The sequence below is a fragment of the Terriglobia bacterium genome (genome assembly GCA_020073495.1).
GTDB lineage: Bacteria > Acidobacteriota > Terriglobia > Terriglobales > Acidobacteriaceae > JAIQFD01.
Genome location: JAIQFD010000004.1, coordinates 1 through 57,671 on the forward strand (window position 1 = coordinate 1; position 57,671 = coordinate 57,671).

General features: G+C 62.6%; 47 protein-coding genes and 2 pseudogenes (1 of these 49 running past the window's edge). 33 read left to right on the forward strand and 16 right to left on the reverse strand.

Annotation, left to right across the window (positions count from 1 at the left end; all coding sequences use genetic code 11):
• Positions 1-984: 984 nt before the first annotated feature.
• Together LAN37_10340 and LAN37_10345 are read left to right on the forward strand one after the other, a co-directional pair.
• Positions 985-1,344, forward strand: a complete 360-nt coding sequence (locus LAN37_10340; protein ID MBZ5647610.1) for an STAS domain-containing protein — start codon at positions 985-987, stop codon at positions 1,342-1,344.
• A gap of 370 nt (positions 1,345-1,714) precedes the next feature.
• Complete coding sequence (locus LAN37_10345; protein MBZ5647611.1) at positions 1,715-1,957, forward strand: hypothetical protein; 243 nt, start codon at positions 1,715-1,717, stop codon at positions 1,955-1,957.
• A 290-nt stretch (positions 1,958-2,247) separates the two neighbouring features.
• On the opposite strand, the pseudogene LAN37_10350 reads toward LAN37_10345, so the two are convergent.
• Positions 2,248-3,275: pseudogene (locus tag LAN37_10350) on the reverse strand (IS110 family transposase).
• Positions 3,276-3,657: 382 nt separating this feature from the next.
• Between LAN37_10350 and LAN37_10355 the strand changes: the two are divergent.
• A complete protein-coding gene (locus LAN37_10355) occupies positions 3,658-4,974 on the forward strand; it encodes a hypothetical protein (GenBank protein ID MBZ5647612.1) in 1,317 nt (438 codons plus the stop codon).
• Between the two features lie 411 nt (positions 4,975-5,385).
• Here LAN37_10355 and LAN37_10360 read toward each other — a convergent pair.
• Positions 5,386-6,413, reverse strand: a pseudogene (locus LAN37_10360) (IS110 family transposase).
• 177 nt (positions 6,414-6,590) lie between these two features.
• Between LAN37_10360 and LAN37_10365 the strand changes: the two are divergent.
• The 8 genes from LAN37_10365 (at position 6,591) to phoU (ending at position 14,474) form a co-directional block, all read left to right on the forward strand.
• Complete coding sequence (locus LAN37_10365) at positions 6,591-7,283, forward strand: response regulator transcription factor (GenBank protein MBZ5647613.1); 693 nt, start codon at positions 6,591-6,593, stop codon at positions 7,281-7,283.
• Positions 7,280-9,004: a HAMP domain-containing protein gene (locus LAN37_10370; protein MBZ5647614.1), complete on the forward strand. Its 1,725-nt coding sequence runs from the start codon at positions 7,280-7,282 to the stop codon at positions 9,002-9,004. Before LAN37_10365 ends, LAN37_10370 begins: the two co-directional genes overlap by 4 nt.
• A gap of 184 nt (positions 9,005-9,188) precedes the next feature.
• Positions 9,189-9,920, forward strand: a complete 732-nt coding sequence (locus LAN37_10375) for a hypothetical protein (GenBank protein MBZ5647615.1) — start codon at positions 9,189-9,191, stop codon at positions 9,918-9,920.
• An 84-nt stretch (positions 9,921-10,004) separates the two neighbouring features.
• Positions 10,005-11,012 carry a phosphate ABC transporter substrate-binding protein PstS gene (gene pstS, locus LAN37_10380; protein MBZ5647616.1) on the forward strand — a complete coding sequence of 336 codons (1,008 nt, stop codon included), beginning with the start codon at positions 10,005-10,007 and terminating at the stop codon, positions 11,010-11,012.
• Positions 11,013-11,247: 235 nt separating this feature from the next.
• Entirely contained in the window at positions 11,248-12,195 is a 948-nt protein-coding gene (gene pstC, locus LAN37_10385; protein ID MBZ5647617.1) for a phosphate ABC transporter permease subunit PstC, read from the forward strand.
• Positions 12,185-13,045 (forward strand): phosphate ABC transporter permease PstA, encoded by an 861-nt coding sequence (gene pstA, locus LAN37_10390; protein ID MBZ5647618.1) that lies wholly within the window; start codon positions 12,185-12,187, stop codon positions 13,043-13,045. Before pstC ends, pstA begins: the two co-directional genes overlap by 11 nt.
• Complete coding sequence (pstB, locus tag LAN37_10395) at positions 13,045-13,803, forward strand: phosphate ABC transporter ATP-binding protein PstB (protein ID MBZ5647619.1); 759 nt, start codon at positions 13,045-13,047, stop codon at positions 13,801-13,803. Before pstA ends, pstB begins: the two co-directional genes overlap by 1 nt.
• Entirely contained in the window at positions 13,803-14,474 is a 672-nt protein-coding gene (gene phoU, locus LAN37_10400; GenBank protein ID MBZ5647620.1) for a phosphate signaling complex protein PhoU, read from the forward strand. The genes pstB and phoU overlap by 1 nt, the downstream gene beginning before the upstream one ends.
• 334 nt (positions 14,475-14,808) lie before the next feature.
• Here phoU and LAN37_10405 read toward each other — a convergent pair whose 3' ends face one another.
• From LAN37_10405 to LAN37_10425, 5 genes are all read right to left on the reverse strand, one after another.
• On the reverse strand, positions 14,809-16,452 hold the full coding sequence (locus tag LAN37_10405) for a transporter (protein ID MBZ5647621.1): 1,644 nt from the start codon (positions 16,450-16,452) through the stop codon (positions 14,809-14,811).
• Positions 16,453-16,622: 170 nt separating this feature from the next.
• Complete coding sequence (locus LAN37_10410) at positions 16,623-17,066, reverse strand: hypothetical protein (GenBank protein MBZ5647622.1); 444 nt, start codon at positions 17,064-17,066, stop codon at positions 16,623-16,625.
• 61 nt (positions 17,067-17,127) lie between these two features.
• A complete protein-coding gene (locus tag LAN37_10415; protein ID MBZ5647623.1) occupies positions 17,128-18,057 on the reverse strand; it encodes a carbohydrate ABC transporter permease in 930 nt (309 codons plus the stop codon).
• Position 18,058: 1 nt separating this feature from the next.
• Positions 18,059-18,919: a sugar ABC transporter permease gene (locus LAN37_10420; GenBank protein ID MBZ5647624.1), complete on the reverse strand. Its 861-nt coding sequence runs from the start codon at positions 18,917-18,919 to the stop codon at positions 18,059-18,061.
• Between the two features lie 158 nt (positions 18,920-19,077).
• Positions 19,078-20,406: an ABC transporter substrate-binding protein gene (locus LAN37_10425; GenBank protein ID MBZ5647625.1), complete on the reverse strand. Its 1,329-nt coding sequence runs from the start codon at positions 20,404-20,406 to the stop codon at positions 19,078-19,080.
• Between the two features lie 230 nt (positions 20,407-20,636).
• On the opposite strand from LAN37_10425, the gene LAN37_10430 reads away from it, so the two are divergent.
• The 14 genes from LAN37_10430 to LAN37_10495 all read left to right on the forward strand — a co-directional run bounded on the left by LAN37_10430 (position 20,637) and on the right by LAN37_10495 (position 36,995).
• The gene (locus tag LAN37_10430; protein ID MBZ5647626.1) at positions 20,637-21,365 is read left to right on the forward strand and encodes a (Fe-S)-binding protein; all 729 of its coding nucleotides are present in this window, start codon (positions 20,637-20,639) and stop codon (positions 21,363-21,365) included.
• Positions 21,362-22,774, forward strand: a complete 1,413-nt coding sequence (locus LAN37_10435) for an iron-sulfur cluster-binding protein (GenBank protein ID MBZ5647627.1) — start codon at positions 21,362-21,364, stop codon at positions 22,772-22,774. Before LAN37_10430 ends, LAN37_10435 begins: the two co-directional genes overlap by 4 nt.
• The gene (locus LAN37_10440; GenBank protein ID MBZ5647628.1) at positions 22,761-23,411 is read left to right on the forward strand and encodes an LUD domain-containing protein; all 651 of its coding nucleotides are present in this window, start codon (positions 22,761-22,763) and stop codon (positions 23,409-23,411) included. Before LAN37_10435 ends, LAN37_10440 begins: the two co-directional genes overlap by 14 nt.
• A gap of 117 nt (positions 23,412-23,528) precedes the next feature.
• Positions 23,529-24,734, forward strand: coding sequence for an amino acid ABC transporter substrate-binding protein (locus tag LAN37_10445; GenBank protein ID MBZ5647629.1), 1,206 nt, complete (start codon positions 23,529-23,531; stop codon positions 24,732-24,734).
• Positions 24,735-24,808: 74 nt separating this feature from the next.
• Complete coding sequence (locus LAN37_10450) at positions 24,809-25,669, forward strand: branched-chain amino acid ABC transporter permease (protein ID MBZ5647630.1); 861 nt, start codon at positions 24,809-24,811, stop codon at positions 25,667-25,669.
• Positions 25,666-26,631 carry a branched-chain amino acid ABC transporter permease gene (locus LAN37_10455; GenBank protein MBZ5647631.1) on the forward strand — a complete coding sequence of 322 codons (966 nt, stop codon included), beginning with the start codon at positions 25,666-25,668 and terminating at the stop codon, positions 26,629-26,631. Before LAN37_10450 ends, LAN37_10455 begins: the two co-directional genes overlap by 4 nt.
• Positions 26,628-27,380 (forward strand): ABC transporter ATP-binding protein, encoded by a 753-nt coding sequence (locus LAN37_10460; protein ID MBZ5647632.1) that lies wholly within the window; start codon positions 26,628-26,630, stop codon positions 27,378-27,380. The genes LAN37_10455 and LAN37_10460 overlap by 4 nt, the downstream gene beginning before the upstream one ends.
• 5 nt (positions 27,381-27,385) lie before the next feature.
• Complete coding sequence (locus LAN37_10465) at positions 27,386-28,093, forward strand: ABC transporter ATP-binding protein (GenBank protein ID MBZ5647633.1); 708 nt, start codon at positions 27,386-27,388, stop codon at positions 28,091-28,093.
• Between the two features lie 252 nt (positions 28,094-28,345).
• Positions 28,346-30,025, forward strand: a complete 1,680-nt coding sequence (locus LAN37_10470) for a chloride channel protein (protein MBZ5647634.1) — start codon at positions 28,346-28,348, stop codon at positions 30,023-30,025.
• Between the two features lie 369 nt (positions 30,026-30,394).
• Entirely contained in the window at positions 30,395-32,461 is a 2,067-nt protein-coding gene (locus LAN37_10475) for a hypothetical protein (GenBank protein ID MBZ5647635.1), read from the forward strand.
• 153 nt (positions 32,462-32,614) lie between these two features.
• A complete protein-coding gene (locus LAN37_10480) occupies positions 32,615-33,952 on the forward strand; it encodes an extracellular solute-binding protein (protein ID MBZ5647636.1) in 1,338 nt (445 codons plus the stop codon).
• A 174-nt stretch (positions 33,953-34,126) separates the two neighbouring features.
• Positions 34,127-35,164 carry an ABC transporter ATP-binding protein gene (locus LAN37_10485; GenBank protein MBZ5647637.1) on the forward strand — a complete coding sequence of 346 codons (1,038 nt, stop codon included), beginning with the start codon at positions 34,127-34,129 and terminating at the stop codon, positions 35,162-35,164.
• Complete coding sequence (locus tag LAN37_10490; GenBank protein MBZ5647638.1) at positions 35,155-36,147, forward strand: sugar ABC transporter permease; 993 nt, start codon at positions 35,155-35,157, stop codon at positions 36,145-36,147. The genes LAN37_10485 and LAN37_10490 overlap by 10 nt, the downstream gene beginning before the upstream one ends.
• On the forward strand, positions 36,147-36,995 hold the full coding sequence (locus tag LAN37_10495) for a carbohydrate ABC transporter permease (GenBank protein MBZ5647639.1): 849 nt from the start codon (positions 36,147-36,149) through the stop codon (positions 36,993-36,995). The genes LAN37_10490 and LAN37_10495 overlap by 1 nt, the downstream gene beginning before the upstream one ends.
• Before the next feature lie 52 nt (positions 36,996-37,047).
• On the opposite strand, the gene LAN37_10500 is transcribed toward LAN37_10495, so the two are convergent.
• Positions 37,048-38,517 carry a CoA-acylating methylmalonate-semialdehyde dehydrogenase gene (locus tag LAN37_10500; protein ID MBZ5647640.1) on the reverse strand — a complete coding sequence of 490 codons (1,470 nt, stop codon included), beginning with the start codon at positions 38,515-38,517 and terminating at the stop codon, positions 37,048-37,050.
• A 463-nt stretch (positions 38,518-38,980) separates the two neighbouring features.
• Between LAN37_10500 and LAN37_10505 the strand changes: the two genes are divergently transcribed.
• Both LAN37_10505 and acs read left to right on the forward strand, forming a co-directional pair.
• A complete protein-coding gene (locus LAN37_10505) occupies positions 38,981-40,276 on the forward strand; it encodes an OFA family MFS transporter (protein MBZ5647641.1) in 1,296 nt (431 codons plus the stop codon).
• Positions 40,277-40,559: 283 nt separating this feature from the next.
• On the forward strand, positions 40,560-42,527 hold the full coding sequence (acs, locus tag LAN37_10510; GenBank protein MBZ5647642.1) for an acetate--CoA ligase: 1,968 nt from the start codon (positions 40,560-40,562) through the stop codon (positions 42,525-42,527).
• 86 nt (positions 42,528-42,613) lie between these two features.
• Here the strand turns inward: acs and LAN37_10515 are convergent, their stop codons facing one another.
• From LAN37_10515 to LAN37_10525, 3 genes are all read right to left on the reverse strand, one after another.
• Entirely contained in the window at positions 42,614-42,766 is a 153-nt protein-coding gene (locus LAN37_10515) for a hypothetical protein (protein MBZ5647643.1), read from the reverse strand.
• A 38-nt stretch (positions 42,767-42,804) separates the two neighbouring features.
• On the reverse strand, positions 42,805-43,968 hold the full coding sequence (locus tag LAN37_10520) for a hypothetical protein (GenBank protein MBZ5647644.1): 1,164 nt from the start codon (positions 43,966-43,968) through the stop codon (positions 42,805-42,807).
• 251 nt (positions 43,969-44,219) lie between these two features.
• Positions 44,220-46,655, reverse strand: coding sequence for a protein kinase (locus tag LAN37_10525; protein ID MBZ5647645.1), 2,436 nt, complete (start codon positions 46,653-46,655; stop codon positions 44,220-44,222).
• 199 nt (positions 46,656-46,854) lie between these two features.
• Between LAN37_10525 and LAN37_10530 the strand changes: the two genes are divergently transcribed.
• Both LAN37_10530 and LAN37_10535 read left to right on the forward strand, forming a co-directional pair.
• Entirely contained in the window at positions 46,855-47,037 is a 183-nt protein-coding gene (locus tag LAN37_10530) for a twin-arginine translocase TatA/TatE family subunit (GenBank protein MBZ5647646.1), read from the forward strand.
• A 126-nt stretch (positions 47,038-47,163) separates the two neighbouring features.
• Positions 47,164-47,604: a hypothetical protein gene (locus LAN37_10535; GenBank protein ID MBZ5647647.1), complete on the forward strand. Its 441-nt coding sequence runs from the start codon at positions 47,164-47,166 to the stop codon at positions 47,602-47,604.
• Here LAN37_10535 and LAN37_10540 read toward each other — a convergent pair.
• Positions 47,601-47,840: a zf-HC2 domain-containing protein gene (locus tag LAN37_10540; GenBank protein ID MBZ5647648.1), complete on the reverse strand. Its 240-nt coding sequence runs from the start codon at positions 47,838-47,840 to the stop codon at positions 47,601-47,603. The genes LAN37_10535 and LAN37_10540 overlap by 4 nt on opposite strands.
• Positions 47,834-48,451, reverse strand: coding sequence for a sigma-70 family RNA polymerase sigma factor (locus tag LAN37_10545; protein MBZ5647649.1), 618 nt, complete (start codon positions 48,449-48,451; stop codon positions 47,834-47,836). The genes LAN37_10540 and LAN37_10545 overlap by 7 nt, the downstream gene beginning before the upstream one ends.
• Positions 48,452-48,719: 268 nt before the next feature.
• On the opposite strand from LAN37_10545, the gene LAN37_10550 reads away from it, so the two are divergent.
• Positions 48,720-49,217 (forward strand): hypothetical protein, encoded by a 498-nt coding sequence (locus tag LAN37_10550; GenBank protein ID MBZ5647650.1) that lies wholly within the window; start codon positions 48,720-48,722, stop codon positions 49,215-49,217.
• Between the two features lie 383 nt (positions 49,218-49,600).
• Here the strand turns inward: LAN37_10550 and LAN37_10555 are convergent, their stop codons facing one another.
• Entirely contained in the window at positions 49,601-52,363 is a 2,763-nt protein-coding gene (locus LAN37_10555) for a protein kinase (protein MBZ5647651.1), read from the reverse strand.
• 296 nt (positions 52,364-52,659) lie between these two features.
• On the opposite strand from LAN37_10555, the gene LAN37_10560 reads away from it, so the two are divergent.
• A complete protein-coding gene (locus LAN37_10560; GenBank protein MBZ5647652.1) occupies positions 52,660-53,661 on the forward strand; it encodes a hypothetical protein in 1,002 nt (333 codons plus the stop codon).
• A 100-nt stretch (positions 53,662-53,761) separates the two neighbouring features.
• Here the strand turns inward: LAN37_10560 and LAN37_10565 are convergent, their stop codons facing one another.
• Complete coding sequence (locus LAN37_10565) at positions 53,762-54,643, reverse strand: IS1595 family transposase (GenBank protein MBZ5647653.1); 882 nt, start codon at positions 54,641-54,643, stop codon at positions 53,762-53,764.
• A 596-nt stretch (positions 54,644-55,239) separates the two neighbouring features.
• Positions 55,240-55,500 carry a hypothetical protein gene (locus tag LAN37_10570; GenBank protein ID MBZ5647654.1) on the reverse strand — a complete coding sequence of 87 codons (261 nt, stop codon included), beginning with the start codon at positions 55,498-55,500 and terminating at the stop codon, positions 55,240-55,242.
• 426 nt (positions 55,501-55,926) lie between these two features.
• Here LAN37_10570 and LAN37_10575 point away from each other — a divergent pair, with 426 nt between their 5' ends.
• Both LAN37_10575 and argF read left to right on the forward strand, forming a co-directional pair.
• On the forward strand, positions 55,927-57,282 hold the full coding sequence (locus tag LAN37_10575; protein MBZ5647655.1) for a cyclic 2,3-diphosphoglycerate synthase: 1,356 nt from the start codon (positions 55,927-55,929) through the stop codon (positions 57,280-57,282).
• Positions 57,279-57,671, forward strand: the 5' portion of a protein-coding gene (gene argF / locus LAN37_10580) for an ornithine carbamoyltransferase (GenBank protein MBZ5647656.1). The gene runs 582 nt beyond the window's last position; 393 of the gene's 975 nt are visible here — the first part of the coding sequence; the start codon lies at positions 57,279-57,281; its stop codon lies beyond the right edge, outside the window. The genes LAN37_10575 and argF overlap by 4 nt, the downstream gene beginning before the upstream one ends.

Sequence of the window (57,671 nt, forward strand, 5' to 3'; positions counted from 1 at the left end):
TCATGACGACAGGGCGTTTGACAGCCAGGGAATCTCCTTCACGGAGACTGTGTGCACCAGCCCTCGCCAAGTAAAGCAAATTAGAGCCCAGTTGCGATTCCTCCATCGGTCCTTCCCGATTTGGAACCCTCAAACCGACAGGCGCGCTTGGGCCGCCCTGAAAACCTGCTCGGATTCAGTGCTATGACGAGCACGATGCGGAGTCCTTACGCCGAGCTGGCGAAAAATCCTCTTCTCACCAGTTACACTTCTCTGGGTATCAACCCCAAAGGGTCGCACTGTCTACAACGATTCAGTCACGACGATCAAGGGTCCACAAGGCGTCACACTGAGTTGTGGGCCACATCACCGAACCTTGGATATAGCAGGAACAGAATATGAATGAAACGCGGTGGGGTGCTGTATGGTGGCAAAGTGTGCCAACCCGTCGTGTTCCAGAACGTTCCATTACCTTGCGGAAGGAAGACTTTTTCGACTCGAGGCCGACCCGGCTTTTAGCTTGTCCGACAATCCAACTTTTGACGACTCCAGGATCGTGGAATACTTTTGGCTCTGTGATGCTTGCTCGACCTCGATGACATTACGTCTCGATGACGAGGGCAAAGTGGCTGCTAAACCACCAGAGCCTGCTGCAGATAATCCTCGAGACTCGGCCATCATCTCTCGGCACAAGAACATGCTTCTCAGGAGCGTCGGTACCCCTCGCAAGACGGCATCGTAGGCCTCTGCGTCGCACCATCGCGCAGCTCTAGTCGGACGTTGAACCCGAGCGATGTACGATCAGGAGGCTTGCGACTTCCGCGACTAGCGCTGTGGGGTTGTTCGGGCACTGTGTTCCAGGAACACGAGCTAACTGTTGCGAAATCCTCTTATCACCAGTTACGGCAGGGACGGTCCGTGGCCCGCCCGTCATCGTGAATTCCCCGCCGAAGGCGGGGGAGCGTATGCTTGATAACAACACGCGAGATTCGAGGGAGGATTTCTATGCCACTTCAGTTGAGTACCCGCAACAAGGGCGGTGCTGTAATCGTTGATTGCAGCGGGAGACTAGTGCACGGAGAAGAGACATCTGCGCTGCGCGAGATGGTGGGCAATCTGATCAGCCAGCACCGTCAAATCGTCCTCAATTTCGCCGACGTGACTTACATGGACAGCAGCGGCCTGGGTTTGCTCGTCTCCCTGCACGCCTCGGCGCAAAAGGCCGGGGCCGTGATAAAGCTGGCCGCGCTTAACGCCAACATCGAAGATCTGTTGCAGTTGACCCGAGTGGCCATGGTCCTGGAGATCGCCAAGAGTGCGGACGAGGCGGCGGCCAGTTTCGCAGTAGCGACGGCACTTCCGTAGGAGGCGTCCCTCCCGGTTAGCCTAACTGGCGATAAATCCACTTAGCACCAGTGTGCGCTTTTCCTTCGCCTCCCGCTGGGGGGGGGGTAACTGGTGATATGGTCTATTCCCAACAGTTAGCGGCATCGCCTGCAGCTCCGCCGTCGGGCAGATAAGCCGGGAACGGACCGCCTACTAGACTACTTGCCCAAAGCCGCGCTGCCCGGACCACTCCCGTCACTTGGTCTCCGATTCCAAATGAACCTAGACTATCTCGTCAGACATGAGCAGCCCTGTGCCAGCCACGCCGGGCAGGCCCGAGTCCCAGCGAATAAAGCGACTCGCCGCGGGTCTTGGTGCAAGTTGGTGGGCCATCGCGCTCCTGCTCGCAATGCCGGAGGGTTCCCTGGGAAGAGCTGCGGTTGCGCTCGGCGTGGACGAGCGGCTCGGACCGGCCTTTGTGGGTCTTCTTGGCATCGTCTCGCAGCTCATCTCCCTGTGGGTGTTCCAACAGGTGAGCGCTCGTCCCGCTGATCGTCTGAGCCGCCTCGCGCTCGTAGCGGCCGCTGTTTCCGTCGTCCTGTTGATCGTGTGTTCTGCGGTAGTCGTCGGCAATGTGCTGCAGGGCTGGTGAGACCCGTACCCACGTTGGCGTCTGTTTGCATGACTGGCGATATGCATGGTCCGCCGCGCGACTGCAAGAAGAAGAAGTCGAAGAACGAAAGTCAGTCTGCGCAAATGTATCCGGCCTCTTGGTGGAGATGGTCTCCGGGCCATGATGAGTTCCGCGCGTGCCTGTCCTGGTAAATCCCGCGGTCGTGGAAGACCATTTATCGACCCAGGTTCTCGGGCACGCCGTTTGACGGTTCTTTCGTCCCTGCTGTTCTCCTCTGCAGACCTTGGTGGGAAAGCTTGTGGAACTGCTTAGGCCGCCACGGTAGCGGCTCGGTACGGTTCGCCACTGGACAGCACGGCCCAGGTGATCCGGGCCAGCTTGTTGGCCATGGCGACGATCAGCACATTGCGCGGCGCTCGTGCCTCCAGCCCGTTCATCCACCTGCCGATCGGAGATTCCTCCCGCTTTAGGCGGAGAACTGCTGCCCGAGCGCCATGGATGAACATCTTGCGCAGGTATGGGTTTCCTCGCTTGCTGATGCCCAGCAGCTTGGGCTTGCCGCCGGTCGAGTACTGTCTCTCGGCACCAGACCGAGCCAGGCGGCAAACTCGCGTCCCTTGCCGAAGGCTGCACCGTTGCCGATGGCGGCGACCACGGCGGTCGCCACCAGCGGTCCGACGCCGGGGATCTGCCGCAGCCGCTGGCAGGCTGGATCGCTGGCGCAGATGCTCTCGATCTCGCTGCTCACGGACTCGATCTGTTGCTCGAGGTGCTTCCACTCCTGCCAGAGCGAGGCCAGCAGGCCGCGCATCCGAGGGGACAGATGCTGGTCGCCGTTCTCCAGAATCTCGGGCATCTGCCGCCGCACGGTGGCCGGCCCTTTGCAGAAGGTGAGGCCGCGCTCCAGCAGGAAAGCACGCATCTGGTTGATGACCGCGGTGCGGCGGCACACCAGACGCTCTCGCACCCGATGCAGCGCCTGCAGGTCGAGCTGATCGTCGGTCTTGATGGGCACGAAGCGCATGTTCTCGCGATCGACGGCTTCGGCGATCGCTTCGGCGTCCAGATAGTCGTTCTTGTTCGACTTTACGAAGGGTTTTACGAACTGTGCTGGGATGAGCCGAACGTCGTGGCCCTGCTGCGAGAGCGCCCAGCCCAGGAAATGCGACCCCGAGCAGGCTTCCAGCCCGATCAGGGATGGTTCCAGGTTCGCGGTGAAACTCAGAAGCTGCTGGCGGGAGAGCTTCTTCTTGAGGATCGCTTTGCCTCGTTCGCCAAGCGCCACCAGGTGGAAGGTTGTCTTGCCCAGGTCGATGCCGATGGAACGAATCTTCATGTCGATGGTCCTCCTGTCGTGCTCGATCATCCCATCCGGCTGATCGAGCGGCGGACCATCTCATTAATCCTCTTCTCGCTAGTCTGCGCTTTTCATTCGCCCCGTAGCACACCCGCCGAAGCCGCCGACACAATCAATCACAAGGGCCGGTGACCCGCAGCACCGACTGCCTCAACGGAAAAGAGGAGCATAGAGCGAGGGGCAGTGAGGTGTGCGCTATGTGTGCGATGGGCGCAATCCGATGCCTCGGTGGCGGGCAGTCGCAGCCCGAGGAACAGCGTTCATCAGCTGCGGAACCGCGAAGATCTTACTCCAACGCTTTTCATACCCTTCATACATCCAGCATGCCCAGCGGTATGCCTTACTTCATAAGGAGAAACCAATGGCAGTCATAACCAAAGAGCAGGCGCTCGCGTACCACGCCGGTACTCGAGCCGGAAAGATCGAGGTGATCCCGACTAAACCTTGCCGCACACAGATGGATCTGAGCCTTGCTTACACACCCGGCGTCGCCATCCCCTGCCTGGAGATCCAGGGTCATCCCGCGGACGCCTACAAGTACACAGATCGCGGCAACCTGGTGGCCGTGATATCGAACGGCACCGCAGTGCTCGGGCTGGGCGACATCGGCGCGCTCGCGGGCAAGCCCGTGATGGAGGGCAAGGGCGTGCTGTTCAAGAGGTTCGCCGACGTCGACGTATTCGACATCGAGGTGAACTCGCACGATCCCGAGGAAGTCATCAAGGTGTGTCAGTTACTGGAGCCCACCTTCGGCGGTATCAACCTGGAGGACATCAAGGCGCCGGAGTGCTTCCACATCGAAGAAACGCTGAAGAAGACGATGAAGATTCCTGTCTTCCACGACGACCAGCACGGAACCGCCATCATCTCGGGGGCGGCGCTGCTGAACGCCCTGGAGCTGGTGAACAAAGACCCCAAGAATGTGAAAGTGGTCTTCAACGGTGCGGGCGCTGCCGCCGTCGCCTGCGCCCGGCTTTACATCCGCCTGGGGGTCAAGCCGGAAAGTGTCTTCATGGCGGATACCAAGGGCGTGATCTACAAGGGCCGCACGGTGAACATGAATAAGTACAAAGAAGAGCTGGCACAGGACACGCCGCTGCGGACCCTGGCCGAGGTGGTCAAGGGCGCCGACGTGCTGGTCGGTCTTTCGGTCAAAGGCGCCTTCACACCGGAAATGATCAAGTCGATGGCGTCGAACCCGGTCGTGTTCGCCATGGCGAATCCCGATCCGGAGATCACCTACGAGGAGGCGACGGCAGCGCGGTACGACATCATCATGGCTACCGGACGCTCCGACTACCCGAACCAGGTCAACAATGTGCTTGGCTTCCCCTTCATCTTCCGCGGGGCGTTGGACGTCCGTGCCACGCAGATCAATGAAGAGATGAAACTGGCAGCCAGCCGCGCCCTAGCGGCTCTGGCCCATGAGCCTGTCCCTGAGGAGGTCTGCGCCGCATACGGGGTGAAGTCGATCACTTTTGGCAAGGACAACATCATCCCCAAACCGTTCGACCGCCGGGTGCTGCTGTGGGAGGCCACCGCGGTGGCAAAGGCGGCGATGGAGACGGGTGTGGCCCAGGAGCCGGTCGAGCTCGAACAGTACCGGAAAGTGCTGGAGGCACGCCTGGAACACATCTGGGGTCCAACCAAGCAGCGGACTGCGGTGGCCGCCGACTAGGATGGCATCGCGTTCGGAGTGAAGCGGCGCGTTCAACCAGCGCGCCGCGTCTTTTTTGTTCGTACCAGAGATCGCCCACTGGCGTGGCGTCGTCTGAGCAAGAAGTACGCAGAATACGGAACGATCCGGGCATGCCACCTCTCGACTCGATGACTGGCGATATGCATGGTCCGCCGCGCGACTGCAAGAGGGAGAAGGTGAAGGAAGAAATTCAGTCTGCGCAAATGTATCCGGCCTCTTGGTGGAGATGGTCTCCGGGCCATGATGAGTTCCGCGCGTGCCTGTCCTGGTAAATCCCGCGGTCGTGGAAGACCATTTATCGCCCCAGGTTCTCAGGTACGCCGTTTGACTGTTCTTTCGTCCTTGCTGTTCTCCTCTGCAGACCTTGGTGGGGAAAGCTTGTTGAACTGCTTAGGCCGCCACGGTGGCGGCTCGGTACTGTTCGCCGCTGGACAACACGGCCCAGGTGATCCGCGCCAGCTTGTTGGCCATGGCGACGATCAGCACATTGCGCGGCGCCCTGGCCTCCAGCCCGTTCATCCACCTGCCGATCGGAGATTCCTCCCGCTTTAGGCGGAGAACTGCTGCCCGAGCGCCATGGATGAACATCTTGCGCAGGTATGGGTTTCCTCGCTTGCTGATGCCCAGCAGGTTGGGCTTGCCGCCGGTCGAGTACTGTCTCTCGGCACCAGACCGAGCCAGGCGGCAAACTCGCGTCCCTTGCCGAAGGCTGCACCGTTGCCGATGGCGGCGACCACGGCGGTGGCCACCAGCGGTCCGACGCCGGGGATCTGCCGCAGCCGCTGGCAGGCTGGATCGCTGGCGCAGATGCTCTCGATCTCGCCGCTGAGAGAGCCGATCTGTTCTTCCAGTTGCTTCCACTCCTGCCACAGCGAGGCCAGCAGGCCGCGCATCCGAGGGGACAGATGCTGGTCGCCGTTCTCCAGGATCTCGGGCATCTGCCGCCGCACGGTGGCCGGCCCTTTGCAGAAGGTGAGGCCGCGCTCCAGCAGGAAAGCACGCATCTGGTTGATGACCGCGGTGCGGCGGCACACCAGACGCTCTCGCACCCGATGCAGCGCCTGCAGGTCGAGCTGATCGTCGGTCTTGATGGGCACGAAGCGCATGTTCTCGCGATCGACCGCTTCCGCGATCGCCTCGGCATCCAGGTAGTCGTTCTTGTTCGACTTTACGAAGGGTTTTACGAACTGTGCTGGGATCAGGCGCACGTCGTGGCCTTGCAGGGAAAGCGCTCGGCCCAGAAAATGCGATCCCGAGCAGGCTTCTAGCCCCATCAGGGATGGTTGCAGGTTCGCGGTGAAACTCAGAAGCTGCTGGCGGGAGAACTTCTTCTTGAGGATCGCTTTGCCTCGTTCGCCAAGCGCCACCAGGTGGAAGGTTGTCTTGCCCAGGTCGATGCCGATGGAACGAATCTTCATGTCGATGGTCCTCCTGTCGTGCTCGATCATCCCATCCGGCTGATCGAGCGGCGGACCATCTCATTAATCCCCTTATCACCGGTTATCGCTGCCCTTAGAGCGCTTTGGCTTCCACCGATTACCGGGAACGACGGCGTTGTAACCGTCCTGTAACCTGCCACCAGCTACAATAATGCCGTGAAGCAATCCATCTTCCTGATGGAAGACGACGCCGACATTGCGCGCCTGGTGCGCCACCATCTGGAGTCGGCGGGCTTCGCCGTCCGCGTCTATCCCGGCACCACCGGCCTGCTGCCCGACGCGGAAAAGGACCACCCTGCCCTGTTCGTGCTCGACATCATGGTGCCGGGCGGCGACGGCCTCGAAGTCTGCCGCCGCATCCGCCAGTCGGCGATCCTGGCGCCCACCCCCGTCATCTTCCTCACCGCCAAGTCGAGCGAGGCGGACCGCGTGGTCGGCCTGGAACTGGGCGCCGACGACTACATCACCAAGCCCTTCAGCCCGCGCGAGATGGTGGCCCGGGTCAAGGCCGTGCTGCGGCGCTTCGAGCGCCCGCTCGCCCCCTCCGTGGTCAAAGTCGGAGACCTGGAGATCGACAGCGGCGCCATGATCCTGAGCGTGCGCGGCAAGACGGTGGAGACCACCGCCACCGAGTTCCGCCTGCTGGAATACATGGCGCGGCACGTGGGACGGGTATTCACCCGCGACCAGTTGCTCGACGCCGTCTGGCGCGACACTTCCTACGTCACCCCGCGCTCGGTGGACGTGTACGTGCGCCGCATCCGGGAGAAGATCGAGCGCGACCCCGAGAGCCCCCGCCACCTGAAGACGGTGCGCGGCGCGGGCTATCGCTTCGAGGCGCCCCGTTGAAGAAACGGATCTTCTTCAAGCTGCTGGCCGCCTTCGTGGTGGTGATCGCCGTGGCCACCATCATCCTCGACATCACCATCCGCAGCGCCTGGGAGCAGTCGCTCAGTTCCGAGATCGAGAAATCCATGATCGAGAAGACGCGGATGTTCGCCCACCGCGTCGGATCCGATCACGCCACGCCCATCCAGCGACTGGTGGATGAAGCGGCCAAGGCAGGCGACGTCCGCGCCACCGTGATCGAGACCTCGGGCAAGGTGCTGGCCGATTCCGAAGCAAAGGCATCCGAGATGGAGAACCACGCCACGCGTCCGGAGTTCATCGTGGCGCTGCGCGGCGGTACCGGATCGTCGCGGCGCTGGAGCCACACCGTCCGCGTGGACTTCTTGTACGTCGCCGTGCCCATCCCGGGCGGCGCGGTGCGGCTGGCCTATCCCCTCTCCGCCATCCAGCAGACCACCAAAACGGTCCGCGAGACGTTGCTGCGGAGCTCGCTGCTGGCGCTGCTGGTGGCCATCGTGCTTTCCGGTTTCGCCGCGGAATCGGTGGCGCGGCGGCTGCGCCGCATCGTGGCCTTCGCCGGCCGCGTCGCCGCCGGCGACCTCTCCGCCCGTATCACGGATTACGGCTCCGACGAGATCTCGCAGGTCGCCTCCGCGCTCGACGCCACCGCGCGCAAGCTCCAGCAATCTTTTGACCAGGTTGAGAGCAGCCGCGCCGAGCTGGAGACGCTGCTGAACAGCATGCAGGACGCGGTCATCGCCGTTTCCTCGGAGAAGAAAGTGCAATGGGCGAACGGGCTCCTGTACCGCTACGTCGCGGGGGCGGTGCGCCTGGGCGCGCCCGTGGTCGAGACGGTGCGCGACCCCGAGTTCCTGCGCGCCGTCGAGGAGGCCTTGCAGACGCGGACCGTGCGTACCGTGCGCAGCAGTTCGCTCGTCCCGGGAAAAACCTTTCACGTGACCGCGGCTCCCATGCTGGGCGGGGGCGTGGTGGCCGTGCTGCACGATCTGACGGAAGTCGAGCGGGTGGAAAAGACGCGGCGCGATTTCATCGCCAATGTCTCCCACGAGCTGCGCACGCCCCTGACCTCCATCCAGGGCTACGCCGAGACAATGCTCGATCCGGCGACCGACGCCGGCCACGCCCGCCAGTTCCTGGAGATCATCCACAAGAACGCGGCGCGCATGACCCGCCTGACCGAAGACCTGCTGACGCTGGCGCGCGTCGAGTCGGGGGAAAAAGAGTTCGCCTTCGCCGCCGTGCCCGCCTCGCAGTTGCTGCGTGACGCGCTGCAAAACTTCCGCGAGATCGCGCGCTCCCGCGGCGTGGAGCTAGCCATCGAGGAAGGCACGGACCGCTGTGTCTCCGCCGATGTCGATGCCATCCACCAGGTGCTGGCCAACCTGGTGGACAACGCGCTCAAGTACGGAGGCAGCGGCGGCAGTGTCCTGCTGGGCGCGCGCGAGGCCGGGAACTCCGTGGAGTTCTACGTCCGCGATCTCGGGGCAGGGATCGCCTCCGAACACCTGCCGCGCCTGTTCGAGCGCTTTTACCGCGTTGACAAGGCGCGCTCGCGCGAGTCCGGTGGCACCGGCCTGGGGCTGGCCATCGCCAAGCACATCATCCTGGCCCACGGCGGCGCCATCCGCGCCGAGAGCCGCCTGGGACACGGCTCCACCTTCCTCTTTACCCTGCCCGCCGCCCAAGCCGCCGTCGCCTGAGCGTTCTTCCTCTGTGCGCCTTTGTGTTCACCTGCGTGTCCTCTGCGGTGACGTTTTCAATTACCCGATTCCCCGATTTCCCAATTACTCAATTCTTACCCGAGACTCCTTCACCTGATATTCATCCTCGATTCATCCCCTCGTAACCGGGTGGCGCCAGACTGTAAGCCATTGGAGGTGTGCCGTGGCCAGCCCGAAGCAGAATCACGAGATCCAGGATTCCGAACATACCCAGCTCGTAGCCATGACGCTGCGTGCGTGCCAACTGGCCAAGTCGGCGGTGGCCAACGCGGCCGACGGCCTGGCCAAGCGGTCCGCGGCCCCGTTCCGCGCCGTGGCGGACGCCGAGCGCCAACTCGATCAGTTGGACCGCGAGCTCGACGAACGCGTGACCTTCGCCGTTAGCCGCGTCTCGCCGGAGCAGGCCCGCGAGCTGCTCGCTTGCATGAAATTCATGATCGACCTGGAGCGCATCGGGGACCTGGTGAGCAGCATGGTGGGGCGGGCCGAGGCCATCGGCAGCCGCATCGAGATGGATGACGTGAGCGACCTGATACGCATGTGCAGCGTGCTCGAGAAGATGCTGGTCGATGTGTACGAGGCGTTCTCGCGGCGCGACGTGGACTGCGCCGTCTCCGTGCTGCGCACCGACGCCGAACTCGACCGCCTGCGCAACTTGATGCACATCCGCCACGTGGAGCGGCCCGAGGGCAGCGGCGGCACCGAAGGCGTCCAGGTGCTGTTCATGGCCCAGGCGCTGGAGCGCGCCGGCGACCATGCCAAAAACATGGCGGAGGAGGTCTGCCACTTCGTCACCGGCCACACCGTCCGTCACATCCTGAAAATGCACGGCAAGAGCGCGGAGCAGATGTTCCTCGATTACCTGCGCGACAAGCAGGCGCGTGCTGCCGAGTAGCGTTCACCGGAATTTCACTGCCCTGTAATCGGGCTGTAACACGCCTCCGGTACAAAACTACCACCGATCGACGGGAGGAAAAACTTGAAGCGTGTACTTGTCTGTCTGCTGTGTGCCCTCGTACTGATCCCGGCAGCCTTCGCGCAAACCGCCCTGAACGGCGCCGGCGCCACCTTCCCCTATCCAATTTACAGCAAGTGGTTCAGCGAATATCACAAGGCGCATCCCGACGTTGAGATCAACTACCAATCCATCGGGAGCGGAGGCGGGATCCGCCAGGTCCAAGCGGGCACGGTGGATTTCGGCGCCACCGACGGGCCGATGAGCGACCAGCAACTCGGGGAAGCGAAGGTGAAAATCATCCACCTGCCGACGGTGCTGGGCGCGGTGGTACCGGCTTACAACGTCCCTGGCGTCAAGACGGAGTTGAAGTTCACACCGGATGCACTGGCCGGGATCTATCTGGGAAGGATCTCGAAGTGGAATGACAAGGCGATCGCGGCGGCAAACCCGGGCGTGTCGCTTCCCGACAGAGACATCGTGGTCGCGCACCGCTCCGACGGCAGCGGCACCACCTATATCTTCACCGACTACCTGTCGAAGGTCAGCAACGACTGGAAGAATGGGCCGGGCAAAGGCACGTCGGTGAAATGGCCGGTCGGACTGGGGGGCAAGGGCAATGAAGGGGTCGCCGGACTGGTGCGGCAGATGGACGGCGCCATCGGATACGTCGAACTGATCTATGCGCTGCAGAACAACATCCCCTACGGCAGCGTGAAAAACGCCGCCGGTGCATTCGTCAAGGCCAGCCTGGAGTCCACGACCGCAGCCGCGGCCAGCATGAAGAGCATGCCGGAGGACTTTCGCGTGTCCATCACCAACGCGCCGGGCAAAGACGCGTACCCGATCTGCAGCTTCACCTGGCTGCTGGTTCCGATGCAATGGAAGGACGCGCACAAGAAAGACATCTTCGTGGACTTCCTGAACTGGATGGTGACCGCCGGGCAGGGCACCGCGCCGGACCTGCATTACGCGAAGCTGCCGCAGGAAGTCGTCTCCAAGGAGCAGGCGGCGATCAAAGCCATCAAGTAATGCAACGCAAAGCAGCACAGCGGCGCCGCCAAACCAGCCGGCGCCGTTCGCATTTGAAGAAGGTTTCGGGTTTCGAGGTTTTACGTCTTGCGCCTTCTTCGGGTCACGCGTTAACAGTCCTGTAACACGTGTCTGATAGCGTTACGCCGTGAGCTCCCACCCGATGAAACTAGGGCCGATCCCAGCCCCGCGAGCCACTCCCCACGGCGCCGACCTGCAGGTTGAAAAGCGGCGCATGCCGCTGCTTCCGAGCAGGAGCAGCCGCATTGCCGACGAAGGATTCCGATTGCTGGTGCTGGCCTGCGGGCTGTCGCTGCTGGTCATCGTCGGGCTGACGGTCTACGAACTCATGCAGAATTCGCAGCTCTCGATCCATCAATTCGGGTGGCGGTTCTTCACCGGGACGAATTGGGACCCGGTGGCGGGAGAATTCGGCGCGCTGCCTTTCATCTACGGCACGGTGGTGTCGTCCCTGGTGGCGCTGGTCATCGCGGTGCCGCTTTCGCTGGGAGTCGCAGTGTTCGAGACGGAGATGTGCCCGAAGCCGTTGCGGGGGCCAATCTCGTTCCTGACCGAACTGCTGGCGGCGATCCCCAGCGTGGTGTACGGGCTTTGGGCCATCTTCGTGCTGGCGCCGATCCTGCGGACGCAGGTGGAGCCGTTCCTGGCGAAATACTTCGGGTGGACCGGATTGTTCGGCGGTCCGGCATTCGGCGTGGGGATGCTGGCGGCGGGCGTGATCCTGGCGGTCATGATCGTGCCCATCATCACCTCGATCACGCGCGAGGTGCTGGTGGCGGTGCCGCAGCACCAGCGCGAAGCGGCGCTGGCGTTGGGCGCAACCCGTTGGGAGATGATCCGAACGGCCGTGCTGCGCAATGCTCGCGCGGGGATCGTGGGCGCGGTCATCCTGGGTCTCGGCCGTGCGTTGGGGGAGACCATGGCGGTCACCATGGTGATCGGCAACCGGCCGGAGATCGCGAAATCGCTGTTCGCGCCCGGGTACACGATGGCGAGCGTCATCGCCAACGAGTTCAGTGAGGCCACGGGCGACCTTTACTTGAGCGCGCTGGTACACCTGGCGCTGGGGCTGTTCCTGGTCACGATCGTGGTCAACGCGCTGGCGCGGCTGTTGGTATGGACAGTGACGCGCGGAACACCGGCGAGGGCCCATGCGCAGTAGATCCCTGCGGTACTGGTGGCGGGAGTTCGTCGACCGCGCGGCGACGGTGACTGCGATGCTGGCCGTCATTGCCGTGCTCACGCCGTTGCTGGCCATCTTCGGCTACCTTGTTATCAAGGGCATCGGGTCGCTGAACTGGGCTTTTCTGACCCAGACGCCGAAGCCGGTCGGAGAAGCGGGCGGCGGGATGGGCAATGCCATCGTCGGTTCGGGGATCATCCTGGGCATCGCGTCGTTGATCGGCGTCCCGCTGGGGATCGGTTCGGGCATCTATCTCTCGGAGTACGGCCGCCACCGCTTCGGCAATGTATTGCGCTTCACGGCCGACGTTCTGAACGGCGTGCCGTCGATCGTGATCGGGATAGTGGTCTACGGCCTGGTGGTGATCAAGCAGAAGCACTTCTCGGCATTCGCCGGCGGCATCGCGCTGGGGATCATGATGATCCCGACCATCAGCCGGGCGACCGAGGAGGTGATGCTGATGGTGCCGAACTCGATCCGCGAAGCCGCGCTGGGGCTGGGCATCTCGCGCTGGCGCTCGACGCTTTCGATCACGCTGCGGACGGCCACGTCGGGAGTCATCACCGGCGTGATGCTGGCGTTCGCGCGCGTGGCGGGGGAGACCGCGCCGCTGCTGTTCACCGCGTTCGGAAATCAGTTCTGGAGCCTGAAGCCGAACCAACCAACCGCCGCGTTGCCGCTGCAGATCTTCGTGTACGCGATCTCGCCGTTCGACGAGTGGCACCGCCAAGCGTGGGCGGGCGCACTGGTGCTGATCGCGCTGATCGTGGCCAGCGTGGCCATGGTGCGTCTCATCGCCAGCCGCGGCGTTCTGCGGGGAGCTGCCTGATGGGCGTGGGAATCGAAGTCGCCGGCTTGAACGCGTGGTTCGGCGCCACCCAGGCGCTCTACGACATCACGATGAGCGTTGCCGCCAACCATGCGACGGCGATCATCGGGCCGTCGGGTTGCGGCAAGTCCACCTTCATCCGCTGCCTGAACCGGATGCACGAGACGGTGCCAACGGCGCGCGTCGAGGGGCGGGTCATGGTCGGAGAGCGCAGCATCTACAACGGGACGTCGGCGGTGGAGGTGCGGCGGCGCATCGGCATGGTCTTCCAGAAGCCGAACCCGTTCCCCACGATGTCGATCTACGACAACGTGGCCGCCGGGCTGAAGCTGAACGGATTCAGGAACCGGCGGCAGCTCGACGAAATCGTGGAGCGGTCGCTGCATCAAGCGGCGCTGTGGGATGAGGTGAAGGACGCGTTGAAGAAGCAGTCCGGGGCGAGCCTTTCGGGCGGACAGCAGCAGCGGCTGTGCATCGCGCGCGCGCTGGCGGTGGAGCCGGAGGTGATGCTGATGGACGAGCCGGCGTCGGCGCTCGATCCCATCTCCACCAGCAAGATCGAAGAACTTATCTTCCAGCTCAAAGAGCAATACACTATCGTCATCGTCACGCATAACATGCAGCAGGCAGCGCGCGTGGCCGAGTTCACCGGCTTCTTCCTGATGGGGCGACTGATCGAATTCGACACCACGGAGAAGATCTTCACCACCCCGTCCGACAAACGGACGGAGGATTACATCACAGGACGGTTCGGCTGATGCGCACGCGCTTCCACCTGGGACTGGACGAGCTGAAGGAGAAGCTGCTGCGCATGGGCGGCATGGCGGAGAGCGCGGTGGAGCGCGCTGTCCTGGCGTATGCGCGGCGCGATCCGCAGCTCGCGAACAGCGTGCTGAGCGGCGAAGCGGCCATCAACACCACCGAGCGGGAGATCGACGAGCTGGCGCTCGACCTGCTGGCTATGCAGCAGCCCATGGCGGTGGACCTGCGCTTCATCACCGCGGTGATGAAGATCAACGCCGACCTGGAGCGCGTGGGCGACCAGGCGGTGAACATCGCGGAGCGCGCGATCGACGCCGCCGGCCTGCCCAACGTGGACTTGCCCGTGGACATCCCGCGCATGGCGGCGACCGCGACCGGCATGGTGCGCGACGCGCTGCAATCGTTCATCGAGGCCAAGGCGGACACCGCGGAGGCGCTGCTCAAGCAGGACGACATCGTAGACGACATGAATCGCGAGGTCGCGAAGGCGATGCTGGACTTGACGGAAAACGATCCGAAGAGCACGCGTCAGGCGATGAACGCGCTGCTGATCGCGCGGAACCTGGAGCGCGTGGCCGATCACGCCACCAACATCGCCGAGGACGTCATCTTCTGGGTGCGCGGGGCGGACGTGAGACATTTGGGGCCGGCGAATGCGCCGCGGTGACTTTTGCGAGATCCGATCTACGGCATCGTAAGTTCGACATTCGCGAGATCCTTGGGCCCTGAAGGGCCTCAGGATGACAGAGGTGGGGTTGCGGGTAGGGGTCCCTTCGGCTTCGCTCAGGGCAGGCTCTTCGACTCGGCGCGCAGGCCGCGCCTCGCTCAGGATGACACTCGTATAGATTTTGGGCAGGCTCGAAATCGCCAGCGCGAACGCGGCGCAGTGCCTCCCAAGCCTCAGCGGCTAAAGCCGCTCGCGATTGGAATCTCCGAACCCCGGCCTGAAGGCCGGGACTACCTCAGGCGCGAACGCGGCGCTGAAGTGCCGCACTACCCTCTCAGCGCACCCAGTTGAGCAGTAACTGGGCGAGGATGATCTTGGCGATGATGGCGACGGGGTAGACGCTGGCGTAGCCGGTGTTGGGGGCTTCGTTGCGCGCCATGTTAGTGGCGAAGGCCAGGCACGCCGGCTGGGTCTGGATGCCGGCGACCATCCCCATCAAGGTGTCGAAACGCACCTTGAGCAGCTTGTGGCCGACGATCAGCGTGACCAGGGTGACGAAGAAGGTGATCCCGGCGCCGGCAACCAGCATCTGGAGGCCGTTGGTGCGCATGGTCTGCACGAAGGCGTAGCCAGCTTTGGTGCCGACGCCAGCCAGGAACAGCAGCAGGCCGATCTGGCGCAGGGTGAGGTTGGCGCTGACGGGGATGGCCCAGGAGATGCGGCCGGAGCGTTCCAGCCGTCCCAGGACGAGGGCCACCAGCAGCGGTCCGCCGGCGAGCCCGAGGCGCACCGCGTTGCCGCCCGGCATGGGGATGGGGATCATGCCCACGATCACGCCCAGCACCATGCCGATGGCGACGGAGCCAAAATCGGTCTCGGCGGTGCCGCGGATAGAATCGCCGAAGAATTTGGAGATGCCGGGGAAATTCTCGCGGCGGGTGAGCACGCGGACGCGGTCGCCGAATTCCAGGCGCATCTCCGGGGTGGGGACGACGTCCATGTCGCCGCGGCGCAGGCGGGTGATGGTGGCGTGCACGCGGTTGGCGAGATCGAGATCGCGGATGCGCTTGCCCACCACCGCGGCGCTGGAGACAAAGACGCGGCGGAAATCCAGCTCCGAACGGTCGGCCTCGATATGGGTCTCGGTGGGCTCGCCGAAGATGTGGCGGGCGCGCTGCAGCGCCTCCTCGTGTCCCACCACGGCGACGATGTCGCCCTCGTTGAGCACGGTGTCGGAGGTCACGAGCCCGGTGCGGCCGTCGTGACGGATGCGGCTGATCACAAAACCCAGCTCTGCGTGCACGCGCAGGATCTCTTCCACCCTCTGCCCGAGCACGCCCGGATTGCGCACCACGAAGTCGCGGACGCGGATCTCGGGGGCCTCGTCGCCGGGCCCAAACTCAACGCGCCAGATGCGGCGCCAGAGATTGAAGGCCACCAGCACCAGGATCACGCCCAGGGGATAAGCGATGGAGTAGGCGACCACGGGCTCGTCGCCCAGCACACGGACTTCCTCCTGGGGCAGGTTCTGGGCGCGCGCCTGCTCGCGGACGCGCTCGCGGGCCGCGGCCAGCGCCGGAGTGTTGGTCAGCGCTCCGCAGAACAGTCCGGCGGCGCGCGGCCCGCCGAGGTGGAGCGGGTAGGCGAGCGCGACCGTCAGCACCGCGCCCAGAACGACCATGCCCAGGGCCAGCAGCGTGTCGCGGTAGCCCTGCTTGCGAAAGGAGTTGAAGAAGCCGGGGCCGGCCTGGATGCCGATGGTGTAGACGAAGATGATCAGGCCGAGGGTCGACACCACCTCCGGCAACGCGATGTTGGGGTGAAAAGCGCCGACGGCGAGTCCCATGAACAGCACTCCGGCGACGCCGAAGCGGAAGCCGAAGAAACTGATCTCGCCAAAGAGGTAGCCCAGCCCGATGACGACAAAGAGAGTGAGGATGGGATATTCGACGAGGGTGCTGACCAGCCAGCCGGGCATGCGCGTGCCTTCTCCGCTCATCCTAGACCTCAGCGCAGGGGCGGGCATAGCCGCACGTCACTTATCGCTGTGATGCAGGGGCTTCGGCGCGGATGGAGGCATCCAGCAACTCGACCATGTGCAGCACCGGCAGCTTCTGTCCGGCGCGCACGAGGCCGCGGTTGCCATCCTCAGTAGGCTTTATTGATCACGATATCGATCTTGCTCGAGCCTACTTGGACGGGGTTACCCGAATAAGTACCGCCGAGCGTACCGGGACGCGGCGGACCCACCATACCGGCAGGATCGATGCGGGCAGTCACATACATCTTGCCCTCGAACGATGAACCTACGAGCGTGATGTCTTCGGCTGTGAGCTTGTAGTTGTAGGGAAGACTCACATCGGCTTCCCGCTTGACCACTAGCGCAGGCTGACTTGGATCGGACGAAGTCGAGGCGAAGATCAAAAGCAGTGGCGCCTTGCCCACTCTGTCCTTTAAGGCTGGGTCCAGGGTGATCGTTCCGGAGATCGCGGCCCCACTGATCGGAGTCGATGGTGCGTCTGGCGCCGATGATTTCTGTTCCTGCTTGTTGTCCCGCGAGCAGGCGTTAACTCCGGCCAGGATTGCCGCCATGGCCAACCACATCAAGAAGCTCCCAAAGGGACTGGTTCGTGCTGCCACCTGGATCCTCCCATCAACCTTTGACCGCGCCGGTCATTCCCGCCACATAGTGCTCGACGAAGAACGAATAGATCAAGGCCACGGGGACTGAGCCCAACAAGGCGCCTGACATCAGCTCTCCCCAGTAAAAGACATCGCCCTTGATCAATTCGCTGACGACTCCCACCGGCACCGTCTTATTGGTGGCATCGTAGATGAATATCAGCGCGTAGAGAAACTCATTCGCCGATAGGGTGAAGGCAAACATACCCGCCGACAACAGCCCCGGTAATGCCAGGGGAAGAACGATCTGGACCATCGCCTGGATCCGGGATGCCCCATCGACCATAGCCTGTTCCTCCAGCTCCTTCGGGATGGTCCGGAAATAACCCGTCAGAAGCCACGTGCAGAAGGGAACAAGGAAAGTCGGATAGGCCACGATCAGCGCCCAAGGCGAGTTCAGCAGGTCCTTGTGGATGAGGGGCAGATTGCCGATGACGTCGGAGAGCGGGATGAAGAGAAGCGTGGGCGGCACCAGATAGGTGACAAAGATAAGGACCCCGAAGGTGTCCGCGCCGCGGAATCTGAGCCGCGCCAAGGCATACGCCGAGGTGATCCCCGCGAAGAGCGAGATGGCCGTAGAAACGATCGCGACGAAGAGCGTATTCCCCAGCCAGCGGACGAAGAGCGTATCCCGGAGCAGCGTCCGCCAATGATAGAAGCAGCTGTCCATGAGCGCCGCTTCATTGAAATGGCGCGAACGTACCTGGTCGCCGATGGTCGCGACACATGTGACCGGGACGTACGGGTTGACCTCGCGGTTGTAAGTTTCGCGCGTCGATTTGATCGAGGTGACAAACATCCAGTAGAAGGGGAACAGTGCGAAAACGAGGAAAAAGAAAAGCGGGAGGTGATAGACGAACAGCCGCTTGACGAATCCCTCGCCGATCGCAATGCGCGCCATCTTAGGCCTGCTGCCTCCGGAGGTAAACGAGCTGGAAAACGATCATCAGAGCCAGTACCGGAAACATGAACAGCGAAACTGCCGCCCCCAGACCCAAACGCGACCCGATCATCGCCACCTGGTAGGCGTAAGTGGCGAACAGGTGGGTGCTGTTCGCAGGTCCCCCGCGGGTAAGGACATAGACGATCTGAAAGTCGGAAAAGGTCACGATGATGGAAAAGACGAGCACGACAACCGTGATGGGCATGATCCCCGGGAACGTGACGTTCCAGAAACGCTGCCAGCTACCGGCGCCATCGACCGCTGCGGCCTCGTAAAGCTCCGGGTTGATCGTTTGCAGGCCGGCGAGAAAGAAAATGGCGAAGAAGGGCGTGCCGCGCCAAATGTTCACGAAGGTGACGGAGGCCAAGGCCAGGGTCGGATCGGCAAGCCAGAGGGGTCCCCTCGTGAATCCCCACCCCATCCAAATGTAAAAATGACGGAGGGTCCAGTTGATGACGCTGAAGTCGGGATCGAAGATCCAGAGAAAGGCGATCGTGCTCAGCACGGTGGGGACGATCCAGGGCAGGAGCACGGCGGCACGCACGAACCGCTGAAACCGCACCATCCGGTTCAGCAAGATGGCAAGCCACATGCCAAGGATCCACTTGATCACGGTTGCGATCCCCGTGTACACGAAGCTGTTCCGGGTGGTCGTCCAAAAAACCCTGTCCTTCGTCACCAGATCCACATAGTTTCTCAGGCCGACAAAATTCACCTGCGCCCAAGGCATTCCGATCTGCTTGTTGGTAAGGCTCATCCAGACGCCCCAGACGAATGGATACGCGACGAAGAAGAAGATGATGAAAGCGGCCGGCATCATCAGCAGATAGCCAAGGACGTTAGGCCGCTCTAGAAGCGACAGAGCGGCCTCGCTCCTGCTCCTGGTGGCCCCGGGCCGGGGTTTGGCCGAGACCACCGAGGGCTGATCAGGTTGCGATTCTGGTTTCACGCCGACCTAGGTATGGGATTCCAGCCGTGTCACGCACCGTAGATGGATTTGAGCTGCCCCTCGCACCACTTTAACGACTCCTCCGGAGTCATCTTGTTGGTCGCCACATTCGCCAGCATGTCAATGAGCACGTAATTCTGCACCACCCGGGCCGCATTGGCGTCGGCGCTGCCTTTCCAGCCCACGTGCCGTGCCTCCAGCAAGTGGTCCCGGTATGGCTTGAGCGCCGGGAACATGTCCCACATGGCGTCTTTCATGTAATCCTTCAGCGCCGCGGCCTGATAAGCCTGCCCACGACGCAGATATTTCGCGAACTGATCCTTTTCCAGCAACCAGCGGATGAACTCCTTCGCGGTTTCGGCGTTCTTGGAGTACTTGGGGATCGCGAGCTGCTGGCTGTAATGGTAGTGAAACAGGCCCGCTGGACCCGCAGGGTTGGCCACATGCAGGATGTCGTTCACCAGCGGCGCCCCTTTTTCGTCGAGGACCACCTGATTGGAAGCCGTCAGGTAGATGCTGGGCGCATTGTTGGTTGCGGTGATGGCGCCAGAAAGGAAGGAGCGGTTGTTGCTGGAGTCGTCCCAGCCCGCGCCCGCCGGATCCATGGCATCGTCCCATAACGCCTTAAAGAACTTGAGCGCCTCGAGAGCCTGCTTGCTGGCGATGACCACGCGACCCTTCTCGTCCCGTTCGGCGACACCGTAGCTCCATAGATACGGGTAGGTGAAGTCGACTGCATCGCCGAAGGTGTGGCCGACGGTCTGGCCGATCGGATGCCCGTTGGCCTTCCACTTTTTCCCTTCGCGCCGGAGCTCTTCCCAGGTCTTGGGCCAACTCGTGGTGCCCGCGGCCTTCATGTACGAAGCGCGCACGACGTAAATATTCGGAACGAGCGTGTGCGGGACCGCGTTAAACCTTCCGTTGAGCATCGCATGCGACTTGCAGTAGTCGATGTACCCGCCATACTTAGACTCGAGCGCGGTACAGATGTCGGTGACGTCCTCCAGGGAGTCCGCATACTGGTTCTGCCAGTTGTGGAAGAACTGAATGATATCCGGCCCTTGTTTGCTCTCGATGGCGGCGGCAGCGCGGGCAGGAATGTCATTGGCGTTGATCTGTTCGATCTTGACCTTGACCTTGTTCTGTTTGCCCCACTCCTCCCCTTGGCGAAGGATCTCGGCGTCGGCGGGCGGGGAGAAATTCTTCCAGAGCAGAAAGTGGAGCGACCTCTCCTGCGCGTAAACCGGCGCCTGCCCCAAGATCCCGGTCCCGGCCGCAGCCACGCCGGCCGTCATGCCGGCGATCTTTACAAATTCGCGCCGCGTGATTCCTCGATTGTTGGATCGTTTCTTTGCCATCGGAGTCCTCCTGGCGAGATCAGTGGGCCCTGGAACGTCTTAATGTACGCTTTATGTGCGCTGACACCCGCACCCTGGAACAGAAATTGGGGCAGACTCTATATAAAGCAGGATGGGAATGTCAACGGCTCCTCGTCTTGCCCTGTTTTGGAAAAGGTCGCGCGGCGAGGTTCCGCTCCCGCTCCCCGGCGACTTGTGCGCACTCCGAATCGGGGCTATAACCACACGTCATGGCTTCGCGGGTGGCGCTGTTCATCCCCTGCTTCGTGGACCAGTTGAGCCCGCAGGTGGGCCTGGACGCGGCGCGCGTGCTGCGCCGCCTGGGCTATGAAGTCGAGTTCCCCTCCGAGCAGACCTGCTGCGGCCAGCCCGCCTTCAATGTCGGCTACTGGGACGAAGCCCGCCCAGTCGCGGAGCGGTTCGTGCGCATCTTTGGATCGGCGGAGACGGTGGTTTGCCCGTCGGGTTCCTGCACGACCATGGTGCGCACCTTCTACCCCGAGTTGCTGGCCGGCAGCGCCCTGCGAGACCAGGCGGAGCAATTGGGCAAGCGGGTATTCGAGTTCTCCGAATTCCTGGTGCGGATCGCGAAGGTGGTGGACGTGGGCGCCGAGTTTGCGCACAAAGTCACCTTCCACGACGCCTGCCACGCCTTGCGCGAGCTGCATCTGAAGCAGGAGCCGCGGGAGCTGCTGCGGCACGTCCGCGGGCTGGAGCTGGTGGAGATGCAGCACAGCGAGGAGTGCTGCGGCTTCGGCGGCGCGTTCTCCCTGCAGTTCGACATGATCTCCGCCGGGATGGGCGAGTCCAAGGTGCAGAACATCGAGGCCAGTGGCGCCGAGGTGGTCACCGCAGTGGATCCCAGTTGCCTGATGCACATCGAAGGCATGCTGCGGCGCGGCAACGCGCGCGCGCGCACCCTCCACCTGGCCAGCATCCTGGCGCAGGGGGCGAAATGAGCGCCGCCGCACGGGAATTCCTGCGCCGCGCGGCGGAGAAGTCCGCCGATCTGACCCACCGCAAGATCATCCGCTTCAACATGGACCAGTACGACGCCGCCGTTGCGCAAGGGCACTCGCGCTTCACCGACTGGGACGCCGCCCGCGAACAATGCCAGCGGATCAAGTGGGAGGCGATCAACCACCTGGACCGCTACCTGATCGAGTTCGAGCAACGGGTGAAGGAGCGCGGCGGACAGGTCTTCTGGGCGGAGAACTCCGAAGAGGCGAGGAAGTATGTGGTCGACCTGGCCGTCAGCCGCGGCGTGAAGAAAGTGGTGAAGTCAAAGTCCATGGTCACGGAGGAGGTCCACCTCAGCCCGGCGCTGGAGAAGGCGGGCATCGAGGTCTTCGAAACGGACCTCGGTGAGTACATCGTGCAGTTACGCAACGAGCCGCCGTACCACATCGTCACCCCCGCCATGCACCTGAACCGCGGGCAGATCCGCGACCTGTTCAAGGAAAAGCTGGGCGACGTGGACAGCGACGACCCGCAACAACTGGTCGCGGCGGCGCGGCGCTCGCTGCGCCGGGCCTTCTTCTCCGCCGAGATGGGCATCTCGGGGGCGAACTTCCTGGTCGCCGACGCGGGGCTGATCGCCATCACCACCAACGAGGGCAACGGACGCCTGTGCACCAGCATCCCGCGCATCCACGTCGCCATGACCGGCATCGAGAAGATCATTCCGCGGCTACAGGACCTGGCGACGCTGTGGCCGGTGCTGGCGACGGCGGGCACGGGCCAACCCATCACCTGCTACAACACGCTGATCGGCGGGCCGCGCCGCCCGGGCGAAGCCGACGGCCCGGAAGAGTTCCACGTGGTGCTGGTGGACAACGGGCGCAGCGAATTGCTCGCCGACCCGGAACAGCGCGAGGTGCTGCACTGCATCCGCTGTGGCGCCTGCCTCAACGCCTGCCCGGTCTTCCGCAGCGTCGGCGGACACACTTACGGGACCATCTATCCCGGACCGATCGGCAGCGTGCTGACCCCCCACCTGCGCGGACTGGAAGAGTTCCAGCACCTTTCCTACGCGTCGTCGTTGTGCGGCGGATGCACCGAAGTCTGCCCCGTGCGGATCGATCTCCACCATCACCTGCTGCACAACCGCCGCAATGCCATCCGCGCCGGCACCCATCCCGGGCGCGAGCGTCTCGCCTTCAAGTTCTGGCGCTGGACGATGATGGACGCAAGCAGGTTCCGCGTGCTGGGCGGCCTGGCCCGGACCGCCTTGCGCATCATTCATGGCCTGGGGCTGAGCGGCTCCGTGCTCGATCCGCTGCGCCCCTGGACCAAGCGCCGCGCGCCCATGCCCATCCCGCCGGCGTCGTTTCGCTCGCTGTGGAGGAAAAGCAATGGCGTCGGCTGACAATCCAAGCCGCGAACGCATTCTCACGCGCGTGCGCAGCGCGGTGGGAACGCCCGCGCCTCCGCCCCGTTCATCCCCGCGGAGGCCGTTCTTCGCGCCGGTGACCGATCCGCTGGAGCGATTCGAGCGGGAGTGCGAAGCCAATAAAACGGAGCTGATCCTGGCGACCGATGAGGTCGCCAGCGCCGCCGCGGTCGAGAGCATCCTCGATTCGTTGCCTGCGGGCGAGGCCTTTGTGCAGGACACGCCCGCGCTGCGCAGCCTGACCAAGTCGTTTATGATCCCGCGCCAACTGCGCTGGTCGAGCGAAGGAGCGCCGCGGGAGTCCTCCGAGGCGACCATCACGAATGCGGAGCTGCTGGTGGCGCTCACCGGCTCCATCCTGGTTTCCGCCTCCTGCGGCGGACGCGGCGCATCGATCGTCGCGCCCTGCCACATCGTCGTCGCCCGGCTGGAGCAGCTCGTGCCCGACCTGGAGACGGCGCTGGCCCATGTGCGCGAGCGCGGCATCGATTCCCGGAACTCGTTCGTCGGCCTGATCACAGGCTCCAGCCGTACCGCCGACATCGAGAAGATCCTGGTGCTGGGCGCGCACGGGCCGCGGCGCCTGGTCGTCGTATTGCAGACCGGCGCATAAGGCGGGTCAGAGAGGCGCCGGCCCCGGCATTTTTAGTCGCATTTTGTGATTTACGTCACTTGTTCCCGTGACCCTCTGGAACTACAATTCGCCCGACTTTTTACGCGGAGATTCCCCATGAAACGATTGACTCTCATCGCCTTTGTCCTTCTTGCCTTCCTCGTCACCTCCGGTTTCGCCCAGCAGACCATCACGATCGGATTCACGGTCTCCAAGACCGGCGCCCTCAACGTCGATTCGCTGGAGCAATCCCGCGGATTCGAGCTGTGGCGCGACCAGGTGAACGCCGCCGGCGGTATCAAGGCGGGCGGGAAAAGCTACAAGGTCCAGTTCGTCAGTTACGACGACGAATCCAACTCCAAGCGCGTGCAGCAGCTGTACACGCGCATGATCCTGGAAGACAAGGCTGACTTCCTGTTCAGCCCATATTCCTCGGGTCTGACCACGAACGCCTCGATCGTGACCGAGCAGAACGGCAAGGTCATGCTCACCACCGGCGCCGCGGACGAAAAGACTTACAAGCTGGGCAACAAATTCCTGTTCCAGATGTTCGCCCCGGGCGGCGAGTACCTCAAGGGCGCACTGGACGCATTGAAAGTCAAGGATCCCAAGGCAACGGTCGCGTTCGTTTATGAGGACGCCGCTTTCTCGGTTGCGGTGGTGAACCCGGCGAAGGCGTACGCGCAGCAGATCGGGCTGAATGTGGTCTTCAGTGAAGCCTACGCTCCCGCCACCACCGACTTCAGCGCCATCCTGGACAAGGTGATCTCATCCCAAGCCACCGTGCTGATGGGCGGGGGGCACTATGCCGACGGGTCGACGCTGGCGCGGCAACTGTATGCCCGCAAGGCAAACCTGAAGATGATCACGTTGCTGGTGGCGCCGGACAGCCCGCAGTGGGTGGAATTGGGCGATGCCGGCATCGGCGTGACTGTGCCTTCGCAGTGGGAATCCCAAGTCGTGACGAAACCGCAGTTCGGTCCGACGGTGGCGCAGTTCGTGAAGGATTACGAGGCCAAGTACAAGGCCGAGGCCAGCTACGAATCGGCCGGCGGATACGCGGCGGGCCTGGTGCTGCAACACGCCATCGAACAGGCGGGCAGCATCGATTCCGGCAAGGTCGCCGGCGTGCTGAACTCGACCGACGTGACGACCTTCTACGGCCGGACGAAATTCTCCGCCGCCGCCGCCGACCACGGTTTACAGCTCGGGCACACCATGGCCCTGGCACAGTGGCAGAAGGACAAGTCGGGCAAGCCGGTCAAGCAGGTGGTGTGGCCGGCGGCCAGCAAGAGCTCCGACCTCAAGTACCCGATCCACTGATCGGGCGGCATGCGATCGGCTGAGTGGGCCACAGCCGCTCAGCCTTAACATCCCGAGAACGCAAAGGGCGAACTATGTCCGGCATTCTGGCCTCCATGATTGATGGCCTGCTCGTGGGTTCGGTGTACGGCCTGGCGGCTATGGGCCTGAGCCTGATCTGGGGCGTGATGGATGTCATCAATCTCACGCATGGCGCCATGATCGCGCTGGGCATGTTCGGCATGTACATGCTGTTCACGGCGATCACGACCAACGCTTACTTCCTGCTCCTGCCCGTGCTCGCGGGCGGATTCCTCGTGGGCATCGTGGTGTACTGGATCGCGGTCCACTGGGTGATCGGCCGCGCCGGGCTCATGAGCCTGCTCTCCACCTTCGCCGTGAACATGATGGTGATCGGCATCGGCACCGCGATCTGGAGCACCAGCCCGTACAACGTGAACTTCAGCCTGCCGGGGATCGCGATCGGCGCGTATACCTTCACCGGCAACCACATCGCGGCGGCGATCTCGGCGGTGGTGATCGCGCTGGCGCTGGAGCTGTTCCTGTACCGTACGCGGCCGGGCAAAGCCATCCGCGCCGTCGCCGATAACCGCGAAGCCGCGGAATTGATGGGCATCTCCTCCACTGCCGTGCTGACGATCGCGTTTGGGATCGGAATCGCACTGGCGATGGTATCGGGTGCGTTGGTCTCGACGCTGTTTCCCTTCACCATACTTTCCGGCGGCGCGTACGAGCTGAAAAGCTTCGTGGTCACCGTCCTGGCTGGACTGGGAAAGCCGTTCGGCGCGCTGGTCGCCGGCATCCTGCTGGGGCTGCTGGAGGGGGCGGTGACGCCCTTCATCGCCGTCAGCTGGATCCCGCTGATCGAGTTCGGCTTGTTTGTGGCCGTCCTGATCGTCTTCCCACGCGGGATCTTTGGAAGGGCAACAGCGTGATATTCCGGCGTCCCTTGTTCTGGTTGATCCTGATCACGGCAGCCGCCTTTGTGTACCTTCCCCTGCGCAACAACAACCTCTCCCTGCGCGAAGACCTCATCCTGGTCGCGGTGGCCATCATCCTGGCCAGCAACCTGAACTTGATGATCGGCTACACCGGATACGTGAACTTCGGGAACATCGTCTTCTACGGGCTGGGAGGCTACGTGGGGCTGTACCTGGCGACAGTGCGGAGCTGGAACCTGGTGGTGGCCGCGCTGGTCGCGGGGCTGGCCGTCAGTGCGTTCGCGCTGCTGCTGGGGTTCGCCATCCTGCGCTTGCGCGGCGCCTACTTCGCGCTCGCCACCATCGGGGTGCTGGTCGCCGTGCAGGCGTTCGTCTCCAACTTCGATCCCTGGGGAAGGTCCACCGGCCTGTACGTCTCGTTCGAGTCCTACGCACCACTGGGCGGGGCGGTGCGTGCGCTCTGGCTCACGTATTTTCTGATGATCGCCATCATGGCCCTGTCGATGATCCTGAGCCTGGGCATCAAGATCTCGAAATTTGGGCTTGGCCTGTTCGCCATCCGCGAGGACGAGGATGCCGCCGTGGTGCTGGGCGTCAACGCGACCGTGTACAAGGCGATCATCTTCAGCGTCTCCGCCTTCCTGCCCGCGGTGGCCGGAGCGCTTATGTTCTTCAAGAACGGCATGATCGATCCCTCGATCGCGTTTGAGTTCATGCTCTCGCTCGAGGGCATCGTGATGCTGATGCTCGGCGGCCAGGGGACCGTGGTCGGAGCGGCCCTGGGCGCGAGCCTCTACGAGCGGCTCCGCTCCTACCTGCTGACCTCTCCCAAGCTGTCGAACTTCCACCTGGTGATCGCCGGCGGAATGCTGCTGGTGGTGGTGCTGTTCGCGCCCGGCGGCCTGATCGGCTGGCTCTATCGCCTGGTGCCGCGCTCGAAAGAGGTGATCGAATGAGCGCCCTGCTGGAAGTGCGCGGCGTCAGCAAGCGGTTCGGCGGCCTGCTTGCCGTCTCGGACGTGAGCTTTAGCCTCGGCGAGGGCGAGATCCTGGGCCTGATCGGTCCCAACGGCGCCGGCAAGACAACCCTGTTCAACGTCGTGAACGGCGTGTACAAGGCCGACCAAGGAAGCATCACCTTCGCGGGCGAAGACATCACCGGCCGCTCGCCCGACCAGGTGGTCCACCGCGGGCTGGCGCGCACCCACCAGGTCGTCAAACCCTTGAACGACATGAGCGTGCTGGACAACGTGACCGTGGGCGCCTGCTTCGGGCGCGAGTACCTGCATCTGCGTCCGGCACGCGACGCCGCCATGGACGTGCTGAAACTAGTGGGGATGGCGGACCGCGCCCATTCGCCCGCGCGCTCGCTCAATATCGCCAGCAAGAAGCGGTTGGAGGTCGCGCGGGCGCTCGCCGCCCGCCCCAAGCTGCTCCTGCTCGACGAGGTGCTGGCCGGCCTCAATCCCACGGAGATCGCGCAGATGATCGACTTGGTGCGCAGCATCCGCGACCGCGGCGTTTCGGTATTCATGATCGAGCATCTGATGCAGGCGATCATGAACCTTTCCGATCGCATCGTGGTGCTGAACCTGGGCCGCAAGTTGGCCGAAGGCAAGCCCGAGGAAGTGGTGAACAACGCCGATGTGGTGGAGGCCTACCTCGGCTTCCCCGACATTGTCGACAAGTTGCGGGAAATCCAATGAGCGACATGGCCCTGGTGCTGGAGAATGTCGAATCGGGCTACGGCGAAGTGCAGGTGATCTGGGGCATCTCGCTGCAGGCGCCCCCGGGCAAGCTGACCACCATCATCGGCGCCAATGGCGCCGGCAAGACCACGACCCTGCGCACCATCATGGGCACTATGCGCCCGTGGAAGGGCCGTGTCCGCCTGCACGGGGAGGACGTGACCCGGCTCTCCCCGCATGCCAAGGCCAATCGCGGCTTGGTCCTGGTGCCCGAAGGCCGCCAGTTGTTCCCCGAGATGTCGGTGGAGGAGAACCTGGAGATGGGCGCCTACTCGCATCGCGCCCGCAAGCAGCAGAAGGACAACCTGGCTCGTGTCTACGAACTCTTCCCCCGCCTGAAGGAACGGCGCAAGCAGAAATCTTCGACGCTGTCCGGCGGCGAGCAGCAGATGCTCGCCCTGGGCCGCGGGCTGATGCAGGAGCCCGCCGTCCTGATGATCGACGAACTGTCGCTCGGCCTGGCGCCGGTGCTGGCGCAGCAGCTCTTCCTCACACTCGGAAGTCTCCGCAAGCAGGGCCTGACCATCGTCCTGGTCGAACAGAACGTGCACCTGGCGCTGGCCATCAGCGATTACACGTACGTGTTCGCCGAAGGGCGGGTGACCATCCAGGGGGAATCCGACCAGGTCGCCCGCATGGACGAAGTGCGCAAGGCGTACCTGGGACTCTAGCAGCTTGCGGAAAAACTCGGTTCGAAACGTTGGAGCAAACGGGACTTGCCGTCCTCCTGGTGACGAAACCGCTTGGATTCCCATCGGCTGACTCCTTGCGCAGCGGCGCACCTGATGCCGTCGGCATCCCACCTCCGCCGCCCAAAGGCAAATCCTAATGAGATATGCTCTTGGGGGGGACATTCCTGAAAGATGACCGAAAGTGGCCAGAGGACGAGCGGGCCTTGGTGGAAAACCCCGCTGTTGCATCGCTTGGACAAGCTGCAACAACGTGAGGATCAGGTATTTCTGGTCCTAGCGCTGGTTATAGGCGCCCTGACAGGCTTGGCGGTCGTCGCTTTCATCTTGCTGACGGAACGAATGGGGATACGGCTGTATCCGGCGGGCGGTGCTCCGTGGCGACGTCTGCTGTTCCCGATCGTGGGCTCCCTGAGTATCGGCTACCTCTTGTTCCGCTATTTTCCCGACGCCCGAGGCAGCGGAGTGCCGCAGACCAAGGCTGCTTTGTATGCACGCGAAGGACGCATCACGCTGCGCACCGTGCTGGGAAAGTTCTTTTGTACGTCCGCAACACTGGCTAGCGGAATCCCCCTCGGACGCGAAGGACCTTCCGTTCAAGTTGGTGCGGGTATTGCTTCAGTGCTCGGACGTCTCTTGGGACTGCGTCCCGAAAAAGTAAAGGCGCTTCTGCCGGTCGGTGCAGCAGCAGCCATTGCGGCCGCGTTTAATACGCCTTTGGCGGCAGTATTGTTTGCGCTCGAAGAGATAGTGGGAGACCTTCATGCGCCGGTGCTTGGCTCGGTAGTGCTGGCCTCGGCTACTTCTTGGGGGGTGCTCCGCCTCCTGCTCGGCAACAGCCCTCTATTCAAAGTTCCGCAATACCAACTGGTCCATCCCGCGGAATTTGCCGTTTATGCTGTGCTCGGGGTAGCCGGAGGCCTGGTTTCGGTGGCCTTCACGAAACTTCTGCTAGGCATGCGGGAACGTTTTCTCCGCTTCCCGCAAAATACACTCTGGTTTCAACCTTTGGCAGGCGGCTTGTTAGTCGGTTTGTTGGGATGGTTTGTGCCCCAGGTCTTGGGCGTGGGTTATGGATATGTCGGCTACGCCTTGAATGGAACAATGGCGCTAAAACTGATGGCTCTGCTGGTGGTTCTCAAACTCATAACGGTGACTACGAGTTACGCTTCCGGCAATGCGGGCGGCATCTTCGGCCCCGCCCTGTTCATCGGCGCCATGTTGGGAGGTTCTCTGGGGACCTTGGCACATCGTTTGTTACCCGTCTACACCGCGACCCCGGGTGCCTACGCGCTAGTCGGGATGGGCGCGGTCTTCGCTGGTATCGTGCGCGCTCCTATGACCTCAGTGCTGATGATCTTCGAGATGACGCAGGACTATGAGGTTATCGTCCCACTGATGATTTCGAATCTGGTGAGCCTTTTCATTTCTTCACGGTTGCAGCGGCAGCCCATCTACGAAGCCCTGGCAGTACAGGATGGCATACACCTGCCTGGGGCGGGAACACGCCAACGACATGGTCAGCGTCAGGTAGTCCGAGTCATGCACACTGCGACCGAGTTCCTGCCAGCCGAGATCACGGCTCGGGAGGCTTTGGAACGGGTTCGCCCGAGTGAATTCCGAACGTGGCTGGTGACTGATCGACGAGGTGTAGTTGGCGTTATCAACCTCCCGACGCTCGAACGAAAGGTAGTGGAAGGTGCTGCCAAGCAGCTGGGTGAGCTGGTGGGTGCGGGTGCTTTTCCGCACGTCCACCCCGATCAAGGGCTTGATTTGGCACTTGAGCGCATGGGAACAAACCAGATCGACATCTTGCCAGTAGTGAGCCGTGCGGATGTGCACAAACTAGAAGGCATTGTGACCCTGCGCGATGTCTTGGATTCATACGGTGTCAGCCGACCTGATCGGGCTTAGGCCTACCGGCCTACGGATGCCGAGGCTCACCTGTGTAGGCTGTCCCTGCGGGACAACTTGGTACGAACAGCACAGAGACGAGCAGCCTGCTAGAGACTCACCCCCGGCCGCCGGGTTCCAGATCGGAACCCCGCCGCTCGCAAAAAGGCCGGGTACATCGTGCCCCGAGGAAAAAATAGAAGAACGCTCTCTGGGCCGCCATCCATGCGCCTGCGCAGGGGCCGGGGAGGGCGCGCGGCGCAGCTCTTAGTGACGGCTCTTACAGCCCCCTGTGACATCCGTCACAGACAGGGGTTTGCACATGTGAATAATGCGCCGCACCAATCATTGGAGGTTGTGTCTCTCAAGACCTCCGTGTGCGAGGTGACCATGCCCGTCCGTCCTCTCCTCTGGGTTGTGGGTGTTCTCTGTCTGGCCGTAATCATCGCCCCGGCCTTCGCTGCAGACAATCAACCGTCGGATCCGCTGATCCGGGTGCTTCAGTCCAAAGGAATCCTCACCCAGGCCGAGGCCGACACGATCGGCACCGTCGCCCCGGCCGATCAACGCGTCAAGCTGGCGCAGATCCTGCGCGATAAGGGACTCATCACCTCGGCCGACTTTGAGGCCGTGAGCACGGCCGTGCCCGCGTACGAATCCGGGGAAGCCACGCTGCAATCGGCGTCGCTCGTCACTCGCGACTCGGCGCAGGCTAAGGCGCCTTCCGCGCCCAAGGCTCCGCCGGTGATCCCCGCCGTCGCCCCGGTCCGCGTGCTGCAACTCGAGCCCGCGAAGGTTGGCGGCCTGATCCCGGACATCAAGCTCGGCTCGGGCGCCAAGATGAAGATTTACGGGTTCTTTAAGTCCAGCGTCCAGTACGACACCTACTTGCCAACCGGCAACGATGCGCCCCTGCCCGGTTTCTCCGGCGACACCGGACCCGACGGTTCAAAGGAGTTCCACCTGAAGGCGCGCGCCAGCCGTATCGGCGCCAACTTCGAGTGGCCGGACATCCGGGAAGGCACTTCCATCACTGCCAGGGTGGAGGCCGACTGGGAAGGCAACTTCACCCGCGCCTTTAACCGCAACATCAGCGCGATCCGTTCCAACCAACTCAACCTGCGCTCGGCGTGGGCGCGGATTGATCACATGTTCAGTGACCAGACGTCCGGCTTCGTCCTCTTCGGCCAGGATTGGACTCCGTTCGGTTCTTCCATCCTTCCCAACTCGCTGGAGACGACGCTCCTGGGCGTCGGCTTCGGTTCGATGTACACGCGCGATATGCAGGTGCGCGTCGGCTTCCTGCATTCGTTCGCCGGAACCTCCATCAAGATCGGACCTGAGTTCGCCATCGTGCACCCGGGCTTTGGCGACACGCCCCCGTTCATCAACACGCAGACCGTGACGGTTCCGGCCTGTGCTGCGGTCCCTTGTCCCGCGACCGTCGTATCCGTCAGCACCGGGCCGGGGAACCTGGGCGATCAACTCGCGTACGCCGAGCGCCAGGGCGCCGATTCGGCCCGTCCGGAGGTCGAGGGACGCCTGGTCTTCCAGTTCCAGCTCGATCACGCCAAGGGCGTCGCTCCGGCGCAGATCATTATCAGCGCCATGCAGGGGGCTCGCACGGTGATCCTCCCATTGGCTAACATCCCGTCCTGCACTGCTCCGGTAGGCACGGTGTTTGCCGGCACCACGACACCACTCTGCAGCAAGGGCACAGCGGCTCCCGCCGTGAACACAAACCTCTTCAAGGATGCGTTCCCGACCGGTGCCACGGTGGACACCAGCCGGAACGGCTGGACTGCCGGCTTCCAGCTCCCGACACGTTACGTGACCTTTGTCACCAATTACTACAGGGGCACCGACCTGCGCTTCTTCTTCGCCGGACAGCTCCTGAAGGAATTCAACAACTTCACCACCCCCGGAATAACTGGGACGGGAGCGGCGGGCACAGCCAACACGATAGGTTGCCCGACCACCCCGGCTGGTTCTCCAGCTCCTTCGTATAACTGCGGCTTCTCGATCGACGGCGCATCGACGATTGCGTTCGCAGCGATTGCGCCGCCCGCCGGATCCTTACCCACCGCAATCCCAGCCGTCATGGCCGTTCCCCAGGGCGCAGTCCGCTCCCAGGGTGGCTTCGTCGAACTGGGCTTCCCGCTCTCCCGCATCTTCCAGGCGGATCCGACGGGACGCAATGCCGGGTGGACGCTCAATCTCCACTACGGTTTGGATTCGGTCAATGCCAAGGACGCTCGCAGGGGGAGCGGAACGGCTCAGAAGCAGTCCAGCTGGGGGTTCGCCAACCTGCAGTACAAACTCAACCAGTACGTGACCTTCGGCTACGAGCTGGGCCATTACCAGACGATCGACCTCGGTAAGACCTTGTTCGAAGGCGTAAACCACCACGTCGTGCACGATCTCCACTCGGAGTTCGCGACCATCTTCACCTTCTGACACAACTCCACAAACCAACCGGGGCGGCCTCGTGCCGCCCCGTTCTGCTGCATCCGGGTTGCACTTTTTCCCTGGCGGCGTATGATGTGGCCGCCTAATCAGGGGGGAGGCTCTTTACCATTCCCGCTCGAACTCCCAAAGGAGGGATTTCCCATGGCAAAAAAGAAGACCGGCCGCTGGACACGACGGGACTTCGTGAAAACAGTGGGTACCGGCGCTCTGGTAGCCGGGGTCGGACCTGCATTCCTTTTTCCCGAACGAGCGCAGGCTCAGCAGAAGACCCTCAAGATCGGCCAGTGGAGCCACTTCGTCCCCGATTACGACAAGTGGTTCGATAACGAGTTCACGAAGGCGTGGGGACAGAAGCACAACACCAACGTCGTCGTGGACCACATCAACCTCAACGAGCTGAAGACCCGCGCCACCGCCGAGGTTTCGGCCAAGAAGGGCCATGACCTGTTCATGTTCCTGTCGCCGCCCGCCGCCTTCGAGCAGCAGGTCATTGACATGTCCAACGTGTACAAAGAGGTGGAGAAGCAGCACGGCAAGAAGATCTCCCTGGCGGAGAAATCCACCTACAACCCCAAGACCAAGAAGTACTTCGCCTTCTCCGACTCCTATGTGCCCGATCCGGGCAACTACTACAAGGAGTGGTGGGCGGAAGCGGGCTATCCCAATGGCCCCGACACCTACGACGACCTGCGCGCCGGCGCCAAGAAGATCCGCGACAAGAACGGACATCCCTGCGGCATCGGCCTGTCCCAGGAGCTCGACACCAGCATGGCCATGCGCGCCATTCTCTGGTCTTTCGGCGGCAAAGAGCAGGACGAGCAAGGCAACGTAGCCATCAACTCCAAGGAGACTATCGAGGCCTTGAAGTTCATGAAGGCCCTCTTCCAGGAATCGGAGACTCCGGAGGTCTTCACCTGGGATCCTTCCAACAACAACCGCGCCATGCTGGCGGGCAAGACCTCGTTCGTGATGAACGCCATCTCCATCACCCGGCAGGCGGAGCGCGAGCACCAGGAGATCTCCAAGCACATCATGATCTCCAAGGCGCTCAAGGGGCCGGCCAAGCGCCTGGCCGCCGAACACGTCATGGACTGCTACGTCATCTGGGAATTCGCCGAGAACAAGGACGGCGCCCAGCAGTTCCTGATCGATTACATCGATTCCTTCAAGGACGCGTTCAACGCCAGCAAGTGGTACAACTTCCCCTGCTTCCCCAAGACCGTTCCCGATCTACAGAAGACCATCGTGAACGATCCGGCTGCCGAGCCGCCCGACAAGTACAAAGTGCTGGGCGACGTGCTCGACTGGGCCACCAACGTCGGCTATCCGGGCTACGCTAGCGCCGCCATCGACGAGGCCTTCACGACCTGGGTCATCCCGACCCACTTCGCCAAGGTCGCGCGCGGCGACGAGACTCCGGAAGAAGGCGCCAAGGCCTTGGAGACGGAGTACAAGCGTATCTGGGAGCGCTGGAAATAGTCCGGCGCTGTTCCCCTTTCAGCCCTTCCGGCAGCGCCGGAAGGGCTTTCTCGTTGCCCCTGACCGATTCGGGAGGCAGCCCGCGCACCCCATGTGACAAGCGGCACTGGGCGCAGTGCGTCGTGTTACACTCAGGCGTTTGTTGCTGGAACACCCACCGTATCCGAGGCAAGGATGGCAGTTGTCGAAACCCGCGGTCTGACCAAGGTATTCAAAGAAGGAGAGCTCGGGGCAGTCAATAACGTAAACCTGGTGACTCGCGAAGGCGAGTTCCTCGTCTTCCTGGGACCCTCCGGCTCTGGCAAAACCACGTTGCTCCGCATGATCGCCGGCCTGGAGACGCCCACCGCCGGTGAGATCGTGATCGGCGGCCAGGTGGTGACCCACATGACCCCACGCGAGCGCCGCATCGCGATGGTGTTCCAGAGCTACGCCCTGTACCCGCACCTCTCCGTGTACAAGAACATCGCCTTCCCGCTGAAGGCGCAGAAGGTCCCCAAGGAACAGCACCGCCAGAAGGTGGAGTGGGCCGCGGGACTGCTCGGCATCACCCGCTTGCTGGAACGCAAGCCGCGCGAGCTTTCCGGGGGCGAGCGCCAGCGCGTGGCCCTGGCCCGCGCCATCGTGCGCGAGCCTTCCGTCTTCCTGCTCGACGAGCCTCTCTCCAACCTGGACGCCAAGCTTCGCGCCTCGGCGCGGGAAGAGCTGGAGCTGTTCCATCGCCGCATCGGCACTACCACCATCTACGTCACCCACGACCAGGTCGAGGCCATGGCCATGGGCGACCGTGTCATGGTGCTGCACCAGGGAGTGGTGCGCCAGATCGGCACTCCCACCGAAGTCTACGACAATCCTGCCGACACCTTTGTGGCGACCTTCCTCGGATCCCCTCCCATGAACCTGATGGAGGACGGCGCGGTGATCGTCGGTTTCCGCCCGGAGCACATCGTCCCCATCGAGCTGGCGCCCAGTTCGGGGGTCAAGTTCAGCTTGCGCGTGAAGAACGTGGAATACCTGGGCTCGGAGTGGATCCTGTATGCCACGGTGGCCGAAGGCCGCTTCAAAGACAAGGAGATCACCTCGCGCCTGCCGTCGGCCGCTTCCTTCCGCATCGGCGAGACCTATGACTTCGGCGTGGGCGAGAGGGACCTGCGTTTCTTCGATCGGCAGACGGAGAAGCGGACGGAGGCGAGGGCCTTTGCATGGCAGTGAATCCTGCCGATCCCGCCACCAGGCCGGCGCAACGCCTGGCCCAGGAGGTGGGGGACATCCCGCCGCCTGCGCAGAAGCGCGGACGGAAGTCTTTTCGCACGCCGGCGGCGCGCGCCTATCGGCTTGGGATCGCCATGTTCGCCCCGGCGGTCCTCTATATCGTGGCGCTCATCGGCGTACCCTTCGTGATGGCGTTCCTGTACGCCTTCGGCGACGTGAGGGTGGGCAGCGTCGGATACCATTTCGTGGGGTTCGACAACTACCGGCATATCCTGCAGAGTCCCAGCTTCCGTAAAGCGCTGGGGAATTCGTTCATCTTCACCATCGTCTCCCAGGTCCTCGTCATCGTCGGTTCCACCATCCTGTCGCTGGTGCTCAAGGAGAAGTTCCGCGGGCGCGGGTTCGTGCGTTTCCTGGTGCTGCTTCCCTGGGTGGCGCCGATCTCGCTGGGCGCCATCGGCTGGAAGTGGATCCTGGATTCGCTTTACAGCGTGATCAACTGGGTGCTGGTCGCGATGCACATCTACAAACCGTACGCCGCGCCCATGTGGCTGGGCGAGCCTGTGCTCGCCATGGCGTCGGTGATCCTGGTGCACACCTGGCGGCTGCTTCCCTTCTCCACCGTCATCCTGCTCGCCGGCCTCACCGCCATCCCCAAAGACATCCCCGAGGCCGCTGCGGTGGACGGCGCGGGCTTTTGGCGCACCCTCTTCCACATCACCCTGCCCATGATGCTGCCGATCGTGAACGTGGCCGTCCTGTTCGGCATCATCTTCACCTTTACGGACATGACCGTGGTCTACATCCTGACCGCAGGCGGGCCCTTTGATTCGACGCAGGTCTTGCCGTCGCTGGCGTTTTTCACCGGCATTCTGGGCGGTGACTTGGCCGCCGGGGCGGCGATCTCCTTGTTCCTGGTCCCGCTGCTGGTGCTGGTGGCCTGGGGCATGCTGCGCATGGCGCATCGCGCGGAGGTGGTGTGATGGTCCGGGGCGCGGCGCGTTCCGTGTTCAACAGGATCGTCCACTGGGTCGTAGTGGTGGTGTTCACCGTCCTATTGGCGTTTCCCTTCTACTGGATGCTGATCACCACCTTCAAGCAATCCAGCGACCTCTATAACCTCGACAATAACCCGTTCATCTTCAATGCCAAGCCCACGCTCGAGAACCTGCGCCTGCTGTTCTTCGAGACCCAGTTCGCGCGCTGGCTGGGCAACACGGCCCTGGTAGGGGTGATCGTGGTGGCCATCACGCTGGTGCTGGCCTTGCCGGCGGCGTACTCGCTGGCGCGGCTCACCGGCCGCTGGGGACAGCGCCTGGGCATCGCCATCTTCCTCACCTACCTGGTACCGCCCACGCTGTTGTTCATCCCGCTGTCGCGCGTGGTCGCCATCCTCGGATTGCAGGACACCATCTGGTCGGTGGTCGTGGTCTATCCCAGTTTCACCGTGCCCTTCTCCATCTGGCTGCTGATGGGCTTCTTCAAGTCCATCCCCAAAGAGCTCGAAGACGCGGCCATGGTGGATGGGCTGAGCCGCTTCCAGGCCTTCTACAAGCTGGTGATCCCCATCTCACTGTCGGGAATCCTGACGGTGGTGATCTTCACCTTCACGCTGGTGACGCAGGAGTTCGTGTACGCGCTGACCTTCATTTCGACCGAGGCGCATCAGATGCTGGGCGTGGGCGTGCCCACGTTCCTGATCCGCGGCGATGTGTATTTCTGGGGGTCGCTGATGGCGGGCTGCCTGATCGCCAGCGTGCCCATCGCGCTGCTCTACAACCTGTTCCTAGACCGCTTCATCGCCGGCTTCACCGTCGGCGCTGTGAAATAAAATCTGCGGAAGTAGAGACGCCCGTAATGGCGTCTCTACCGCTACTCTCGGCTCAGCTTGGCCAGCGCTCGATGACGACGCGCGTCTCCGTATAGAACTTCACCGCGTCCTTGCCGGTGGCGTGCAGGTCTCCGAAGAACGACGCCTTCCATCCGGCGAAGGGGAAGAACGCCATGGGCGCGGCCACACCGACGTTCACGCCTACCATGCCTGCTTCCACCTGGGTGCGGAACTGCCGTGCGGCCGCGCCGCTGCGCGTGAAGATGCTGGACGCATTGCCGAACTTCGAGCGGTTCACCACCTTCAGCGCTTCGTCCAGGGTCTTGACGCGCACCACCGCCAGCAGCGGCCCGAAGATCTCCTCCTGCGCGATGGCGGACTCCGGCCGCACGTGATCGAAGATGGTCGGGCCGATGAAGAACCCTCCCGGCACGGCGCTCGCCTTGCGACCGTCCAGCACCAGCTTGGCGCCGTCGCTCAATCCCTTGTCGATGTAGCTGAGGACGCGTTTGCAGGTGTCGGTGCGGATGACCGGGCCCATCGCCGAGTCTGCCAGCAGCGGGTCGCCGACGCGCATCGCGCCGGCTGCCTGCGTGAGCTCCTGGACCAGGCGGTCGCCGATGTCCCCGACGGCCACCGCCACGCTGCCTGCCAGGCACCGCTGCCCCGCCCCGCCAAAGGCCGAATTGATGATCGCCTTCAGGCTCGAGGGCAGGTCGGCGTCGGGCATGACGATCAGGTGGTTCTTCGCCCCTGCCATCGCCTGCACCCGCTTGCCGTGCTGTCCCGCCGCCTGATAAATGTGGCGCGCCACCGGCTCCGAGCCCACGAAGGAGATGGCTCGCACCGCGGGATGCGCGATCAGCGCGTCCGAGGTCTCGCGAGCGCCGTGTACCAGATTGAAGACACCCGCGGGCAGCCCCGCCTCCTGCAGCAATTCTCCCAGCCGCACGGCCGTCATCGGGGTTCGCTCCGACGGTTTCAGCACAAATGTGTTGCCGGCGGCGATGGCGATGGGGAACATCCACAGCGGGATCATCGCCGGGAAATTGAAGGGGCAGATGCCCGCCACCACGCCCAGCGGCACGCGCACCGTGTAGCTGTCCACTTCGCGGGCGATCGACTCCAGCCCTTCGCCCATCATCAGCGTGGGCATGCCGCAGGCGAAGTCCACCACCTCGATGCCGCGCCGCACCTCGCCCCGCGCCTCTTCCAGGATCTTGCCGTTCTCCCGGCTCACCATGCGGCCCAGCTCGTCGAAATGCTGCTCCAGGAGCTGCTTGTAGCGGAACAGGAATTGCACCCGGTCGGTGACTGGGGTGGCTTTCCATTGCGGGAAGGCGCGCTCGGCGCTGGCCACCGCCGCGTCCACCTCGCCCGCGGAGCAAAACGGGACCCGGCACAGGACGGTGCCGCGCGCGGGCTCGAAAACAGGCTGGGCGTCGGGGGCAGTGGAGGGGCGCCAGCCTCCACCAATGAGTATGGGCAGGATCGGCGCCTGCGCGGCGTCCTGCAGCGGCATTTCGGCGACGGGTTTCATCGTCTCGGGCATGGTTCCTCCGTGGGAGGAACATGATACCCCCGCTGGCGCCTCCCAGTGCACCGCCGGCGGTGCGTTCCCAAACGGGAACCCGAACACAGGAGCGTGCATGCGTCACGCGGCTGTGTGACCGCTGTCACTGCACGGCGGACCTCTCAAGTGAAGAATGCGCCGAATAATCGCCGGGTACTTGCTGTCCGTCCTATGCTGGGCCTCGGGGCACGGCGCGGGCGGGTCGGCGGGAGACTCGCGGTGAGCCCGCAGCAGGATCCGATGGGATCGGCTGCGCGATGAAGGATCTGGCGTGACTGGCCAACCACCCGTCATCCCAGGGAGTGGTGTGAAGAGTAACGGCACTGGGCCAATCCCGAACCTGCGGCCCCTGAGTCTGGATGGGAACTGACGCAGGCCTCAGATAACGAACTACCGACAGGAGAGTCATACTATGGCAACAACGGCACAAGCTCCTTCTCAGAGCGGGTCGCACATCAATCGTTGGTGGCGGGTGGTGGGCGGTCTATCCATGAACCTCGCTCTCGGCTCCCTCTACGCCTGGAGCGTTTTCATCGCTCCACTGGAAAAGGAATTCAAATGGAAGCGCGTCGACACCGCGATGGTGTTCACCATCGCCGTCGTGGTCTTCGCCATTACCTTCGTGATCGCCGGCCGCTTGCAGGACAAGCTGGGGCCGTTCAAGATCTCCCTCATTGGCGGCGTCCTGGTCAGCGTCGGGTTCTTCCTTTGCGCCTACACCAGCAGCCTGACGTACCTGTTCATCTGCTTCGGCGTGATCGGAGGACTGGGCAACGGCTTCGGCTACTCTACGCCCATTCCGGTCATGGCCAAGTGGTTCCCGGACAGACGCGGACTGGCGGTGGGCCTGGCGGTCGCCGGATACGGCGGCGGTTCAGCCATCTTCGGCCCATTGTCTAACTCGTACCTGATCCCGGCCGTGGGCTGGCGCACGACGTTCCAGATTCTGGGCGCCGTGTTCTTCGTCATGACTGTCTTCGGAGCGTTCCTCCTGAAGAACCCGCCGGCCGGCTACAAGCCTGCTGGATGGGCACCGGCTCCGGCCTCGAAGTCCGCAGCCACGACCTATGAATTCACTCCCAGCGAGACCCTGCGCACGTCCACGTTCTACTTCATGTGGGTGGCATACGCGCTGGGCACCGCTGCCGGCCTGATGGTCATCAGCCAACTGATTCCCTTCTTCAAAGAAAGTCTGAAGAACTCCGGGCTCAGTCCTGTCGCTATTACGGCATACGCCAGTAGCGCAATCATCGTCGGGGCCGTAGGCAACGCTGCCGGTCGAATCCTCTCCGGCTGGATGTCGGACGCCATCGGCCGCATCAACGTGCTGCGCCTGATGATTGCCATCTCCGCGGTCGTGATGCCGCTGCTCTACCTGATCGGCGGCAACGTGGCCGGGCTGTTTGCGGCCGTGTTTGTCGTCTACTGGTGCTACGGCACGCAGTTGTCGGTGAACGGCTCTGCCGCTTCCGACTTCTGGGGCACGAAGAATGCCGGCATCAACTACGGCATGCTGTTCACCGCATGGGGCGTGGCCGGAGTCCTTGGCGGACGCATCGGCGGAGTGCTCTACGACAAGTACAAGAACTACCAAGCCGCGTTTTACACCGCGGCTGCCTTGGCGGTTGTCGCTCTGATCTGCGAACTGCTCGCCAAGCGGCCCGAGGCCCCGGAATCAACCGTGCGCGCTGCCCTCAAGACAGCGTAAGCGCACCCCAACGCCTTCCCGCCGCTCCCTCTCTGCGGCGGGAAGGCACTCTTTCGTCTGCCGGAAAACGAACGCTAGGCATCAGTCTGCATGGGTCGAACAGTCGTAAAGCTTATGTCCCTGGGCCGCCGCACGAAGTTGTTATGAATCCCCACGCCGAATCCCAGCCCCGCAGAAGTGCCATGTGTAAGGCGGTGGTCATGCCGCCAGGCGGGACTTGTTTGCAGACAATCGGCTCCATTCCAGGAAAGCGCAGGTCATCGAGGAAGGCGCGAAAAGTTTAATGGCAACCGGCACTCAACCGACTTCAAGCATCGATTCCGTACTCCAGGAGAATCGTCTCTTCGAGTCCCCCAGGGAGTTCTCCGAAAAGGCGCACATCCGGAGCAAGGAGGAGTACGACAAGATCAGCGCCGCGGCGGAGAAGGACCCCGAAGCGTTCTGGGCCGGGATCGCCAAGGAATTGCACTGGTTCAAGCCCTGGGACAAGGTGCTGGACTGGTCGCAGGCCCCGACTGCGCAGTGGTTCGTTGGCGGCAAGTTCAACCTCAGCTATAACTGCCTCGACCGGCACGTCCAGACCTGGCGCAGGAACAAAGCCGCCATCGTCTGGGAAGGCGAGCCGGGCGACCAGCGCACCCTCACCTACCAACAGCTTCTCATCGAGGTCTCGAAGTTTGCCAACGTGCTGAAGTCGTTCGGCATCCAGGCTGGCGACCGCGTCGCCATTTACATGGGGATGGTGCCGGAGCTGCCCATCGCCATGCTGGCCTGCGCCCGCATCGGCGCCACCCACTCGGTGGTGTTTGGTGGCTTCTCCGCCAACGCCCTGGTGGACCGCATCACCGACCAGAAGGCCGTTGCCGTGGTCACCCAGGACGGCGGATTCCGCCGCGGCACTGAAGTCCGCCTCAAGGACGCCGTGGACGAAGCACTGCCCAGCTGTCCGACGGTGAAGCACGTCGTCGTGCTCCAGCGCAGCGGCCGCGACGTCTCAATGCAGGCAGGCCGCGACCACTGGTGGCACGAGCTGATGGAGAAGGCCGGCGACAAGTGCGAGGCCACCCCGCTCGATTCCGAGCACCCGCTGTACATCCTTTACACCTCGGGAACGACGGGCAAGCCCAAGGGCATCGTGCACACTACGGCCGGATACGCGGTCGGCACCTACATCACCGCCAAGTGGGTTTTCGACCTCAGGGACGACGACACGTACTGGTGCACCGCCGACATCGGCTGGGTCACCGGGCACAGCTACATCGTGTACGGGCCGCTGCAGAACGGCGCGACCTCCTTCATGTACGAAGGCGCTCCCAACCACCCGGCCTCGGACCGCTTCTGGGACATCATCGAGCGGCACAAGATCAGCATCCTCTATACCGGCCCCACGGCCATACGGACCTTCATGAAATGGGGCACGGAGGGGCCCAGAAAGCACGATCTGAGCAGCCTGCGCCTGCTGGGCTCGGTGGGCGAACCCATCAGCCCCGAGGCCTGGATGTGGTACCGCGAGCACATCGGCGGCAACCGCTGCCCCATCGTGGACACCTGGTGGCAGACCGAAGCCGGCATGATCATGATCGCGCCTGTGCCCGGCGCGGTCGCTACCAAGCCCGGCTCCGTCACGCGGCCCTTCCCCGGCATCATCGCCGACGTGGTCACACGCGACGGCAAGCCCGTGCCCGAGGGCTCCGGCGGGTTCCTCATCATCAAGAAACCGTGGCCGGCCATGCTGCGCACCATCTATGGCGACGATCAGCGCTTCAAGCGGCAGTACTGGTCGGAGATCCCCGGTGCCTACTTCACCGCCGACGGAGCGCGCAAGGACAAGGACGGCTACTTCTGGATCATGGGACGCGTGGACGACGTCATCAACGTCGGCGGCCACCGTCTTTCGACCATGGAAGTGGAATCCGCGCTGGTGGCGCACCCCAAGGTCGCCGAGGCGGCCGTGGTCGGCCGTCCCGACGAGATGAAGGGCCAAGCCATCGCCGCATTCGTCACCCTCGAGTCCGGCATCCGGCCCGGCCCGGAGATGAAAGAAGAGCTGCGCCAGTGGGTGGCCAAGGAGATCGGCGCCATGGCCAAGCCGGACGACATTCGCTTTACCGACGCTCTGCCCAAGACCCGCAGCGGCAAGATCATGCGTCGCCTCCTGCGCGAATTGGCGGGCACGGGCGAAGTCAAGGGCGACGTCACTGCTTTGGAAGATTTCGGCGTCATCGCCAAGCTGCGCGAGGAGGAACAGTAGAGCTGTCATCTGCACTCATCAGGAGTGCTCTTTCTCGTCGGCTTATTAACGCCGGGCGGACCGACTTTCGGCCCGCCCAATTTTTCTCAGAAGAGCGCGGTGTGCCGGAAGAGCTCGCTCAGTGCGTGCACGTCCTGAGCCGCTGTATCGCTGATCACGATGTAGCGCAGCCCGCGGCAGGTGGCCCAGCTTTCCTCCAGAATCTCAAGACTCTCACAACATAAGAAGATGTGGGCCACCCGCCTATTCGTTCATTTCGCCCCGCCGCCGCACTTCGCTATTTGCTAGGCGCCGCTTCTGCGGCAGGATGGATTCTGTATTCCTTGTACAGATCGAGCCGGTTGATGATGCCTCCAATGATGCCCGTGTATGCAAAGTACTCATACAGCACCTCATCCGACATTCCATGAATAGACTTGCGCCGGCACTCCCGTAGAAGGGGCAGGTCGGATCCATCTAAGGTCAGGATTGCACTTTCAATGAACCGCTTTGCGCCGGAAATGTCGGTGAAAGGTTCCTCCTCCTCGCGGTCTTGCATCATTTGCTTGACGCTCTCTTCTGTCGGAGCATTCTTGCTCGTGGAGAGGCGAGCGTACTTGGCCTCTTGGTAAGCCTTGTATTCGGGTGAGTTCACGACTGCCTCGTACTCTTCTCTCGTGTGCGGTATCCGGTGGAGAATCCTGAGCACCTGCTCGCGGGAGAACTTGGAGGGTGGCAGAGGGATGCCTTTCTTCTCGTAAGTGCGGAAACCCCTCACTTGGGTTGCGATGTCAGCAGGCAGGGAGTCAACGGGAACAGACTGCAAAGCCCTAAAACTCTCACCAGTCATGTTGATCGCCAGCACCAGGGCAGCGGTCGCACGCACGTAGGGTTCCTTGTCGTTCAGATCGGCAATTAGGTACTTGTCGGGAAGATCTGCGCGCATGCTGCCGTAGAGGAGGACCGCGCCGATGGAGCGGTCGATGGTCATCGCGTGCTGCGGTACGACAGCCAATACATTTGGATGTCTCAGGTATCGCTCAGCCAACGGCCCCGTATCGACATCGGTCTTGGACATCTGGATCAGCAAAGACAAATAGCCGCCCGGATCGACTTGATTCAGGTCGGCGCGCTCCAAACCCGACTCGATTGCTGCTACGGAATCCGGTGACTTGTCGATGCCGTACAGAAGCGATGATGCGTCGAACAGGAAGAATCCATCCTTCTTCTCGTCGACAATCATTCGACGGAGGCAGGCGATGCCGTTGGTCCCAGTGCTCCGAACCGCATTCCAAAAGACATCCATCTGCTTGGACTTGCTCTCCTGCTCTGCTTTGTTGAGCCTGCTGGGAAGAAAACCATAGGTTGCATTCTTCGCTTCCTGCAATTCAGCGCATTCGTGTTGTGCAACTGCAACTGAAGGGACAAGCAGTGCGATTACCAGTAGTGCGTTAAGGAGCATATGAACACTCCCCCCCCGAGGTAGAAGAACTTCGGAGTATAGCTGCACTCGGCCAGCCCACACCGAAAACTCCCGGATCGATCGCCTGCGACCGCCGATAGACGGCATTCCCGCTGCACGGTCACCCGACATCCTTCGCGGCTGAAGCCCCTCAGAGTGAAAAGCGAAGACGATTGCTTATCCCCACGAAACCCTGTTCATCCGAGGAAAATGAAGTTCCTCGGCGGCCTCTGGGTTCTCTGCGGTAAAAGCTAGCGGCGCCGTCCGGCCACCGCGCGGGCCTGGCAGTCGGAGGCGCGCTGGCGCAGGTCGGCGTAGGCGGGGGTGGCGCGCAGGTTGGCCATCAAGGGATCGAGTTCCAGCGCTTCGTAGGCGCAGTAGTTGCTGTCGATGGCGCTCCGCATCAGCTGCGCTGCGGCGTCTGTCTTGCTGCAATACGACAGGATGCTGGCGTGGTAGTAGCGCAGTTCGGGGTCGCGCTCGGCGAGCAGCGCCGGAAGCGCGTTGCGCAACGCCTCGTCGGCTTCCCAGACGGAGCCCGGCTGGAGGCAGGCGGAGAGCAGGAAGCGGTACCAGGTGGGGTTGGCGCTCATCTTGCCTAGCGCCTGCCGGGCCGCTTCCAGCTTGCCGGCGCGCAGGAAGACGGAGGGAAGGATGTCGGTCGCCCACTCCGATCCCGCGTCGATCCTCAGGAATTCCATGGCGCGGTCGGTCCGGCCCATCTCGAAGAATGTGATGGCGCAGGAACGGAAATCGAAGTTGCCGGGGTCGAGGGCGGCGGCGGTATCGCACTCGCGCGCTGAGTCGCCCAGCAGCCCGGCGTAGCGCAGCATGTAGGCCAGGGTGAAGTGGGCGTGGGCGTTCTCCGGGCGGAGCCGGACCAGTTCTTCGCCATCCTGGTAGGCCTTGGCCAGTTCGCCTTTCTCCACGCGGTTCTCGGTGAGGTGGGCGCGGGCGGAGATCAGGTTCGGGTCAAGGGCGATGGCGCGCTCGTAGGCGGAGTCGGAGCGCTTCATGACCGCTTCTCCGCCACCGAAATAGGCGGCGTCGTAGTAGTAGCGGCGGCCCAGCGTGTCCCAGGCCGGTGCGTAGCTGGGGTCGAGACCGACCGAGCGCTCCAGCATGGTGATGGCTTCCTTGTTGGGCTCGGCATCGTGGGGCACGGCGGTGGCCCGCAGGTAGAGGTCAAAGGCCTCCGAATTCTTGGGCACACTCGCGGTGGTGGTGACCGAGGCAGTGCCGCCCAGAACCGGGAGCAGGCCGCGGCGCAGCTCCGTGGACAGCTTGTCCTGGAGCTGGATGAGATTGTCGGCGGGCGCGGACACGCTGCCCTGCCACAGCACCTTGTTGCTTTTCACCTCGACCGCCTGCAAGGTCACCACCAGATCGTTGCCCTGCTTGAGGAAATGGCCGGTCATGATGTTGGCGACGCGCAGCTCCCGGCCGGCCTTCTGCGGATCGATGTTGGGCTCGTCCGAGTATTTCTTGGTGGCCGCCGAGGGGCGGATCTCCAGAAAGCGCGTGTAGGTGAGGACAGTGTCGATCTCGTCGGCCAGGGCGAAACGCAGGAAGTCGAGCTTGGGATCGGCGCCGACGTTCTGCAGGGGCAGGACGGCGATGGTGTTATTGGCGGCGGCGCTCACCGTGCCCGCGCGCCCGTGCTTGGCCCACCACACCGTGACCACGACCGCGAACATCACCAGCACGCCCAGGATCGCCAATTGGGCGTAGGTGTGCCGCACGCTGGCATAGCGGAACGTCCGCGTGGGACGCCGTTCCCCGGGCCGCATGAGCGTGGGCAGGATGTCGGAGTCGCTCTCGCGCTTCAGGCGGCGGAGCTCCTCGCGGATCTCGGCGGCGGTCTGATAGCGGTTGTCTCTCTTCTTCTCCAGGGTCTTGCCGATGACGTCCTCGAACGCCGGCGGGAGCGCCGGATTGACCACCAGCGGCGACATCGGCTTCTTGTGCATGATGTTGTCGAGGGTCAGCAGCGTGCTGTTGGCGGCGAAGGCCTTCTTGCGCGTCGCCATCTCGTAGAGCACGACGCCGAAGGAGAACAGGTCGGAGCGCGCATCGAGCTCTTCCCCGTTGGCCTGCTCGGGCGACATGTAGACGGCGGTGCCGGGGATGAGGCCGGCGCCGGTCTGGGTCTGCTCCTCGTCGGCAACCGCGGCGACGCCGCGCGGCCCAGCGGCCTGGGCCACGGGACGGCTCTCGCGCACCAGCTTGGCCAGGCCAAAATCCAGGACCTTGGCCTGCCCACGGCGGGTGATGAAGATGTTGGCGGGCTTGACGTCGCGGTGCACGATGCCCTCGCTGTGCGCGGCATCGAGCGCGTCGGCGATCTGAATGCCTAGGTCGAGCACGTCCTCGAACTCCATGGAGCGGTCGTGGATGCGTTCCCGCAGGCTCTCGCCTTCCAGCAGTTCCATGGCGATGAATGGCTGGCCCTGGTATTCGCCGATGTCGTAAATGGTGCAGATGTTGGGGTGGTTGAGCTTGGAAGCGGCGCGCGCCTCGCGCTGGAAGCGCTCCAGGGCCTTGGCGTCATTGGCCAGTTTCTCGGGGAGGAACTTGAGGGCGACGTGTCGGCCCAGCCGCACATCCTCGGCCTCGTAAACCACTCCCATGCCTCCGGACCCCAGCTTGCGTAACACCCGGTAGTGGGAAATCGTCTGGCCGACCAAGGCGAGGCCTCCGACAAATTTTGATGGTAGGTCTGGCCCACGGGCAAGTCAATGAAAACACGGCAGCTCCGGGTTACGAGGTTGCGGCGGCAGGAACCGGTTGGGGCGCGGGGAGACGCATTTTTTCGCGACTTTTGGGATGCTTCGTGTTCCAATAGAGAGAATCAGTGTCGCCCTCCGACACTTCCAGGAGATGTGAATGTTCGAAGGACTTTTCCAACCGATGCATTTGCTGGTGATCCTGTTCATCGCCGTGCTGGTGTTCGGCCCCAAGAAACTACCGGAACTGGGCAAGGGGCTCGGCGAAGGCATCCGCGGCTTCAAGGACGCCATGAAAGATGGCGAAAAACCCGCTGACACCAAGACCGACACCAAGACCTAGAACCTCGCCCGACAGCAAACCAGGCATTCATCCGAAATCTTCTCCCGCAGTTGAGGCCGTAATTCCCTGGTGACGATTGGCCGGGGGATGCGTCTATCCCTCATCTGCCGAGGGTGAGGTGTTTCTATGGGTAGTGTCACGAATACCGTCCTGCACGAAGCCGCGGTCGAGAGCGACAACGAAGTCAAGCGGACGACGGTGATCGGCGTCGGCTCGGTGTGGTTCGCCATCGCCCAAGCCGCCTGCGCAACCACGGTCTTCCTGAAGTCCGTCGCCATCGTGCTGGGGGTCTCCGTGGTATCGGCGGCGGCGGCACTGGAGCTGTTCCATACGCCTGCGGCGCGCATCATCCTGGTGTTATTTGCGGTGGGCGGAGCCGGCGCCAACCTGTACGTGGTCTGGAATACGTGGAGGCTGCGCCGCAATCCTGCGTCGCGGTGGCGCCTGCGGCCGCTGAGCACCTCCGAACGACGGCGCATCGCCATCGCCCTGGCTACTTCGATCCTGACGTTTGTGGTCCTGGGAGTCGAGGTCTGGGCGCACCTGATCCTGCACCCGCGGGGCTAGCCGGCGCCAACTTCCGCCGCCAGCCGCTTCATAAGCCGTTCGTGGAACCCGATGGGAAGATGGAAGGTGCGCTCGTCGGCGATGAGCACCAGCACATTGTGCGTGGAATCCACCAGCGCGGCGCAGTGCTTGCAGTTTTCCAGATGGGCTTCTATCTCGCGGCGCAATTGCGGATCGAGGTCGTTCTCGAGATAGTTCGAGATCTCCTGCCACACGTCTTTGCAGTGGATCACCATCCCTGCACCTTCTTCATCTGCCGAGAGGAAGCGGGTAAACGCTCCACCAGCATGTCGCGCAAACGCAAGCGGGCGCGAAATAATCGCACCTTGACGGTGGCCTCGGTCAGATCGAGGATCTCGGCCGTCTCCGCGATGGTCATCTCCTCCATGTCGCGCAGCACCAGGACTTCACGGTACTTCTCCGGCAGGCGGTCCACCGCTCTCTCGATCTCCTCGCGGACCTCCTTGCGTTCCAGGACGTCGGCAGGCAATTCGCGCCAGTCGGCGATCTGCAAAGGCGTGTAGCCGGAATCCTCGCCCTCGCGCTCGTCGTCCAGCGACTCCAGGTGCTCGGCCAGGCGCTTGCGGTAGCGCATGCGGGCCTCGTTGAGGGCGATCTTCACCAGCCAGTGGTGAAAGCGGGACTCGCCGCGGAAGTCCTTCAGGGCACGAAACGCCTTGAGGATCGCCTCCTGCGCTACATCCTCGGCATCGGCTTCGTTCTTGAGCACAGAGTAGGCCACCAGGTAGACCGTGCGCTCGTGCGGCTGGATGAGCTGGTAGAACAGCTCGCGTTCACCACTCTTGATGCGTGCGATCAGCCGCGCTTCGGCCTGGTCATGAAGCATGGGGCACACAGGTCCCGGGTCAGGGATGACGACGGTTACAGAGAAGTTACAGGAATGGGGAAATATTACGCGGGACGGACCAGGGTGACCAGCATCACAGCACCGAGCAGGCGTGCGCCGGCGTTGCCCGACAAGACTGAGGTAGTGCCGGGCTTCAGCCCGGCGATCAGCTGCCACGAATGAACCGGCTTCAGCCGCTGAGGCCCGAGCCCCTTTTTGGGTGACCCGCATCACAGCCCCTGGATCGGAGGTCGGCTAACATCGCAGGATGCCATCCTGGGAAAAGCTCCTCCATCCGTTCATGCGCAGCCCGAAGCGCCGGGGCGAGTGGGCGGAAGCGGCGTTCACAGCCAAGGCGATGGGCCAGGGGCTGACTGTCTGCAAGCCCTGCAGCGAGTTGGAGCCTTTCGATTTTGTCGTGTTCAATGTCCGGCGAGCCATGAACCGCGTGCAGGTGAAATCAGCATGGAATCGCGCTCCAGGCCTGCAAGGCTACGGCGTTGGCACCACGAATCGCAAACGTTTTGATCGCGCTCACTTCGACTTTCTTGTGGTAGCCCTGCCCCAGCAAGACGTGTGGTACGTCATTCCCGCCGACGCAGTGCACGGCCTGAGCAAGTTTCGTCTCTATCCAGCGGCGCCAAAGCGCAAGAAGACTCCTAGGGATTACGAGCAGTACCGCGAGGCCTGGCACCTGCTGACCGGCGACGAGCCCGGCGCCTGGGCCCGATACCAGCGCTTCACCATCCACGCGGGCACCGAGTAGGACGATTGCGCACCCACGCTATACAAATCCAGATTTTGCGCGTGTATTTGTCTCCAGGGAGTTGCGGTGGGAGGAAAGACCCACCGCAGCAACGCGGAGAGCCCCACCCAACAAAAAGCGCGTTGGGTGGGGCACCCGGCATCGCACATTGATTGGAAGTTAATTGAACGGCTGGATTCGCGAACCGCGCCCAGGAAAACGTGGGAGTGTTGGTGGGAGTGAGGATGCGAACGCGTCTTGTGGTCGCTGATCTGCGGGCTACAATATGTTGGGGGTGCGGTCCTAACTTGTGCTAACGGCTGTTATCGCTCGTTGAGCCGACCAGATGCGATCTAGGATTGCCAGAGGTGCTCTTGGGCAAACGAGCCAGGACGGCCGGAACTCTATTTCGAACTGAGCGCCGCTGTTCGTGTCGCTAGCGCGCGCTCCAACTCCGTGAAGATCCCTGTCGCCGATTGCGGTCGCCGCTCCGGCTCCGGCGCCAAGCTGCGCGTGAAAAATTCCTTCCAACTCTCGGGCGCCCATGGCAGGTGGACCGCCACAGGGGTAAAGCGCCCAGCAAACATCGCCTCCCGCCATTGCGGCGAACCCTCAACCGGAAAGGGTAATCGCCCAGTGAGCGATTCGTAGAGCACAACCGCCAGCGCCCACAGGTCAAAAGCCGGAGTGGGAGCGCAGCCTCGCATCTGCTCTGGGCCCATGTAGGGCGCCGTACCCACGACCACCCCCGCCGTGGTGTCGCGAGTGGCCTGTGTGTCCTCAGTCACAGTCTTAACCAGGCCGAAGTCGAGGATTTTTGCGACCTCGCCATCCTCGTTGCGGGCCAGGAAAATGTTCTCCGGTTTCAGGTCGCGGTGGATCAGCCCCCGCCGATGGCCAGCTTCCACGGCTGCGCAAATGCCGCGAAAAACTTCCAGCACCCGCTCCGGCGACAGGCGTCCGGCCCGCTGGATCTCTTTGCGGAGCGAGCAGCCGTGCAGCAGTTCCATGATCAGGAAGGCGCGCGAACCCGCGAGGCCGTAGTCGAACACGGTAACGACGTTTGCGTGCGAGAACGCGGCAGCTGCCTGAGCTTCCCGCCGAAATCGCTGGGCGGCGTTGGTGCTGCCGATCAACTCCTCAACGATCAACTTGGCGGCGACGTCGCGCTCCAGGGCGGTATCACGCGCCGCGTACACCGCTCCCATGCCGCCCCGCCCAATGCGTCGGTCAAGGCGATAGCGGCCGGCAAGCAGGCGCGGCGCTCGCACCTTCACCAAGGAACAGGCGTGTTGCGAGCAGGCCGACGCGCCCGGTTCGTAACACCGCCCGCATTCGGGGCATTCGAGGAACGCCTCTTCGGCGCCCACCGCCACCTGCGGACGCTCCAAAAGCAATGCCAGGCTAGAAGCGGTAGAGCCTAGCAGCTCGAGATCTTCACGACTGTACGGCTCTTCCGACCGTTTGGGCCCAAGCGCCAGCATAGCCTCGCGCTTGCCTCCGGCCATGGCAATCGGCATCAGCACATCCAGCCGGTACTCCAGCAGCAGCGCGGATTCGGCCGCCGGCAGGTTTTGTCCCCACTCGCTGGCGGGCGCGATGCGCAGCGGAGCTTCCAGCAGGCGGATCATGCCGATGAACTTGGCATTGGCCACTAACTGCGGCGGTGCCGAACTGGCCGGCGATGCGGCGATCGCGGTAAATAGCGATTCTCCCGCTTCCTTGACGTAAACGGCGGCAAATTCTGCGTGCAGCGCTGTTTCCACCTTGGCCGAAACCTGGGCGGACGCCCGCTCGAAGCTGCTGGCAGCGCGCAGATCATCAACAATGCTGCGCAGCAACATTTGTGCGTCGTAGCGGTCGCGGAAAAAGCGGCGATCCAGCGCGTCCAGCCAGGCCTGTCGCTTGCTATGCGCCAACAGCGCCAGTGCGGCCAGCGCACCGTAAACCCAGCCGCGCGAGCGCAGGATCTCGGCTATTGTGTTCTGGCCGTGAGCGAGCAGGTCCATCAGCAGCAGCAAGGCGAGCACTGGCACCGCCGCGAGCAGCGCACGGCGCGCGACCGCATACTGCAGGCCCTGGCGCACGATCACGCGTACATCGAAGATGCGATGCCGCAGCACCGCATAGGTCAGTGCGCAGGGAAAAGTAAAGCTGACGATAATGAGCAGCGGTCCAAGTACGGGGTGAATGTAGGGCCGCGCAATCGGGTGGTTGGCTCCCATGTTGAGCGCAAACAACCCGGGAATGGACACGATCCAGGAAACTGCCAGTCCCGCCACCACCACGCGCACGCGCCGCCGCTCGTTGACGTCATCCAGCCTGCGATAATTTGCGGCCAGCACTAACAATGCTCCCGCTGCAAACACAAGAAACAAAGGAATGGTCGTCGGTATGCTCCAATTCGGAATGCCGTCTCGCAGAGCCTGCGGCTGGTACGCGATGCGATACCAGTCGGGAAACGAGACCATGAACATAACCAACACCAGCGCCCACGCCGCCGCATAGGGCCAGAGCGAGCGAAACAGCCGGCGGGGAAACATGGCGCAGAATGTGAACATAATCCCAGCCATGCCCGCGACATTACAGAAAAACGGGAACACCAGTAGCAACGCCACCGCTGCCGGCAAATGCCGCAAAACCACTGCGGTGCCCGTGCCGAACAAACCGGCTGCACTGACAACGCAGGCCACCAGCCAGGCCGCCAGCAGCGCCACCTTGTCCCGTGGCCGTTGCCATAGGATGAGAAAGACCAGCCCAAAGCCGAGGACTTTCAGCGCCATTATGACCGGGAAAACGGAGTTAGGTACTATCCCCTGTCTCGTGCGTCGGGTCGAGACCAGTCTTGCGCTCAGGGGTTTCCCGTCGCGTTCCGCCTCCACCGCCTGAGGTTTGCCGATTTCCACTTGTGCCCGCACCGCCACCCAACTGAAGTAATTCCGTGTGCGGATCCCGTCCACCCGAAGCAGCGCGTCGCCGGGGCGCAGTCCGGCCCGCTCGGCCGGTCCCCCCGGAGCAATACGGAGCAGGATCATCCGATCGCTGGCGAAGTCGAAGTTGGCGCCAACTGCTTCCGGCCCGAAGCGGTTGCAGTAGACGATAAACGCGCCGTACAGGACGAACGTTGCGGCCAGGAACCACAGCCACCACGGCGCGCGCTCGCCCATGGGCGCCTCCCAACACTTCATACCTATCAGACCGCTCGACCATCAACAGAGGGGTCGGGTCGTGAGTGGGGATAAAGCTGTATAGACGGTAGGAGTGATCGAGTTCTTCAGCAGTGACGGCAGTCACAGTGGTTGGTGGTCACCCGTTAACTGTCGATAAATCGCCTGAGCACACGATTATTTACTTGACGCAACACCTATATCTACGGATACTCGCAGCAATGGGCTCCCGTTCGACCTGTCCACGCCATATCTCCGCCGTCTATCTCCCCCCCCGTCGGTCTGGTAGGCAGCCAATGACAATCGGGCTTGGAGTGCTCTGCGAGAGCGGCAAGTGCATCGTCATGGCTGCGGATACACGCGGCACGTTCCCTGATGAATTGCGAATCGCGGCGCATGAGCAAATAGGAAAGCAGTTCGACTTGCCGCGTCGCTTCGGCTGCAACATAGCGGGCGACTCTGGCTTGTGCTGGGGAGTGAATTCGGAACTGCATCAGCAAATGGAATCGCTGCCAGAAGAGTTCGGTCCCGACCACATCAGGAATGCCATACGTGAAGCGCAGTTCTACGAGTTAACCAACCTAGCCAACTACGCGCTCAAGCGTCATCTCGGCATCACGGTTGGCGAGTGGAAAAGCGAGACACTCCCCGCCTGGCTCCGAGAGCAGGGAAAGAAAATAATCAATACAACGACCCTGCCGATGCAAATTGCTGTTGGCGGGTTCTGTAGCAATGGTGCGGCTCTGTGGCAGGCCGATTTCGCAAATCCGCCAGATATCCGGGAGTGGTCAGCCATCGGCAGCGGATCGCCAGCAGCCGTGGATGCATTGTGCCGGAGCAAAACGGAAGTACACATCACCCTGCAACGCGCCGTGTTCAGCGTGACGCTAGCCCTTCGCGCGGCAAGGCGCCACGCGAAGAAGATGAACCCTAACAATCCTGATATCGGGAGGCCAGCGGATTATGTGGTCATCACTCCGAAGTACTTCCGGCGACTTCCGGCCCAACATCCCGACTTGCTGAAGATGATGCGAAAATACAGCAACAAGACCCTCGATGACTTAGATCGTGATGATGACGCGCGGCTGGCACTTCTGCGCGCGATGTATTTCCCAGGAACCACACAGATGGAGTATGCGCTTGGGTTGCGTCGCCCCGTGTTCGACAAGTTTGTGTGGCGCGGGAAAGGAATTCACTGTGATGGGGAGACGTTGCGGATATTGAGCGGCACGTCGCTTAACGTCGCGGCCAGTTTACAGAACTTGCAGCCGGGAGCATTGGAATTGGAGCCAAACTGAATCAGCGCGTGATAGGCGGAGCTAGAGGGGATTGTGACCTTGAAGACGTTGAACTTCGCACACGACGGACATTCGAAAGAAAACTCGATTACGTAATCCTTCACGCAGTAAGCCTTTCGAACGTGAGCGTGGGCGCGGTAACCATGTGGCGCAGGGTATCGAGGAATAGATCGTGATTCTTGCGGCGGTTAAACCGGAACGTCATTTCGTCCAAGTAGGCGGGGAGATGCTTGGCACTGACCTTGTGCCAGCTTCCCATGATGCCGCGCTTGAGCAGAGAGAATGCGCTTTCGACTGTGTTGGTGTGAATATCACCTTGGACGTAAACCTTGTCTCGATGCCGGATGGTTTTGTGCTTCGACCCATGGACCCCGGCTTTAATCATCGCTTTGGGATAGGCAGGGAGTTCGTCGGTGACCATCACTTCCACATCGGTGCTGACGTTATCTCTGATGTACTGCGCCAACGTGCCGCTCTTGGCGTCCGACGCATGGAAGAACCGCAGATCTCCGCCGCGCTGCCGGATACCGATGACGATTTCCTTGTTCTTCTTCTGCCCCATGCCGCGCTCTTTGCCACCTACATACGTTTCGTCCATCTCTACCGTGCCATCCAGCATGGGACGCGCTTCCTTCATGGCGGCGCGGAGTCTGTGGCAGAGATACCATGCGGTTTTGTAGCTGACTCCGATTGTGCGCTTGATTTGATTAGCAGAGATTCCCTTACGCGCCTCGCAGAGCAGAAGAGTAACGGTGAACCACGTTTGCAGCGGAAGGTGCGAGTCGTTAAAGATCGTGCCGGACAAAACGGAAAATTGGTACTCACATTCGCGGCAGTCGAATTGTTTGCGAGAATGAATCCACAGAATGTCTTTGCTCTTGCAGCGAGGGCATTCAACGCCATGAGGCCAGCGAAGTTTCGTAAGGATTTCGCGGCATTTGTCGTCGGTATCGAACATCCGATTGAGGTCTAGGAGAGTCATGGCAGAACCTCACAAGAAAAAGCAGAAGCGGAAGATGGGGAGGCCCCTTGAAGACGTGCCCCTGCGGAAGCTTGTAAGCAGCGTAAAGAAAGAGCTGCGGATGCAACTCGCGGCTGCCGAGAAACCAAAGCGCGACTGAGGCTTACCGTCATGCAAGCCAAAGATAGCAACTCTGTTTCGTTGTGTCAAGTAAATAATCGTGCCTGAGCACATGTGTGCGCTTTTTCTTCGCCTTTTGGACCGCAATCACGCCGCAGTCCTGACAGTTTGACAGTTGTTGACAGCATTTTTGCTAAATTCTCTATACGAGAAAATTCGAACACATTTTTGTTGAAAATACTGTCAGGTACTCTCAATGCGGGCTTAAATCTTGCTTCGCGACTCGTGCGATCGCACGCCGGTTTTCGATGCGCGAAAACTGTATCCAAAACTGTAACCACCACCTGTTTCTACCAATGGATATGGATGGATACGTATGAATACAACTTGTTGGAAACGTTGCAACCCGTTGATTGCAAACGGCTGATTCCGAAACTCTTAATCAGTAGGTTGAAGGTTCGATTCCTTCCGCGCTCACCAGCTTTTTCAACAACTTACTAATTCACCAGTTCCGGGTTGTGACGCAGATTGTGACATTCGGCCTGCGCGACGTTCCTACTGTCGATAGCTTGCCGGATCGCCTCAATTCCCGGATGCTGGTAAATCATCGCCGTCTGAGCACTGGAATGTCCCAGTGCTTTCGTCACCGCGGCGCTGAAGCGCCGCACTACCTCCTTTTCGATGCGCAGTGGCGCAGCCCGCAGCGGATCCCACCAGGTCTCGCCTACGGCGCGACTAGGGTGGGGCACCCGCAACATATTTTGCTCTCCGAAAGGGTGGGGCAGCCCCCTGCCCTAGTTGCCTCGCACTGGCGGGTGGCCGGGGCTTTCGCCTATCACCGATTATTCACCTAATCAAATCCTTGAGGGCACAATTTTCGCCCCTTCGACCTCGCTGAGGGTAGGGGTCCTTCGACTCGGCGCGCCCAAACCCGGGGCGCACCTCGCTCAGGATGACCCCATTTAAAGTGTGGTAGTTGCGACCCCTTCGACTTCGCTCAGGGGAGCCCCTGTCTCGCCTCCGGCGCGACAAGGGTGGGGCACCCGCACTTCAGTAACATATTGATGTGAAAGTACTTACGCTCGGCGTGTCACCCCTCTCTGTGATGCTCCTCACTGCGGGATGCCCGTCTGGGGAGCAGCATAGTGTGTTGGTCAATTCATACCGCGGTCATAGAGGCTGCCATGAAAAAGGTCGTCATTCTCGGAGCGGCGGGGCGCGATTTTCATAATTTCAACGTCGTGTTCCGCCACGATCCCGCTTACCAGGTCATCGCGTTCACCGCCACCCAGATCCCCGACATCGCCGGCCGCAGTTACCCGCCGGAACTGGCGGGGCCTCTATATCCCAAGGGCATCCCGATCCTGGAGGAAAAAGAGCTGGAGAAGATCATCCACGAGCACGACGTGGACGTGACCGTCTTCTCTTACAGCGACATCTCGCACCAGAACCTGATGCACCTGGGCTCGCGGGCGGTGGCGGCGGGCGCTGATTTCTGGCTGCTGGGCGCGAGGCGCACGCAGCTCGCGGCCAAGGTGCCGGTCATCAGCGTCTGTGCGGTGCGCACCGGATGCGGCAAGAGCCCGGTATCGCGCGCCGTGGCGGCGGAACTCCGGCGGCTGGGATGGAAGCCGGTGGTGGTGCGGCATCCCATGCCCTACGGCAACCTGGTGGCGCAGGCGGTGCAGCGCTTCGCGACGCTGGAAGACCTGGAGCGGCACAAGTGCACCATCGAGGAGCGGGAGGAGTACGAGCCGCACATCGTGAACGGCACGACCGTCTACGCGGGGGTGGACTATGAGGCCATCCTGCGGCAGGCGGAGAACGAGGCGGACGTCATCCTGTGGGACGGCGGCAACAATGACACGCCCTTTTACCGCTCCGATCTGGAGATCGTGGTGGCCGACCCGCACCGTCCCGGACACGAGCTGGCTTACTATCCGGGCGAGGTGAACCTGCGCCGGGCGCAGGTGGTGATCATCAACAAGGTGGATACCGCCGCCATCGAGTGCGTGGACGTGGTGCGGCGCAACGTGCGGCTGAACAATCCGGCGGCGAAGGTGATCGAGACGGCGTGCCGCGTCAACGTGGCGGACCCGGAGCAGGTCCGCGGCAAACGCGTGCTGGTGGTGGAGGACGGCCCGACGCTTACCCACGGCGAGATGCCGTACGGAGCGGGCGTGGTAGCGGCGCGGCAGTGCGGCGCCGCCGAGCTGGTTGACCCGCGGCCCTATGCGGTGGGCTCCATCCGCACCACCTACGAAAAGTATCCCCACATGAACCGGCTGCTGCCCGCCATGGGCTACAGCGACATGCAGCGCCATGAGCTGGAAGAGACCATCAACAGCGTGCCCTGCGACCTGGTACTGGTGGCCACGCCGGTAGACCTGGCACGCATCATCAAGCTGAACAAACCCGCGGTGCGCGTGACCTACGAGATCGAGTGCATCGCCAGGCCGACGCTGGCCGAGGTGCTCGTCGAATTCACCAGCATCACCGCGCACCAAAGGCTGGAAGCGGTTGCGGGAGCGGCGTTATGACGAACGACTTCCTCTCCATCCGGGACTTCACGCCCCACGAGATCCGGCAACTGCTGGACCTGGCGCGGCACATCAAGGCGCACCCGCTGGACTACAGCAAGGTGCTCGAGGGCAAGACGCTGGCGCTGATCTTCGAGAAGCCGTCATTGCGCACACGGGTGAGCTTCGACGTCGGCATCCAGCAGCTGGGCGGGTTTTCCGTGTACCTGTCACCGGCGGAAATCAGCCTGGGCAAGCGGGAGTCGGTGCACGATGTGGCCAAGAACCTGGAGCGCATGGTGCAGGGGATCATGATCCGCACCTTCGCGCACGAGATCGTGGAGCGCATGGCGGAGCACGCCGCCGTCCCTGTGATCAATGGGCTGACGGATTTCAGCCACCCGTGCCAG

Bases quoted from the DNA above. Each gene is read 5' to 3' on its own strand.
- LAN37_10340 (MBZ5647610.1), top strand. From the start codon at position 985: ATGCCACTTCAGTTGAGTACCCGCAACAAGGGCGGTGCTGTAATCGTT.
- LAN37_10345 (MBZ5647611.1), top strand. From the start codon at position 1,715: ATGCCGGAGGGTTCCCTGGGAAGAGCTGCGGTTGCGCTCGGCGTGGAC.
- LAN37_10355 (MBZ5647612.1), top strand. From the start codon at position 3,658: ATGGCAGTCATAACCAAAGAGCAGGCGCTCGCGTACCACGCCGGTACT.
- pstC (MBZ5647617.1), top strand. From the start codon at position 11,248: ATGCCGCTGCTTCCGAGCAGGAGCAGCCGCATTGCCGACGAAGGATTC.
- pstA (MBZ5647618.1), top strand. From the start codon at position 12,185: ATGCGCAGTAGATCCCTGCGGTACTGGTGGCGGGAGTTCGTCGACCGC.
- pstB (MBZ5647619.1), top strand. From the start codon at position 13,045: ATGGGCGTGGGAATCGAAGTCGCCGGCTTGAACGCGTGGTTCGGCGCC.
- phoU (MBZ5647620.1), top strand. From the start codon at position 13,803: ATGCGCACGCGCTTCCACCTGGGACTGGACGAGCTGAAGGAGAAGCTG.
- LAN37_10405 (MBZ5647621.1), bottom strand. From the start codon at position 16,452: ATGCCCGGCTGGCTGGTCAGCACCCTCGTCGAATATCCCATCCTCACT.
- LAN37_10410 (MBZ5647622.1), bottom strand. From the start codon at position 17,066: ATGGCGGCAATCCTGGCCGGAGTTAACGCCTGCTCGCGGGACAACAAG.
- LAN37_10415 (MBZ5647623.1), bottom strand. From the start codon at position 18,057: ATGGCGCGCATTGCGATCGGCGAGGGATTCGTCAAGCGGCTGTTCGTC.
- LAN37_10420 (MBZ5647624.1), bottom strand. From the start codon at position 18,919: ATGATGCCGGCCGCTTTCATCATCTTCTTCTTCGTCGCGTATCCATTC.
- LAN37_10425 (MBZ5647625.1), bottom strand. From the start codon at position 20,406: ATGGCAAAGAAACGATCCAACAATCGAGGAATCACGCGGCGCGAATTT.
- LAN37_10430 (MBZ5647626.1), top strand. From the start codon at position 20,637: ATGGCTTCGCGGGTGGCGCTGTTCATCCCCTGCTTCGTGGACCAGTTG.
- LAN37_10435 (MBZ5647627.1), top strand. From the start codon at position 21,362: ATGAGCGCCGCCGCACGGGAATTCCTGCGCCGCGCGGCGGAGAAGTCC.
- LAN37_10440 (MBZ5647628.1), top strand. From the start codon at position 22,761: ATGGCGTCGGCTGACAATCCAAGCCGCGAACGCATTCTCACGCGCGTG.
- LAN37_10445 (MBZ5647629.1), top strand. From the start codon at position 23,529: ATGAAACGATTGACTCTCATCGCCTTTGTCCTTCTTGCCTTCCTCGTC.
- LAN37_10450 (MBZ5647630.1), top strand. From the start codon at position 24,809: ATGTCCGGCATTCTGGCCTCCATGATTGATGGCCTGCTCGTGGGTTCG.
- LAN37_10460 (MBZ5647632.1), top strand. From the start codon at position 26,628: ATGAGCGCCCTGCTGGAAGTGCGCGGCGTCAGCAAGCGGTTCGGCGGC.
- LAN37_10465 (MBZ5647633.1), top strand. From the start codon at position 27,386: ATGGCCCTGGTGCTGGAGAATGTCGAATCGGGCTACGGCGAAGTGCAG.
- LAN37_10475 (MBZ5647635.1), top strand. From the start codon at position 30,395: ATGCCCGTCCGTCCTCTCCTCTGGGTTGTGGGTGTTCTCTGTCTGGCC.
- LAN37_10480 (MBZ5647636.1), top strand. From the start codon at position 32,615: ATGGCAAAAAAGAAGACCGGCCGCTGGACACGACGGGACTTCGTGAAA.
- LAN37_10485 (MBZ5647637.1), top strand. From the start codon at position 34,127: ATGGCAGTTGTCGAAACCCGCGGTCTGACCAAGGTATTCAAAGAAGGA.
- LAN37_10490 (MBZ5647638.1), top strand. From the start codon at position 35,155: ATGGCAGTGAATCCTGCCGATCCCGCCACCAGGCCGGCGCAACGCCTG.
- LAN37_10495 (MBZ5647639.1), top strand. From the start codon at position 36,147: ATGGTCCGGGGCGCGGCGCGTTCCGTGTTCAACAGGATCGTCCACTGG.
- LAN37_10500 (MBZ5647640.1), bottom strand. From the start codon at position 38,517: ATGCCGCTGCAGGACGCCGCGCAGGCGCCGATCCTGCCCATACTCATT.
- LAN37_10505 (MBZ5647641.1), top strand. From the start codon at position 38,981: ATGGCAACAACGGCACAAGCTCCTTCTCAGAGCGGGTCGCACATCAAT.
- acs (MBZ5647642.1), top strand. From the start codon at position 40,560: ATGGCAACCGGCACTCAACCGACTTCAAGCATCGATTCCGTACTCCAG.
- LAN37_10520 (MBZ5647644.1), bottom strand. From the start codon at position 43,968: ATGCTCCTTAACGCACTACTGGTAATCGCACTGCTTGTCCCTTCAGTT.
- LAN37_10530 (MBZ5647646.1), top strand. From the start codon at position 46,855: ATGTTCGAAGGACTTTTCCAACCGATGCATTTGCTGGTGATCCTGTTC.
- LAN37_10535 (MBZ5647647.1), top strand. From the start codon at position 47,164: ATGGGTAGTGTCACGAATACCGTCCTGCACGAAGCCGCGGTCGAGAGC.
- LAN37_10540 (MBZ5647648.1), bottom strand. From the start codon at position 47,840: ATGGTGATCCACTGCAAAGACGTGTGGCAGGAGATCTCGAACTATCTC.
- LAN37_10545 (MBZ5647649.1), bottom strand. From the start codon at position 48,451: ATGCTTCATGACCAGGCCGAAGCGCGGCTGATCGCACGCATCAAGAGT.
- LAN37_10550 (MBZ5647650.1), top strand. From the start codon at position 48,720: ATGCCATCCTGGGAAAAGCTCCTCCATCCGTTCATGCGCAGCCCGAAG.
- LAN37_10555 (MBZ5647651.1), bottom strand. From the start codon at position 52,363: ATGGGCGAGCGCGCGCCGTGGTGGCTGTGGTTCCTGGCCGCAACGTTC.
- LAN37_10560 (MBZ5647652.1), top strand. From the start codon at position 52,660: ATGACAATCGGGCTTGGAGTGCTCTGCGAGAGCGGCAAGTGCATCGTC.
- LAN37_10565 (MBZ5647653.1), bottom strand. From the start codon at position 54,643: ATGACTCTCCTAGACCTCAATCGGATGTTCGATACCGACGACAAATGC.
- LAN37_10570 (MBZ5647654.1), bottom strand. From the start codon at position 55,500: ATGTTGCGGGTGCCCCACCCTAGTCGCGCCGTAGGCGAGACCTGGTGG.
- LAN37_10575 (MBZ5647655.1), top strand. From the start codon at position 55,927: ATGAAAAAGGTCGTCATTCTCGGAGCGGCGGGGCGCGATTTTCATAAT.